Source organism: Xylophilus ampelinus, assembly GCF_003217575.1.
Lineage (GTDB): Bacteria > Pseudomonadota > Gammaproteobacteria > Burkholderiales > Burkholderiaceae_C > Xylophilus > Xylophilus ampelinus.
In genome coordinates, this window is record NZ_QJTC01000012.1 from 56,240 (window position 1) to 111,838 (window position 55,599).

The 55,599-nt window shown below is 67.6% G+C and carries 53 protein-coding genes, 1 tRNA gene, 1 other RNA gene and 1 pseudogene; 34 read left to right on the top strand and 22 right to left on the bottom strand.

Going from position 1 to position 55,599, the window contains the following annotated elements:
• Window positions 1-80: 80 nt before the first annotated feature.
• The gene (gene mfd / locus DFQ15_RS09460; RefSeq protein ID WP_110465747.1) at window positions 81-3,572 is read left to right on the top strand and encodes a transcription-repair coupling factor; all 3,492 of its coding nucleotides are present in this window, start codon (window positions 81-83) and stop codon (window positions 3,570-3,572) included.
• Window positions 3,569-4,279 (top strand): phosphoserine phosphatase SerB, encoded by a 711-nt coding sequence (gene serB, locus DFQ15_RS09465; RefSeq protein ID WP_110465748.1) that lies wholly within the window; start codon window positions 3,569-3,571, stop codon window positions 4,277-4,279. Before mfd ends, serB begins: the two co-directional genes overlap by 4 nt.
• A gap of 40 nt (window positions 4,280-4,319) precedes the next feature.
• Here the strand turns inward: serB and DFQ15_RS09470 are convergent, their stop codons facing one another.
• The 5 genes from DFQ15_RS09470 to ompA all read right to left on the bottom strand — a co-directional run bounded on the left by DFQ15_RS09470 (window position 4,320) and on the right by ompA (window position 7,243).
• The gene (locus tag DFQ15_RS09470; RefSeq protein WP_110465749.1) at window positions 4,320-4,595 is read right to left on the bottom strand and encodes a hypothetical protein; all 276 of its coding nucleotides are present in this window, start codon (window positions 4,593-4,595) and stop codon (window positions 4,320-4,322) included.
• Between the two features lie 144 nt (window positions 4,596-4,739).
• Window positions 4,740-5,126: a transfer-messenger RNA gene (gene ssrA / locus DFQ15_RS09475) on the bottom strand.
• 12 nt (window positions 5,127-5,138) lie between these two features.
• Entirely contained in the window at window positions 5,139-5,822 is a 684-nt protein-coding gene (locus DFQ15_RS09480; RefSeq protein ID WP_110465750.1) for an HAD family hydrolase, read from the bottom strand.
• On the bottom strand, window positions 5,819-6,535 hold the full coding sequence (gene ubiG, locus DFQ15_RS09485) for a bifunctional 2-polyprenyl-6-hydroxyphenol methylase/3-demethylubiquinol 3-O-methyltransferase UbiG (RefSeq protein WP_110465751.1): 717 nt from the start codon (window positions 6,533-6,535) through the stop codon (window positions 5,819-5,821). Before ubiG ends, DFQ15_RS09480 begins: the two co-directional genes overlap by 4 nt.
• Window positions 6,536-6,613: 78 nt before the next feature.
• Window positions 6,614-7,243, bottom strand: coding sequence for an outer membrane protein OmpA (ompA, locus tag DFQ15_RS09490; RefSeq protein ID WP_110465752.1), 630 nt, complete (start codon window positions 7,241-7,243; stop codon window positions 6,614-6,616).
• A 226-nt stretch (window positions 7,244-7,469) separates the two neighbouring features.
• Between ompA and gyrA the strand changes: the two genes are divergently transcribed.
• The 22 genes from gyrA to crcB all read left to right on the top strand — a co-directional run bounded on the left by gyrA (window position 7,470) and on the right by crcB (window position 31,004).
• Window positions 7,470-10,157 (top strand): DNA gyrase subunit A, encoded by a 2,688-nt coding sequence (gene gyrA / locus DFQ15_RS09495; RefSeq protein ID WP_110465753.1) that lies wholly within the window; start codon window positions 7,470-7,472, stop codon window positions 10,155-10,157.
• A gap of 123 nt (window positions 10,158-10,280) precedes the next feature.
• Window positions 10,281-11,390 carry a 3-phosphoserine/phosphohydroxythreonine transaminase gene (serC, locus tag DFQ15_RS09500; RefSeq protein WP_110465754.1) on the top strand — a complete coding sequence of 370 codons (1,110 nt, stop codon included), beginning with the start codon at window positions 10,281-10,283 and terminating at the stop codon, window positions 11,388-11,390.
• Window positions 11,391-11,402: 12 nt separating this feature from the next.
• Window positions 11,403-12,500: a prephenate dehydratase gene (gene pheA / locus DFQ15_RS09505; RefSeq protein WP_110465755.1), complete on the top strand. Its 1,098-nt coding sequence runs from the start codon at window positions 11,403-11,405 to the stop codon at window positions 12,498-12,500.
• Complete coding sequence (locus tag DFQ15_RS09510; protein ID WP_110465756.1) at window positions 12,500-13,384, top strand: prephenate dehydrogenase; 885 nt, start codon at window positions 12,500-12,502, stop codon at window positions 13,382-13,384. The genes pheA and DFQ15_RS09510 overlap by 1 nt, the downstream gene beginning before the upstream one ends.
• Window positions 13,385-13,412: 28 nt before the next feature.
• Entirely contained in the window at window positions 13,413-15,428 is a 2,016-nt protein-coding gene (locus DFQ15_RS09515; protein ID WP_110465757.1) for a bifunctional 3-phosphoshikimate 1-carboxyvinyltransferase/cytidylate kinase, read from the top strand.
• 161 nt (window positions 15,429-15,589) lie between these two features.
• Complete coding sequence (gene rpsA / locus DFQ15_RS09520; RefSeq protein ID WP_110465758.1) at window positions 15,590-17,275, top strand: 30S ribosomal protein S1; 1,686 nt, start codon at window positions 15,590-15,592, stop codon at window positions 17,273-17,275.
• A 132-nt stretch (window positions 17,276-17,407) separates the two neighbouring features.
• Window positions 17,408-17,743, top strand: coding sequence for an integration host factor subunit beta (locus DFQ15_RS09525; RefSeq protein WP_110465759.1), 336 nt, complete (start codon window positions 17,408-17,410; stop codon window positions 17,741-17,743).
• A gap of 49 nt (window positions 17,744-17,792) precedes the next feature.
• Window positions 17,793-18,101, top strand: a complete 309-nt coding sequence (locus DFQ15_RS09530) for a LapA family protein (RefSeq protein WP_110465760.1) — start codon at window positions 17,793-17,795, stop codon at window positions 18,099-18,101.
• Entirely contained in the window at window positions 18,091-19,257 is a 1,167-nt protein-coding gene (lapB, locus tag DFQ15_RS09535) for a lipopolysaccharide assembly protein LapB (RefSeq protein WP_110465761.1), read from the top strand. Before DFQ15_RS09530 ends, lapB begins: the two co-directional genes overlap by 11 nt.
• Window positions 19,258-19,363: 106 nt before the next feature.
• Window positions 19,364-19,744 (top strand): ComEA family DNA-binding protein, encoded by a 381-nt coding sequence (locus DFQ15_RS09540; protein ID WP_110465762.1) that lies wholly within the window; start codon window positions 19,364-19,366, stop codon window positions 19,742-19,744.
• A gap of 88 nt (window positions 19,745-19,832) precedes the next feature.
• Window positions 19,833-20,693, top strand: coding sequence for a hypothetical protein (locus tag DFQ15_RS17110; RefSeq protein ID WP_146228711.1), 861 nt, complete (start codon window positions 19,833-19,835; stop codon window positions 20,691-20,693).
• A gap of 18 nt (window positions 20,694-20,711) precedes the next feature.
• Window positions 20,712-21,062 (top strand): hypothetical protein, encoded by a 351-nt coding sequence (locus DFQ15_RS09550; protein ID WP_110465764.1) that lies wholly within the window; start codon window positions 20,712-20,714, stop codon window positions 21,060-21,062.
• 103 nt (window positions 21,063-21,165) lie between these two features.
• Window positions 21,166-24,141: a monovalent cation/H+ antiporter subunit A gene (locus tag DFQ15_RS09555; protein WP_110465765.1), complete on the top strand. Its 2,976-nt coding sequence runs from the start codon at window positions 21,166-21,168 to the stop codon at window positions 24,139-24,141.
• On the top strand, window positions 24,142-24,489 hold the full coding sequence (locus DFQ15_RS09560; protein ID WP_110465766.1) for a Na+/H+ antiporter subunit C: 348 nt from the start codon (window positions 24,142-24,144) through the stop codon (window positions 24,487-24,489).
• Window positions 24,486-26,252: a monovalent cation/H+ antiporter subunit D gene (locus DFQ15_RS09565; protein ID WP_110465767.1), complete on the top strand. Its 1,767-nt coding sequence runs from the start codon at window positions 24,486-24,488 to the stop codon at window positions 26,250-26,252. The genes DFQ15_RS09560 and DFQ15_RS09565 overlap by 4 nt, the downstream gene beginning before the upstream one ends.
• Entirely contained in the window at window positions 26,249-26,746 is a 498-nt protein-coding gene (locus DFQ15_RS09570) for a Na+/H+ antiporter subunit E (RefSeq protein ID WP_110465768.1), read from the top strand. The genes DFQ15_RS09565 and DFQ15_RS09570 overlap by 4 nt, the downstream gene beginning before the upstream one ends.
• A complete protein-coding gene (locus DFQ15_RS09575; RefSeq protein ID WP_110465769.1) occupies window positions 26,743-27,021 on the top strand; it encodes a K+/H+ antiporter subunit F in 279 nt (92 codons plus the stop codon). The genes DFQ15_RS09570 and DFQ15_RS09575 overlap by 4 nt, the downstream gene beginning before the upstream one ends.
• Window positions 27,018-27,386 (top strand): cation:proton antiporter, encoded by a 369-nt coding sequence (locus tag DFQ15_RS09580; protein ID WP_110465770.1) that lies wholly within the window; start codon window positions 27,018-27,020, stop codon window positions 27,384-27,386. Before DFQ15_RS09575 ends, DFQ15_RS09580 begins: the two co-directional genes overlap by 4 nt.
• A 170-nt stretch (window positions 27,387-27,556) precedes the next feature.
• Entirely contained in the window at window positions 27,557-28,528 is a 972-nt protein-coding gene (locus DFQ15_RS09585) for a TRAP transporter substrate-binding protein (protein ID WP_110465771.1), read from the top strand.
• Between the two features lie 74 nt (window positions 28,529-28,602).
• Window positions 28,603-29,136, top strand: a complete 534-nt coding sequence (locus DFQ15_RS09590; RefSeq protein ID WP_110465795.1) for a TRAP transporter small permease — start codon at window positions 28,603-28,605, stop codon at window positions 29,134-29,136.
• Between the two features lie 114 nt (window positions 29,137-29,250).
• Window positions 29,251-30,582: a TRAP transporter large permease gene (locus DFQ15_RS09595; protein ID WP_110465772.1), complete on the top strand. Its 1,332-nt coding sequence runs from the start codon at window positions 29,251-29,253 to the stop codon at window positions 30,580-30,582.
• A gap of 35 nt (window positions 30,583-30,617) precedes the next feature.
• On the top strand, window positions 30,618-31,004 hold the full coding sequence (gene crcB / locus DFQ15_RS09600; RefSeq protein WP_110465773.1) for a fluoride efflux transporter CrcB: 387 nt from the start codon (window positions 30,618-30,620) through the stop codon (window positions 31,002-31,004).
• A 48-nt stretch (window positions 31,005-31,052) separates the two neighbouring features.
• On the opposite strand, the gene DFQ15_RS09605 is transcribed toward crcB, so the two are convergent.
• Entirely contained in the window at window positions 31,053-32,282 is a 1,230-nt protein-coding gene (locus DFQ15_RS09605) for an MFS transporter (protein WP_110465774.1), read from the bottom strand.
• 161 nt (window positions 32,283-32,443) lie between these two features.
• On the opposite strand from DFQ15_RS09605, the gene DFQ15_RS09610 reads away from it, so the two are divergent.
• The 5 genes from DFQ15_RS09610 to DFQ15_RS09630 all read left to right on the top strand — a co-directional run bounded on the left by DFQ15_RS09610 (window position 32,444) and on the right by DFQ15_RS09630 (window position 35,806).
• Window positions 32,444-33,313 carry an LOG family protein gene (locus tag DFQ15_RS09610; protein WP_110465775.1) on the top strand — a complete coding sequence of 290 codons (870 nt, stop codon included), beginning with the start codon at window positions 32,444-32,446 and terminating at the stop codon, window positions 33,311-33,313.
• A gap of 206 nt (window positions 33,314-33,519) precedes the next feature.
• Window positions 33,520-33,744, top strand: a complete 225-nt coding sequence (locus DFQ15_RS09615; protein WP_110465776.1) for a hypothetical protein — start codon at window positions 33,520-33,522, stop codon at window positions 33,742-33,744.
• Window positions 33,745-34,159: 415 nt separating this feature from the next.
• A complete protein-coding gene (locus tag DFQ15_RS09620; RefSeq protein ID WP_146228712.1) occupies window positions 34,160-35,131 on the top strand; it encodes a hypothetical protein in 972 nt (323 codons plus the stop codon).
• Between the two features lie 16 nt (window positions 35,132-35,147).
• A tRNA-Ser gene (locus DFQ15_RS09625) sits at window positions 35,148-35,234 on the top strand.
• A gap of 158 nt (window positions 35,235-35,392) precedes the next feature.
• A complete protein-coding gene (locus DFQ15_RS09630) occupies window positions 35,393-35,806 on the top strand; it encodes a response regulator (protein ID WP_110465778.1) in 414 nt (137 codons plus the stop codon).
• A gap of 174 nt (window positions 35,807-35,980) precedes the next feature.
• On the opposite strand, the gene hemW is transcribed toward DFQ15_RS09630, so the two are convergent.
• From hemW to DFQ15_RS09655, 5 genes are all read right to left on the bottom strand, one after another.
• On the bottom strand, window positions 35,981-37,258 hold the full coding sequence (gene hemW / locus DFQ15_RS09635; protein ID WP_110465779.1) for a radical SAM family heme chaperone HemW: 1,278 nt from the start codon (window positions 37,256-37,258) through the stop codon (window positions 35,981-35,983).
• Complete coding sequence (locus tag DFQ15_RS09640) at window positions 37,258-37,854, bottom strand: non-canonical purine NTP pyrophosphatase (RefSeq protein ID WP_110465780.1); 597 nt, start codon at window positions 37,852-37,854, stop codon at window positions 37,258-37,260. The genes hemW and DFQ15_RS09640 overlap by 1 nt, the downstream gene beginning before the upstream one ends.
• A 45-nt stretch (window positions 37,855-37,899) precedes the next feature.
• On the bottom strand, window positions 37,900-38,655 hold the full coding sequence (gene rph, locus DFQ15_RS09645) for a ribonuclease PH (RefSeq protein ID WP_110465781.1): 756 nt from the start codon (window positions 38,653-38,655) through the stop codon (window positions 37,900-37,902).
• Window positions 38,656-38,761: 106 nt separating this feature from the next.
• Window positions 38,762-39,664 carry a PP2C family protein-serine/threonine phosphatase gene (locus DFQ15_RS09650; protein ID WP_110465782.1) on the bottom strand — a complete coding sequence of 301 codons (903 nt, stop codon included), beginning with the start codon at window positions 39,662-39,664 and terminating at the stop codon, window positions 38,762-38,764.
• Window positions 39,661-40,704, bottom strand: a complete 1,044-nt coding sequence (locus tag DFQ15_RS09655) for a serine/threonine protein kinase (RefSeq protein ID WP_110465783.1) — start codon at window positions 40,702-40,704, stop codon at window positions 39,661-39,663. The genes DFQ15_RS09650 and DFQ15_RS09655 overlap by 4 nt, the downstream gene beginning before the upstream one ends.
• A 157-nt stretch (window positions 40,705-40,861) precedes the next feature.
• Between DFQ15_RS09655 and DFQ15_RS09660 the strand changes: the two genes are divergently transcribed.
• The 4 genes from DFQ15_RS09660 to DFQ15_RS17815 all read left to right on the top strand — a co-directional run bounded on the left by DFQ15_RS09660 (window position 40,862) and on the right by DFQ15_RS17815 (window position 43,770).
• Window positions 40,862-41,767, top strand: a complete 906-nt coding sequence (locus tag DFQ15_RS09660) for a YicC/YloC family endoribonuclease (RefSeq protein ID WP_110465784.1) — start codon at window positions 40,862-40,864, stop codon at window positions 41,765-41,767.
• Window positions 41,768-41,863: 96 nt separating this feature from the next.
• Window positions 41,864-42,166: a helix-turn-helix domain-containing protein gene (locus DFQ15_RS09665; protein WP_233504387.1), complete on the top strand. Its 303-nt coding sequence runs from the start codon at window positions 41,864-41,866 to the stop codon at window positions 42,164-42,166.
• Window positions 42,163-43,389, top strand: a complete 1,227-nt coding sequence (locus tag DFQ15_RS09670; protein ID WP_110465786.1) for a type II toxin-antitoxin system HipA family toxin — start codon at window positions 42,163-42,165, stop codon at window positions 43,387-43,389. The genes DFQ15_RS09665 and DFQ15_RS09670 overlap by 4 nt, the downstream gene beginning before the upstream one ends.
• Before the next feature lie 51 nt (window positions 43,390-43,440).
• Entirely contained in the window at window positions 43,441-43,770 is a 330-nt protein-coding gene (locus DFQ15_RS17815; protein ID WP_233504389.1) for a MetQ/NlpA family ABC transporter substrate-binding protein, read from the top strand.
• Window positions 43,771-44,147: 377 nt separating this feature from the next.
• Here DFQ15_RS17815 and DFQ15_RS18130 read toward each other — a convergent pair whose 3' ends face one another.
• The 10 genes from DFQ15_RS18130 to DFQ15_RS09725 all read right to left on the bottom strand — a co-directional run bounded on the left by DFQ15_RS18130 (window position 44,148) and on the right by DFQ15_RS09725 (window position 53,631).
• Window positions 44,148-44,690: a hypothetical protein gene (locus DFQ15_RS18130; RefSeq protein ID WP_310593124.1), complete on the bottom strand. Its 543-nt coding sequence runs from the start codon at window positions 44,688-44,690 to the stop codon at window positions 44,148-44,150.
• An 11-nt stretch (window positions 44,691-44,701) separates the two neighbouring features.
• Complete coding sequence (locus DFQ15_RS09685) at window positions 44,702-45,094, bottom strand: RidA family protein (protein WP_110465787.1); 393 nt, start codon at window positions 45,092-45,094, stop codon at window positions 44,702-44,704.
• A gap of 125 nt (window positions 45,095-45,219) precedes the next feature.
• Window positions 45,220-45,660 (bottom strand): acyl-CoA thioesterase, encoded by a 441-nt coding sequence (locus DFQ15_RS09690; RefSeq protein WP_110465788.1) that lies wholly within the window; start codon window positions 45,658-45,660, stop codon window positions 45,220-45,222.
• Window positions 45,657-46,412: an ABC transporter ATP-binding protein gene (locus tag DFQ15_RS09695; RefSeq protein WP_110465789.1), complete on the bottom strand. Its 756-nt coding sequence runs from the start codon at window positions 46,410-46,412 to the stop codon at window positions 45,657-45,659. The genes DFQ15_RS09690 and DFQ15_RS09695 overlap by 4 nt, the downstream gene beginning before the upstream one ends.
• A 14-nt stretch (window positions 46,413-46,426) precedes the next feature.
• Window positions 46,427-47,239, bottom strand: a complete 813-nt coding sequence (locus tag DFQ15_RS09700; RefSeq protein ID WP_374941019.1) for an ABC transporter ATP-binding protein — start codon at window positions 47,237-47,239, stop codon at window positions 46,427-46,429.
• Window positions 47,239-48,267, bottom strand: a complete 1,029-nt coding sequence (locus DFQ15_RS09705; RefSeq protein WP_110465790.1) for a branched-chain amino acid ABC transporter permease — start codon at window positions 48,265-48,267, stop codon at window positions 47,239-47,241. The genes DFQ15_RS09700 and DFQ15_RS09705 overlap by 1 nt, the downstream gene beginning before the upstream one ends.
• Window positions 48,268-48,279: 12 nt before the next feature.
• Window positions 48,280-49,200, bottom strand: a complete 921-nt coding sequence (locus DFQ15_RS09710; protein ID WP_110465791.1) for a branched-chain amino acid ABC transporter permease — start codon at window positions 49,198-49,200, stop codon at window positions 48,280-48,282.
• Between the two features lie 43 nt (window positions 49,201-49,243).
• Window positions 49,244-50,434, bottom strand: a complete 1,191-nt coding sequence (locus tag DFQ15_RS09715) for an ABC transporter substrate-binding protein (protein ID WP_110465792.1) — start codon at window positions 50,432-50,434, stop codon at window positions 49,244-49,246.
• A gap of 54 nt (window positions 50,435-50,488) precedes the next feature.
• Window positions 50,489-52,114 carry an AMP-binding protein gene (locus DFQ15_RS09720; protein WP_110465793.1) on the bottom strand — a complete coding sequence of 542 codons (1,626 nt, stop codon included), beginning with the start codon at window positions 52,112-52,114 and terminating at the stop codon, window positions 50,489-50,491.
• Window positions 52,115-52,428: 314 nt separating this feature from the next.
• Window positions 52,429-53,631 carry an acyl-CoA dehydrogenase family protein gene (locus DFQ15_RS09725; RefSeq protein WP_110465797.1) on the bottom strand — a complete coding sequence of 401 codons (1,203 nt, stop codon included), beginning with the start codon at window positions 53,629-53,631 and terminating at the stop codon, window positions 52,429-52,431.
• 172 nt (window positions 53,632-53,803) lie between these two features.
• Here DFQ15_RS09725 and DFQ15_RS09730 point away from each other — a divergent pair, with 172 nt between their 5' ends.
• On the top strand, window positions 53,804-55,393 hold the full coding sequence (locus DFQ15_RS09730; RefSeq protein ID WP_158529044.1) for an NEL-type E3 ubiquitin ligase domain-containing protein: 1,590 nt from the start codon (window positions 53,804-53,806) through the stop codon (window positions 55,391-55,393).
• Window positions 55,394-55,453: 60 nt separating this feature from the next.
• Here DFQ15_RS09730 and DFQ15_RS17825 read toward each other — a convergent pair.
• A pseudogene (locus DFQ15_RS17825) lies at window positions 55,454-55,599 on the bottom strand (IS630 family transposase); the annotation flags it as partial.

Here is a 55,599-nt window from a genome sequence, read left to right on the forward strand (position 1 = left end):
AATCGACCGCATTGCACGCACCCCCCACCACCCGGTCGGGGGTGCTTCCTATTTGCCTAAAACGATAGTCTGCTTCCCGTATGGATCTGCCGCGTCTGGTACCCGGAAAACGTTTCACCCTGCGCCGCCCGCCGGGCTCGGCCGACGCGCTGCTGCTGGCACAAATGGGGATGCAGGAAAAGGCCGCGGGCAAGCGCATGCTGATCGTGACATCGGATGCGAACGATGCCCAGCGGCTGATCGACGAGTTGGGCTTTTTCGCGCCGACCCTGCGGTGCGCCTTGTTTCCCGATTGGGAGACCCTGCCCTACGACACCTTCTCGCCGCACCAGGACCTGATCAGCGAGCGGCTGGCCACTCTGTGGCGCATCAGCCAGCGCGATGCGGAAGGCGGTGCCGACGTGGTGGTGGTACCCGCCACCACGGCGCTGTACCGTGTGGCGCCACCCGCCTTCCTGGCGGGCTACACCTTCCACTTCAAGACCCAGCAGCAACTCGACGAGAACCGGCTGCGCGCCCAGCTCACGCTGGCCGGCTACAGCCATGTGACCCAGGTGGTGAGTCCGGGCGAATACGCGGTGCGTGGCGGCCTGATCGACCTGTTCCCGATGGGATCGCTGGTGCCCTTGCGCGTCGACCTGTTCGACGACGAGATCGACTCGATCCGCACCTTCGATCCCGACACACAGCGCAGCCTCTACCCGGTGCCCGAAGTGCGGCTGCTGCCGGGCCGCGAGTTCCCGATGGACGACGAGGCGCGGGCCAAATTCCGCAACCGGTGGCGCCAGTTGCTGGAAGGTGACCCGACCAAGAGCCGCATCTACAAGGACATGGGCGCCGGCGTGGCGACGGCCGGCATCGAGTATTACCTGCCGCTTTTCTTCGACGACACCGCGACGGTCTTCGATTACCTGGGCGACGACGCCACGGTCGTGCTGCACGGCGATCTGGAGCCGGCGTTCCAGCGCTTCTGGACCGACACGCGGGAGCGCTACCGCCTGGTGCGCGGCGATCCCGAGCGCCCGGTGCTGCCGCCCGAGGCGCTGTTTCTGGCGGTCGAGCAGTTCTATACCCGTGCCAACGCGCATGCGCAGCTGGTGCTGCGCTCCGGCATCGACGACGTCGCCGACAACGCGCGTTTCCAGAAGCTGGGCGAACTCTCGGTCGTGCGCGGCGCGGACGATCCGCTGGCCCGGCTTAAAGCGCACATCCGCGACACGCAGCACCGGGTACTTTTGCTGGCCGAATCGGACGGTCGCCGCGAGAGCCTGCTCGACTTCCTACGGGCGAGCGACGTCAACCCGTCGGCGTTCGATTCGCTGGCCGAGTTCGAGTCGCACGGCGACGAGAAACTCGGCATCGCCACCGCGGCGCTGGTGACGGGCTTCGCCTGGATCGAAGCGGGCATCGACTTCGTCACCGAGACCGAGCTTTTCGCCGCGGGCCCGACGACGCGCCGGCGCCGGCGACAGGAACAGGTCAGCGATGTCGAGGCGCTGATCAAGGACCTGTCGGAACTGAACGTGGGCGATCCGGTGGTGCACACCGCGCACGGCATCGGCCGGTACCGCGGCCTGGTCAACATGGACCTGGGCCAGGGCACCCATGTCGACGGCTCGCCGATGCTGCAGGAGTTCCTGCACCTCGAGTACGCGGACAAGGCCACGCTCTACGTGCCCGTGAGCCAGCTGCACCAAATCGGCCGCTACACCGGCGTCAGTGCCGACGAAGCACCCCTGCACAAGCTGGGCAGTGTGCAGTGGGACAAGGCCAAGCGCAAGGCGGCCGAGCAGGTGCGCGATTCCGCAGCCGAGTTGCTCAACATCTATGCCCGCCGGGCGGCACGCGAAGGCCACGCCTTCCGCTACGCGGCGGCCGACTACGAAATCTTCGCCAACGATTTCGGCTTCGACGAAACCGCCGACCAGCGGGCCGCGATCCATGCGGTGATCCAGGACATGATCAGCCCTCAGCCGATGGACCGGCTGGTCTGCGGCGACGTCGGCTTCGGCAAGACCGAAGTGGCGTTGCGTGCGGCCTTCATCGCCGTCACCGGGGGCAAGCAAGTCGCGTTCCTGGCCCCGACCACGCTGTTGGCCGAGCAGCATTTCCAGACGCTGGTCGATCGTTTCTCGAAGTGGCCGGTGAAAGTGGCAGAGATGAGCCGCTTCCGCTCTGCCAAGGAAATCACCGCGGCCGCCAAGGGCCTTGCGGACGGCAGTGTGGACATCGTCGTGGGCACGCACAAGCTGCTCAGCGAATCGGTCAAGTTCCAGAACCTGGGGCTGCTCATCATCGACGAGGAGCACCGCTTCGGCGTGCGCCACAAGGAGCAGATGAAGACGCTGCGGGCCGAGGTGGATGTCCTCACCCTCACCGCCACGCCGATACCGCGCACACTCGGCATGGCGCTAGAAGGTCTCCGCGATCTGTCGGTGATCGCCACCGCTCCGCAGCGCCGGCTGGCGATAAAGACCTTCGTCCGCAACGAAGGCACCGGTGTGATCCGCGAGGCCGTGCTGCGGGAGCTCAAGCGCGGCGGGCAGGTCTACTTCCTGCACAACGAGGTCGAGACGATAGAGAACCGGCGTCGAAAGCTCGAGGAGATCGTTCCAGAGGCACGCATTGCCGTGGCGCACGGTCAGATGCCGGAGCGCGAGCTTGAAAAGGTGATGCGCGACTTCGTCGCACAGCGTTTCAACCTGCTTCTGTGCTCGACCATCATCGAGACCGGCATCGACGTGCCGAGTGCCAACACCATCGTGATCAGCCGGGCCGACAAGTTCGGGCTGGCACAGCTGCACCAGCTGCGGGGGCGGGTCGGCCGCAGCCACCACCAGGCCTACGCCTACCTGATGGTGCCCGACACCGAGGGCCTGACGAAGCATGCGAGCCAGCGGCTCGATGCCATCCAGCAGATGGAAGAGCTGGGCTCGGGCTTCTACCTGGCGATGCACGACCTGGAGATCCGGGGCACCGGAGAGGTGCTGGGCGAGAACCAGTCCGGCAACATGATGGAAATCGGGTTCCAGCTCTACAACGAGATGCTCAACGAAGCCGTCTCGTCTCTCAAGGCGGGTCGCGAACCGGACCTGTTGGCGCCGCTTTCGGTCACGACCGAGATCAACCTGCATGCACCCGCGCTGCTGCCGGACGACTACTGCGGCGACGTTCATCTGCGGCTCTCGTTCTACAAGAAGCTGGCGACGGCCAAGACACCCGACCAGATCGACAACCTGCTCGAAGAGATCGTCGACCGTTTCGGCAAGCTGCCACCGCAGGCACAGACCCTGATCGACGTGCACCGCCTGCGGGTGCTCGCCAAGCCCTACGGCGTCGTCAAGGTCGATGCCGCGCCCGGCGTCACCAGCATCACTTTCCGCGCCAATCCGCCGGTGGAGTCGATGCGCATCATCGAACTGATCCAGAAGAACAAGCACATCAAGCTGGCTGGCAACGAGAAGCTGCGCATCGAGCGCGCGCTGCCCGAAGCGAAAGATCGGGCGCAGATGGTGCGCGATATTCTCCGCAGTCTCGGGCAACCCACCACCCCCACGACAGCCACCGTATGACGCTCACGCCCGCTTCACCAGGACTCGTCGTTCGCGACCTGCCCGAGCGCATAACGCTGTCGGACTTCAGGCTCATCGCGTTCGACATGGATTCGACGCTGATCGACATCGAGTGCATCGACGAGATCGCCGATGTCGCCGGTAGGAAAGCGGAAGTCGCGGCGATCACGGAAGCCGCCATGCGGGGCGAGATCACCGACTTCCGCGAGAGCCTGGAACGGCGACTGCGTCTGCTGGAGGGCGTGCCGGTCGGCGCGCTGCAACAGGTCTACGACGATCGACTGAAGTTGAATCCCGGCGCCGAAACATTGGTCGCGGCGTGCCGGCAGGCGGGCCTGAAAATGCTGCTGGTGTCCGGCGGCTTCACCTACTTCGCCGAGCGGGTCAGGCAACGGTTGGGCCTGGATTTCGCGCGCTCGAATCGATTGGAAATAGCGAATGGCGCGCTGACGGGACGCGTCGAGCCGCAAAGCTGGGGCGACATCTGCGACGGGGCAGAGAAGCGCCGAACGGTCCTCGAACTGGCATCGCTGATGGGCATCGGTATGGAGCACGTCATTGCCGTCGGAGACGGTGCCAACGATCTGCCGATGATGGAAGCATCAGGCCTGTCTGTCGCCTACCACGCCAAGCCCAAGGTCAGAGACCGTGCGATAGTGGCGATCAACGAAGGGGGCCTAGACCGGCTGCTCGACGTTGTGCGCTGACCTGCACGCACAGCAAGCCGCGCACTGGCGACGGTATCGATCAGTCGAGTCCGAAATCGATGGCATCCCGGCGCATCGCCACCTCGGGCCGATGGTCACGGAACAGCCTGGAAATACCGTCCCGGCCGCTAGCCGCGCGGAAAAGCAAAGCACCTCCCGCCATGGCCTGCAATACCGAGGTCATCCTGCAATCAGTGCGAAGCGCCGCTGCGACCAGTGCGGTGCCGATGCCGGCCACGGCAAGATGCTCGCCAGGCAACCCCGGACGCACGCGGTCGAATTGTTGCCAATCTTCGATTGCTTCTCTGATACCCATTGATCAAGACTCCTTTGGACAAGGAAGATGATAGCCACGACTTCATCCCGGCAAGAAGGTGAAGCATCTTTGGACATAAAGAAAAGGTCCGCTCCCACGCGACGGGAACGGACCTTTGATGCCGACGGTCATCGGCGGTAAGTATGGTGGAGCTGGGGGGATTTGAACCCCCGTCCGCAAGCCTTCTTCGTACAGATCTACATGTTTAGCGGTCTGATTTGGATCTCGCTACCGTCACCGCGCAGTCGCACGCTGAGACGGTCGCCAGTACCCTATTTTCTCGTTCCATGCCAAGGTACCCGACCTGGAACCAGCCGATGTAGATTACCTTGCAGCCTGGAAGCAGTGGATTGCTCCATTACCCCATTGCCCAGCCCATCGGCCTGCTGTTGCAAGGCTCACCGGTGTTTAAGCGGCGAGTGCGAAACGTTCGTCGTTTGCAGTTAGTTTGTTTGAATCTGTTTTACGAGCGCATTCAGCTCGACATGCACCGCTACGATTCCGAACCCACGTCGAAACCAGTGCAGCCCCAGGACTCCTATCTTAGCCGTTCCTGGCGGATTTCAAGAGCGTCAGCAGATCGAAAGGCGATCGGATCACCGCATCCGCCCCCCAATCGTCGACCGATGCGTTGCGGCCGAGGTAACCCCAGGCCGCGGCGACCGTCACCATGCCGGCGGCCCGGCCGGCCTGGATGTCGCGCTCGTCGTCTCCGACATATACGCACCGCGTAGCATCGAGCCCCATCAGCCTGGAGGCCTCCAGCAATGGTGCGGGATGCGGCTTGGAATGGGGCGTCGTGTCTCCGCACACGACGGCGCCCGCAGTCTGCAGCAGCGGCATCGACTTGACCAATGGTGCGGTGAAGCGCGTCGCCTTGTTGGTGACGATGCCCCAGGGCAGCCTCCGCTCCCGGATGCCCGACAACATCGCCTCGATGTCCGAAAAGGCGGCGGTCGACCGGTTGGCGCGGCTTTCGAACAGGTCGAAGAACTGCTCCCGCATCGCCGGAAACGCCGCATCGTCCGGCGTCATGTCGAACGCGATTCCCAGCATGCCGCGCGCGCCGGCGCCGGCCATCGGCCGGTACTGTTCCAGAGGTAACGGCACCAGACCTTTTGCCTCTCGCAGCGCGTTGGCCGCAGCACCCAGGTCGGGTGCGCTGTCGACCAGCGTGCCATCGAGGTCGAACAGAACGGCCGCAAGGTTCGCGAAACGCGCGGTCATGCGGTACCGGCCTTCTGCGTCGCCAGCAGGTAGTTCACACCGACATCGTCGTTCAGCCAGTAGCGCCCGCTGACCGGGTTGTGGTGCAGACCGCGGCTGTACCGGATGTCCAGCCCGGAGGCACGGCAGTAGGCCGACAATTCGCTCGGCTTGATCAGCCGGCCGTATTCGTGCGTGCCTCGCGGCAGCAGGTTGAGGACGTACTCGGCGCTCAGGATCGCCAGAAGGAACGATCGCGCGTTGCGGTTGATGGTCGAGAAAAAGACCCAGCCGCCAGGCTTCACCATCGTTGCACATGCCTTCACGACCGCCGCCGGATCGGGCACATGCTCGAGCATTTCCATGCAGGTGACGATATCGAACGCTGCGGGCTGCTCCACGGCGAGGGCCTCGGCACTGATCTCGCGGTATTCGACGTTCGGCGTGCCCGCTTCCAGCGCGTGCAGCTGGGCGACGCGCAGAGACTTCCTGGCCAGGTCGATCCCCAGCACATGCCCCCCCTTGCGCGCCATGGCGTCGGCCAGGATGCCGCCGCCGCAGCCCACGTCGACGACCTTGAGCCCGGACAGTGGGACGATGCTTTCGATCCACCCCAGCCGCAGTGGATTGATCTGGTGCAGGGGACGGAATTCGCTTTCCATATCCCACCAGCGGTGTGCCAACTCGGAGAACTTGGCCAGTTCGGCCGGATCGACGTTCGGGTTTTCTGTCATCGGTAGATTTTCTGCGACGCACAATGAAAAAAGCCCACAGGCCAGGGCCTGTGGGCTTTTTGCCAGGATCCCGAAGAATTAGTTGGCGCGGGTGCCAACCACTTCGATTTCCACGCGACGGTTCTTCGCGCGGCCTTCGGCGGTCTTGTTGTCGGCGACCGGCTGCTTCTCGCCCTTGCCTTCGGTGTAGACGCGATTGCTTTCGATGCCCTTGGAAACCAAGTACGCCTTGACGGCTTCCGCACGACGCACCGACAGCTTCTGGTTGTAGGCATCGGTGCCGACGGAGTCGGTATGACCCACGGCGATGATGACTTCCAGGTTCACGCCCTTGACCTTGCTCACCAGATCGTCCAGTTTTGCACGGCCGGCCGGCTTCAGGACGGACTTGTCGAAGTCGAAGAAAGCATCCGCTGCGTACGTCACCTTGTTGGCGACCGGAACCTGGGCTGCTGGAGGAGCAGGTGGGGCTACGGATGCCGGAGGCACGACGGCTGCAGGAGCGGCGACCGGAACCAGAGCACCATCGCAACCAGGAGCTGCGGTGGCCGGCGTCCAGTTGGCATCGCGCCAGCAATACTCGTTGGTACCGTTTTTCCACACCAGTTCGCCGGTGCCGTTCTTCCAGTTGTCGATCGTTTGCGCGCCAGCGGCGGAAGCGAGTGCTGCAGAGGCAAACAACATCGCCACTTTGTTCAGTTTCTTCATGGTTCTCCTCTTGGGGAAAAAGCCGCAGCCGCGCTGCGAATCAAGACGTCGTCAGTGACCATCACCAAAAACGTTGAATTCATTGTGCCATAGGGTCCCAGGGAATCGTTGCCAAAACGTCACGCATGCCGTAGGACAGCGACGCATCACCCTTTTATGTTGCAGAGGCACTACAGCGGCTTGCCCGTAAAATCCTCCTTCCTTCCGCCGTCAAAGCCCATTCTTCATGACCCAGTTCGCCAAAGAAACGCTGCCCATCAGTCTTGAAGAAGAAATGAGGCGCAGCTATTTGGATTACGCGATGAGCGTGATCGTGGGCCGGGCCCTTCCCGATGCGCGGGACGGCCTGAAGCCGGTCCACCGCCGCGTGCTGTACGCGATGCACGAACTCAACAACGATTGGAACCGCCCTTACAAGAAGTCCGCCCGTATCGTCGGCGACGTGATCGGCAAGTACCACCCGCACGGCGACAGCGCGGTGTACGACACGATCGTGCGGATGGCGCAGGACTTCTCGCTGCGCCACATGCTGGTCGACGGCCAGGGCAATTTCGGATCGGTGGACGGTGACAACGCCGCCGCGATGCGGTATACGGAAATTCGCCTCGCCAAGATCGCCCACGAGATGCTGGGCGACATCGACAAGGAAACGGTCGATTTCCAGCCCAACTACGACGGCAGCGAGCAGGAGCCTGCGGTGTTGCCGAGCAAGCTGCCCAACCTGCTGGTCAACGGATCGGCCGGCATCGCGGTGGGCATGGCGACCAACATTCCGCCGCACAACCTCAACGAGGTGGTGGATGCGTGCCTGCACCTGCTGCGCAACCCCGAGGCCTCCATCGACGACCTGATGGAGATCATTCCGGCACCCGACTTCCCCACCGCCGGCATCATCTACGGCATCAACGGGGTGAAGGACGGCTACCGCACCGGTCGGGGCAAGGTGGTGATGCGCGCCAAATGCCACTTCGAGGACATCGACCGCGGCCAGCGCCAGGCGATCATCGTCGACGAGCTGCCCTACCAGGTCAATAAGAAGACGCTCCAGGAGCGGATGGCCGAGCTGGTGCACGAGAAGAAGATCGACGGCATCAGCCACATCCAGGACGAGTCCGACAAGTCGGGCATGCGCCTGGTGATCGAACTCAAGCGCGGCGAAGTGCCCGAGGTGGTGCTCAACAACCTCTACAAGCAGACCCAGCTGCAGGACACTTTCGGCATCAACATGGTGGCGCTGGTCGACGGCCAGCCGCGCCTGTGCAACCTGAGGGACCTGATCTCGGTCTTCCTGCAGCACCGCCGCGAAGTGGTGACGCGCCGCACCGTGTTCGAACTGCGCAAGGCGCGCGACCGCGGTCACGTGCTCGAAGGCTTGGCGGTGGCGCTTGCCAACATCGACGATTTCATCCGCATCATCCGCGAGTCGCCCACGCCGCCGGTCGCCAAGGCCGAGCTGATGGCCCGCCCGTGGGACAGCAAGCTGGTGCGCGAGATGCTGACCCGCACCCGTGCCGACGGCGGGGTGGTCAACGCCGACGACTACCGCCCCGAAGGCCTGGAAGCCGACTACGGCATGGGAGACGACGGCCTCTACCGCCTCTCCGATACCCAGGCGCAGGAAATTCTGCAGATGCGACTGCAGCGCCTGACAGGCCTGGAGCAGGACAAGATCGTCACCGAATACAAGGAGGTGATGTCGGTGATCGAGGACCTGCTCGACATCCTGGCCAAGCCCGAGCGCGTCTCGACGATCATCGGCGAGGAGCTGACCGCGATTCGCACCGAGTTCGGCCAGAGCAAGCTGGGCGCGCGCCGCAGCCTGGTCGAGCACAGCTCCTTCGACCTCTCCACCGAGGACCTGATCACCCCGACCGACATGGTCGTGACGCTCTCGCACACCGGCTACATCAAGAGCCAGCCGCTTTCCGAATACCGCGCCCAGAAGCGCGGCGGCCGCGGCAAGCAGGCTACGGCGACGAAGGAAGACGACTGGATCGACCAGCTCTTCATCGCCAACACGCACGACTACATCCTCTGCTTCTCCAACCGCGGCCGGCTCTACTGGCTCAAGGTGTGGGAGGTGCCGGCGGGCTCGCGCGGATCGCGCGGCCGGCCGATCGTCAACATGTTCCCGCTGCAGGAAGGCGAAAAAATCAACGTCGTGCTGCCCCTGACCGGCGAGAAGCGCACCTTCCCGGCCGACCAATACGTGTTCATGGGCACCCGCATGGGCACGGTCAAGAAGACCGCGCTGGACGAATTCAGCAACCCGCGCAAGGCCGGCATCATCGCGATCAACCTCGACGAAGGCGACTACCTGGTGGGTGCCGCATTGACCGACGGCGCCCACGACGTGATGCTGTTCTCGGACGGCGGCAAGGCGGTGCGCTTCGACGAGAACGACGTCCGCGCCCTGGGCCGCAACACCCGTGGCGTGCGCGGCATGGACCTGCCCGAAGGCCAGGCGGTGATCGCGATGCTGGTGGCCGAGGACGAGCAGCAGAGTGTCCTGACCGCCACCGAGAACGGCTACGGCAAGCGCACCTCGATCACCGAATACACCCGGCACGGCCGCGGCACCAAGGGGATGATCGCGATCCAGCAGAGCGAGCGCAACGGCAAGGTCGTAGCCGCCACCCTGGTCCATGCCGACGACGAGATCATGCTGATCACCGACCGCGGCGTGCTGGTGCGCACCCGGGTGGCCGAGATCCGCGCACTGGGGCGCGCCACGCAGGGCGTGACGCTGATCGGCCTGGACGAAGGCTCACGCCTGTCGGGCCTGCAGCGCATCGTAGAGAACGATGCCAACGTCGCCGCCGCGCTTGGAGACGAAGACGCCGAGCCGGATACCGGCGCGGCCGACGACGCTGCCGGCGATCCCAGCGACGCCCCGGCGCCCGATGCCGAGTGAGCCGGGCGGCCAGCGCCGCTCCGGATGCATTCGAGCCGAAATTGCTATTATTTCCATAGCTGCAAGCCGGCGTGCTGCGCCGGCTACAGCCACTTTTCTTTCAGAACCATCCGTTCCGATCCGATGACCCGCCCCTACAACTTCTCCGCCGGCCCCGCCGCCATTCCCGAAGAGGTGCTGCGCCAGGCCGCCGACGAAATGCTCGACTGGCACGGCAGCGGCATGAGCGTGATGGAGATGAGCCACCGTGGCAAGGAATTCATCTCGGTCTACGAGCAGGCCGAGGCCGACCTGCGCGAACTGCTGTCCGTGCCCGCCCATTTCAAGATCCTGTTCATGCAGGGCGGCGGACTGGGCGAGAACGCGATCGTGCCGCTGAACCTGTCGCGGGCCGGCACCACCGATTTCGTGGTGACCGGCAGCTGGAGCCAGAAGTCGGTCAAGGAAGCGCGCAAGTACTGCAGTACGGTCAACGTCGTCGCCAGCAACGAGGCCGACGGCCACCACAGCATTCCGGCCCCGGCGACCTGGAAGCTCAGCCGCGGCGCCAGTTACCTGCACATCTGCAGTAACGAGACGATCCACGGCGTCGAGTTCCAGGAGCTGCCCGACCTGAAGGCGCTCGGCAGCGACGCGCCGCTGGTGGTCGATTTCTCCTCCCACGTGGCGTCGCGGCCGGTCGATTGGTCGCGCGTGGGCCTGGCCTTCGGCGGCGCACAGAAGAATCTCGGCCCGGCCGGCCTAACGCTGGTCGTGGTGCGCGAAGACCTGATCGGCCATGCGCTGCCGGCCTGCCCGAGCGCCTTCGATTACCGACTGGTGGCCGACAACGGCTCGATGTACAACACGCCGCCCACCTGGGGCATCTACGTCGCGGGCCTCACCTTCCAGTGGCTCAAGCGCCAGACCGAAGGCGGCCGCACCGGCATCGCCGCGCTGGAAGCGCGCAACATCGCCAAGGCCAAGCTGCTGTACGACGCGATCGACGCGTCGCAGCTCTACCTGAACCCGATCGACCCGTCCTGCCGCTCGCGGATGAACGTGCCCTTCCTGCTGCGCGACGAGAGCCGCAACGAGGCCTTCCTGTCAGGCGCCAAGGCGCGCGGCCTGCTGCAGCTCAAGGGCCACAAGTCGGTCGGCGGCATGCGGGCCAGCATCTACAACGCGATGCCGCTCGCGGGTGTCGAGGCGCTGGTCGACTACCTCCACGATTTCGAGAAAACGCAGGCTTGAGGCGCAGCACGCATGAACCCACCGTCGACCCCCGTCACCCTGTCCGATCTGCGGGTGCAGATCGATTCTCTCGACCAGCAACTGCTGCAGTTGCTCAACCAGCGTGCCCGCGTGGCAGAGCAGGTGGGCGAACTGAAGAAGCGCGAGGGCACCCCGTTCTTTCGGCCCGACCGCGTGGCCCAGGTGATCGAGAAGATCCAGACCGCCAACCCGGGCCCGCTCAAGAGCCAGCATGTGGCCGCGGTGTGGCGCGAGATCATGTCGGCCTGTTTGGCACTGGAATCGCCCCAGCGCGTCGCGGTGCTCGGCCCCGCCGGCACCTTCTGCGAGCAGGCGGCGGTGGAATTCTTCGGCGGCGCCGCCGACCTGGTCTACTGCGCCAACTTCGACGAGGTGTTCCACGCCACCGCGGCGGGCAGCGCGCAGTTCGGCGTGGTGGGCGTCGAGAATTCGGTCGAGGGCGTCGTCACCCGCTCGCTGGATCTGTTCCTGCACACCCCCACCCATGTGATCGGCGAGGTGAGCCTGCTGGTGCGCCACAACCTGCTGCGGCAGCACAACTCGGTCGAGAACATCGAGGCGGTGCTGGCCCATCCGCAGGCGCTGGCCCAATGCCAGGCCTGGCTTTCCAAGCACCTGCCGCACGCCGAGCGCCGGCCGGTGTCGAGCAATGCCGAAGGCGCCCGCCTGGCCGCCACCAACCCGGCCTGGGCGGGCCTGGCCAGCGAGCGCGCCGCCAGCCAGTTCGGCCTGCACGTCGTGGCGCACGCGATCCAGGACGATGCCTACAACCGGACCCGTTTCGCGGTGATCTGCCTGCCGCAGACGCTCGGCACGCCGCCGGTGTCGGGCAAGGACTGCACCAGCCTGATCGTGTCGGTGCCCAACGAGCCCGGCGCGGTACACGACCTGCTGGTGCCGCTGAAGGCGCACGGCGTCTCGATGACGCGCTTGGAATCCCGCCCGGCCCGCACCGGTCAGTGGGACTACTACTTCTACATCGACATCGACGGCCACCCCGTCCAGCCGCACGTGGCCCGGGCGCTCGAAGAGCTGCGCGGCCTGTGCGCCTTCTACAAGGTGCTGGGTACCTACCCGGTCGCAGCCTGATGTTCGAACAACTGGGCCTGATCGGCTGCGGCCTCATGGGCGGCTCTTTCGCGCTGGCGCTCAAACGCGCGGGCCTGGTCAAGCGCGTCGTCGGCTACAGCAAATCGCCCTCCACCACCGACCGGGCGCGCCAACTGGGCGTGATCGACGTCGAGGCGCCGTCGGCCTTGTTCGCCGTCGCCGGCGCCGACATCGTGCTGCTGGCTGTGCCGGTGGCCGCCACCGAGCCTACGCTGAAGGCCATCCGGCACCTGGTCACGCCGCAGATGCTGGTGATGGACGTCGGGTCCACCAAGGCCGATGTGGTCGAGGCCGCCCGCCATGCGTTACGCGACCGGGTCGGCTCCTTCGTGCCGGCACATCCGATCGCGGGCGCCGAGAGCGCCGGCGTCGGCCAGGCGAGCGCCGACCTGTACCGCGACCGCCAGGTCATCCTGACCCCGATCGAGCGCACCCTGACCGCCCAGCTGCAGCGCGCCGAGACCGTCTGGAAGGCGATCGGCTGCCGGGTGCGCAAGATGGCGCCGCAGGACCACGACGCCGCCTTCGCCGCCGTCAGCCACCTGCCCCACCTGCTGGCCTTCGCAGCGATGAACGCGGTGACCGGCCAGGCGCAGGGCGAGACCTTCCTCGGCCTGGGCGGGCCGGGCTTTCGCGATTTCACCCGCATCGCCGGCGCCGATCCGGTGATGTGGCGCGACATCCTGCTGGCCAACCGCGAAGAGATGATGCGGCAGTCGCAGGCATTCCAGGCCGCCCTGGCCGAGCTCGAAGCCGCGATGCAGCGCGGCGACGCCGCGGCACTCGAAGCCCTGATCGCCCGTGCCAGCCAGGCCCGCGGCGGCTGGCATATGCCGACCGCCTCCTCGTCCGACGCGCCCTGATCGTTCTCCTGTCGCCTCTCCCGCTCGCATGTACGCCACCGAATTCCTGGACCTTCCCGCCCTGGCCCATGCCGGCGGCACCGTGGCGCTGCCCGGCTCCAAGAGCATCTCCAACCGCATCCTGCTGCTGGCCGCGCTGAGCGAGGGCACGACTACCGTCTTCGACCTGCTCGACTCCGACGACACCCGCGTAATGCTGGCCGCGCTGGTCCAGCTGGGCTGCGGCGTGGCGGAGGCGGCAGGCACCGTCGCCGTCACCGGGCTGGGCGGCAGGCCGCCGGCCGCCGCTGCACGGCTTTTCCTGGGCAACGCCGGGACCGCGATGCGGCCGCTGACGGCGGCGCTGGCGATCCTCGGCGGCGATTTCACCCTCGAAGGCGTGCCGCGCATGCACGAGCGGCCGATCGGCGATCTGGTCGTGGCGCTGCGCGCGCTCGGCTGCCGGATCGACTACCTGGGCAAAGACGGCTTCCCGCCCTTGGCCATCGGCCGGCCCGCGCTGGTACTGGACGCGCCGATCCCGGTGCGTGGCGACGTGTCGAGTCAGTTCCTGACCGCCCTGCTGCTGGCGCTGCCGCTGGTGGCGGCCGAGCGCGACGTGGTGGTCGAGGTGCGGGGCGAGCTGATCTCGCGGCCTTATGTCGACATCACCCTCAACCTGCTGGCCCGTTTCGGCATCGCGGTGCAGCGCGACGGCTGGCAGCGGTTCACCATCCCGGGCGGCAGCCGCTACCGGTCGCCGGGCAGCATCCATGTCGAGGCCGATGCGTCGTCCGCTAGCTATTTCATAGCACTTGGCGCGCTCGCGGCGTCGGCTGCAGGCACGAAAGGCATCAAAATCCAGGGCCTGGGCGCCGCATCGATCCAGGGCGATGTCCGCTTCGTCGAGGCCGCCCGCCAGATGGGCGCACAGGTCGAGAGCGGGCCGAACCACCTCGACATCGCCCGCGGCGCCTGGCCGCTGCGCGCGATCGACCTGGACTGCAACCACATCCCCGATGCGGCGATGACCCTGGCGGTAATGGCGCTCTATGCCGACGGCCCCAGCACCCTGCGCAACATCGGCAGCTGGCGCGTCAAGGAAACCGACCGCATCGCCGCGATGGCCGTTGAGGCGCGCAAGCTGGGCGCCACGGTGGAGGAAGGCGCCGACTGGCTGCGCATCCATCCGCTGCCGCAGGGACAGTGGTTGCCGGCCAGCATCCACACCTACGACGACCACCGGATCGCCATGTGCTTCTCGCTGGCGGCCTTCAATCCGGATGGGCTGCCGGTGCGCATCCTCGATCCGAAGTGCGTCGCCAAGACCTTTCCCGACTATTTCGAGTCGCTGTTCTCGGTCGCCTCCACGCCGACCGAGCGGATTCCGGTGCTGTGCGTCGACGGTCCGACCGCGTCGGGCAAGGGCACGGTCGCCGCGGCGGTCGCGGCCCGGCTGGGCTACCACTTCCTCGATTCCGGCGCGATGTACCGCATCGCCGCCCTGGCCGCCCTGCGCGCCGGCCTGGCGATCGACACGGCCCACGAATCCGCTATCGCCTCCCTCGCCCGCGGCCTGCCGGTACGCTTCCATGCCAGCCGGGTCTGGCTGGGCGAGGACGACGTGACCGACGCGATCCGCACCGAAGAGACCGGCATGAACGCCTCGCGCGTCTCGGCCCTTCCGACGGTACGCGAGGCCCTGGTGGCCCTGCAGCACGGCTTTCGGCGGCTTCCGGGGCTGGTCGCCGACGGCCGCGACATGGGCACCGTGATCTTCCCGCAGGCCACCTTGAAGGTCTATTTGACGGCCAGCGCCGCACACCGGGCGGAAAGGCGCCATAAGCAGTTGATTTCTAAGGGAATTCCAGCTAATATCGACAGTCTTCGCGCAGACTTGGAAGCACGCGACCTGCGGGACTCGTCCCGCGCGGTCGCACCGCTCAAGCCCGCAAGCGACGCCCTGGTACTCGACAACTCTGGTTCGACCGTCGAATCGTCGGTCGAACAGGTGGTTGCCTGGTGGCAGGCACGCATGCCGTTCGGCCCTGTGCCGCACACCTGACGCTCGAAGAAACCGGTCCCTGGCGTTCCGCCGCGCTCTCTGCGCACCGACGTCCGGGTTCATGCAACCTCCGCGGAACCTTCCGCACAACCACTGCCGCACCAGTCTTAGAAACGCCCGCACTTCCGTGGGCGTAAACCTGCGTACGGAACAGGAAAATTATGTCCGAATCTTTTGCCGCCCTTTTTGAAGAATCGATCCAGCGCTCGGAAATGCGCCCGGGCGAGGTCATCACCGCCGAAGTCGTGCGTATCGAGCACAGCTTCGTCGTGGTCAACGCCGGTCTGAAGTCCGAAGCCTACGTGCCGCTCGACGAGTTCAAGAACGACAAGGGCGAAGTCGAAGTCCAGGTCGGCGACTTCGTGTCGGTGGCCATCGACGCCATCGAAAACGGCTACGGCGATACCATCCTCTCGCGCGACAAGGCCAAGCGCCTCGCCTCGTGGATGAGCCTTGAGAAGGCGCTGGAATCCGGCGAATTCGTCACCGGCACCACCAGCGGCAAGGTCAAGGGCGGCCTGACGGTTTTGGTCAACGGCATCCGGGCGTTCCTGCCGGGCTCGCTGATCGACACCCGTCCGGTCAAGGACCTGACCCCGTACGAGAACAAGACCCTGGAATTCAAGGTCATCAAGCTCGACCGCAAGCGCAACAACGTGGTGCTGTCGCGCCGCGCCGTCGTGGAAGCGTCGATGGGCGAAGAGCGCGCCAAGCTGATGGAAACCCTGAAGGAAGGCGCCATCGTCAACGGCGTGGTCAAGAACATCACCGAATACGGTGCGTTCGTGGACCTCGGCGGCATCGACGGCCTGCTGCACATCACCGACATGGCATGGCGCCGCGTCCGCCACCCGTCGGAAGTGGTCACCGCCGGCCAGGAAATCACCGCCAAGATCCTGAAGTTCGACACCGAAAAGAACCGTGTCTCGCTGGGCCTCAAGCAGATGGGCGACGACCCGTGGATGGGCGTTTCGCGCCGCTACCCGCAGTCGACCCGCCTATTCGGCAAGGTCACCAACATCGCCGACTACGGCGCGTTCGTAGAACTCGAGCCGGGCATCGAAGGCCTGGTACACGTGTCCGAAATGGACTGGACCAACAAGAACGTCGCGCCTTCCAAGCTCGTGTCGCTGGGTGACGAAGTCGAAGTCATGGTCCTCGAGATCGACGAAGACAAGCGCCGCATCAGCCTGGGCATGAAGCAGTGCAAGGCCAACCCTTGGCAGGAATTCGCCCAGGACACCAAGCGCGGCGACCGCGTCAAAGGTCCCATCAAGTCGATCACCGACTTCGGTGTGTTCGTGGGCCTGGCTGCCGGCATCGACGGTTTGGTGCACCTGTCCGACCTGTCCTGGAACGAGCCGGGCGAAGCTGCCGTGCGCAACTACAAGAAGGGCCAGGAAGTCGAAGCGATCGTGCTGGCCGTCGACGTGGACCGCGAACGTATTTCGCTGGGCATCAAGCAGCTCGACTCCGACGAGTTCACCACCTTCACCACGGTCAACGACAAGGGTCAGATCGTGACCGGCAAGGTCAAGACCGTGGACGCCCGTGGCGCCGAGATCGAGCTGGCCGACGGCATCCTGGGCTACCTGCGCGCTTCGGAAATCTCCCGCGACCGCGTGGAAGATGCCCGCAATGTGCTGAAGGAAGGCGACGAAGTCACCGCCGTGGTCGTCAACGTGGATCGCAAGACCCGCAACATCCAGCTCTCGATCAAGGCCAAGGACATGGCCGACGAACAAGGCGCGATGGCCAACCTGAGCCAGCAGTCGTCGCGTGAAAGCGCCGGCACCACCAGCTTGGGCGCCCTGCTGCGCGCCAAGCTCGACAACAGCGAAAAGTAAACTCTCCCCCCGGCTGCGCGAACTTCGTGTCGCTACGCCAACCCCCTGCCGGAGAAATACCTGCGGACTGGCATCGCCAGATCCGGGTATTCCTGGCGAGGATCGTCCTGCGTATCGACTTACTTTTCGCACATGACCCGATCCGATCTCGTCGAGGAACTGGCCGCCCGCTTCGGCCAACTGGCACACCGCGATGCCGAGACCGCCGTCAAGGCGATCCTGGACGCGGTGAGCGAGGCGCTGGTGCGCGGCCACCGCATCGAGATCCGGGGCTTCGGAAGCTTTTCGGTGAGCCACCGCTCGCCGCGCATGGGGCGCAATCCCCGCAGCGGCGAAAGCGTGGCGATCCCCGAGAAGCGGGTTCCGCATTTCAAGCCGGGCAAGGCCTTGCGCGAGGCGGTCGATGCCCGTACCGCCGAGATCGAGGCCACGACCACCGGCACGCCGCTCCAGCGGCGGCAGGCCTGAGCGGCGTACCGTGCGCCACTAGAATCGTTCCGTCACGCCGAGGAGACGGATGAAATACCTCACGTGGCTGCTCAAGGCAGCCATCTTTTTTACGCTGTTCGCTTTCGCGCTGAACAACCAGCAGGACGCGACGGTGCACTTCTTCTTCGGTACCCATTGGAGCGCGCCCCTGGTGCTGGTGGTGCTGAGCGCCTTCGCGCTCGGCATCGTGGTCGGCGTGCTCGGCATGGTGCCGCGCTGGTGGATGCACCGCAGCGCCGCCCGCCGGGTGCACCGCCCCGCCGCCGATGCCGTACCCCCCGCGGCCGCTGCCGAGCAGCCGCTGCCCGCCATCACACAGATACCGCATGGACTTTGATATCGGGCTGGGATGGATCCTCCTGGGCCTGCCGGTGGCGTTCGTCCTCGGCTGGCTGGCGTCGCGTTTCGATCTGCGCCAATTGCGCGTGGAGAACCGGCAGGCGCCCAAAGCGTATTTCAAGGGCCTGAATTACCTGCTCAACGAGCAGCAGGACCAGGCGATCGACGCCTTCATCGAGGCGGTGCAGAACGATCCCGACACGTCGGAACTGCACTTCGCGCTCGGCAACCTGTTCCGGCGCCGCGGCGAGTACGAGCGCGCGGTGCGGGTGCACCAGCACCTGCTCTCCCGTGGCGACCTGGGCCGCGTCGACCGCGAGCGTGCCCAGCACGCCCTGGCGCTCGATTTCCTGAAGGCCGGCCTGCTCGACCGGGCAGAGGAAGCCCTGCGGCGGCTGGAAGGTACGCCCTTCGAGGAGCAGGCTCGGCTGGCGCTGCTGGCGATTTACGAGCGCTCGCGCGACTGGGAGCAGGCCGCCGCCATCACAGTGCGCCTCACCACATCCGGCCAGGGCAACTTCACCACGCGGCGGGCGCACTACCTGTGCGAGCAGGCCGCCACCCAGGTGATCGCCGGCCAGCTCGACGCCGCCCGCACCTTGCTGGAGCAGGCACTGGACACCGCCCCCGACGCCCCCCGCCCCCGTATAGAGCTGGCACAGCTGCAGCGGCACGCCGGTCAGGCATCGGAGTCGTTCGATACCCTGCGCACCCTGCTCGACGTGGCACCGACCGCGTTGCCGCTGGTGGCGGCGCAGTTCTCCGAGACCGCCCAGGCCAGCGGCCGCGCGGACGAGGCGTTGGCACTGCTCACCGCCTACTACGAACAGAGCCCGTCGCTCGACTTGCTGGACGCGGTGGTCCGCCTGCAACAGACCGCGCATGGCAGGACCGAGCGCGACGGCCGCGACTGGTACGTTCGCCATCTGGAACGGGAGCCGTCGCTGGTCGCCGCCGCCAAATGGCTGGCCGGCGAGGAGTTGCAGGAGGAGCAGTTCCACCCGATCGTGCAGCGTGCGCTCGACCATGCCACCAAGCCGCTGATGCGCTTCCGTTGCGCGGCCTGCGGCTTCGAGGCTCAGCAGCATTTCTGGCAGTGCCCGGGTTGCCAGACCTGGGACAGCTATCCTCCGCGCCGGGTCGAGGAGCTGTGAGGTTTAGCATGCTCCGTCAACGCCCGTTGCGCGGCGGACGTTGATCGCAGGCAGCGGCGGCACGGGGCCGCCTCTGCCGTGTTCCCCAGCTACTCAGGAGCGCTCCATGCTGAAAAAAATGTTGGCGATCGCCGCGATGCTCTGCACCACCGCATCGTTCGGCGCGGTCGATGTGAACCAGGCCAGTGCCGCCGATCTCGACGGGATCAAGGGCATCGGGCCGGCCAAGTCGACCCGCATCCTGGACGAGCGCAAGAAATCGCCGTACAAGGACTGGCCCGACTTCATCGCACGGGTGCGGGGCGTGGGCACCACCACCGCCAGCAAGTATTCGGCCGAGGGCCTTACAGTGAACGGTGTAGCCTATCCGGTGGCCAAACCCGTCGCGGCGGCGCCGTTGCCTGAAAAGCCCGCCAAGCCGGTCAGGCCGCAAAAATCCGAGGCCAAAACCGCAGCGGGCAACACCACCATGCCGGCAAAGCCCTGACCCGGCGCGCGGATGCGGGCGGTGCCGCGCGGCTGGGGGACGCAACAGTGGCGATTCGATCATCGGCTACATTTCTCCATACACCACCATGCGCATCACATCTCATGCGACGGGTCTGCAAGACGTACTGACCCCTGGCGATCCGCAGGCCCTCACGCGCCATGCACTGGGTCCGGTGGTGGCCGATCTGGCCGAACGCAGACCTCCACATCCACTGCGAGAGGCACCGACGGACGTTCCTTCGCGGCCTCGCTCGATAGATTGCGAAGCGCTAAAAAGATTCGCAGAGCGACGCATCGCGGAGCGAAAGCAAGAGCAGGAGCGCCTCTGGAACAAGGCCTTGTCTCTGCCGGGCGTGCCGGTCGAAAAAAGACCGTTGGCGGGCTACTTGTTGTTACGCCATGTGGATGGACGTCCAGTCGAAGGCGAGGATCTGGCCAGGCTCGACCTCGCGAACGAAACGCTCCTCGAAACGCGGCGTGGCCTGCGTCTCGGACGAGGTAACGTCGACATGGACATCCGGAGGACGGAGCACGAAAGTACACGGCGGGTCCACATCGCACGCAGCTTGTCCGGGGTTTGGTCTTCGGGCCCCGAAAGGCATCCACGTATCGCGTTGGCAGCCACCGCGCTGTTCGTGCAGGCAGGCAATTGCGGAGATCACGCATCGGTCGCACTGTCCCTGCATGCAGGCAAGCTTCGCCCAGGCGAGACGGCGAATCTTGTGAAACCGGTGGGAGTCGATCACGAATTTGTCGAAATCCGCACTGCGGAAGGCCGTGATCACGATGTCGTCCTCGATGCCTGGGACGATGGTCCGGCGATCATGGCAAGCGATGGCCGGTTCAGCAGCGGACCGCCCGAACCCGTTTTGTTCAGGCACGGGAGCGACGCGGGAGCAGCGGTCGCCACAGACCTCTACCAGCGACTCGACGACTTGATCGAGTAACGGCAAATCGAACTCCAGATGCATCTGGAGATCTTGGACTACACCGGTTTTCAGCATCCTGCCGAAGAGGTTTTCGCGCTGACGCCGGTCGAAAGCCGTGCGTTCGCGCAACGGGTTGCCGCGAAGATGAACACGATGGTGAGGCCGGGCCATGCGCGCGCGATCCACTGGACGGACGTGGTATCCGACCTGTTGCAGCGTTCACTCGGAAGACATCCGAAGCACGATCGCATGGCGGAGGTTCGGCACGAGATCATCGCCGTGGGTATCGCGCGATCTTTAGGGGACGAGGTGCGCAACGCTGTCGAAGACGCTCCGGCCGTGGTACACGAGGCTCGCAGCCGGCTCAAATCACACGGCGACGACTGAGCGGTGCGCATCCGAGCGCGTAGCCGGGATACGTTCAAGGCACAGCGCCAGCGTCGGCGCCTATCAGGCCCGCTGCCGGGTCACGCCCTAGAATGGCCGGCGAATGTCCCAACTCCTCGCGCTTGTCCTCCTCCCCTTCGCCGGCAGCCTGCTTGCCGGCATGCTCCCGGCCAATGCGCGCAACCGTGAATCCACCCTCGCCGGACTGATCGGCCTGTACTGCACGGTCCGGACCGCGCTGTACTTTCCCCGCATCGCCGACGGCGGCGTGATCCGGCAGAACTTCTCGTGGATCCCTTCGATCGGGCTCGAGTTCTCGCTTCGGATGGACGGCTTCGCCTGGATGTTCTGCATGCTGGTGCTGGGCATCGGGACGCTGGTGGTGCTGTACGCCCGCTACTACATGTCGCCGGCCGATCCGGTGCCGCGCTTCTTCGCCTTCTTTCTCGCGTTCATGGGGGCGATGGTCGGCGTGGTGCTCTCGGGCAACCTGCTGCAGTTGGCCTTCTTCTGGGAGCTGACCAGCCTTTTCTCGTTCCTGCTGATCGGCTACTGGCACCACCGCAAGGATGCCCGCCGCGGCGCGCGCATGGCGCTCACCGTCACCGGCAGCGGTGGGCTGTGCCTGATGGCGGGCCTGCTGCTGCTCGGGCACATCGTGGGCAGCTACGACCTAGACGTGGTGCTGGCCGAAGGCGATCTGGTGCGCGCCCATCCGCTCTACCTGCCGACGCTGCTGCTGATCCTGCTGGGCGCGCTCACCAAGAGCGCGCAGTTCCCCTTCCAGTTCTGGTTGCCGCATGCGATGGCGGCGCCGACGCCGGTCTCCGCCTATTTGCACTCGGCCACGATGGTGAAGGCCGGCGTGTTCCTGATGGCACGGCTCTGGCCGGTGCTGGCCGGAACCGACGAATGGTTCTGGCTGGTCGGAGGCGCGGGCCTCTGCACCCTGCTGCTGGGCGCCTACGCGGCGATGTTCCAGAACGATCTGAAGGGCCTGCTGGCCTACTCGACCATCTCGCACCTGGGCCTGATCACGCTGCTGCTGGGCCTCAACAGTCCGATGGCGGCGGTCGCCGCGGTCTTCCACATCATGAACCACGCGACCTTCAAGGCATCGCTGTTCATGGCCGCCGGCATCATCGACCACGAGAGCGGCACGCGGGACATCCGGCGGCTGTCGGGACTGTTCCGGCCGATGCCGATCACCGGCACGCTGGCGATGGTCGCCAGCGCGGCCATGGCCGGCGTGCCATTGCTCAACGGTTTCCTGTCGAAGGAGATGTTCTTCGCCGAGACCACCTTCCTCAGTGCCTCGCGCTGGATCGAGATCGGCCTGCCGGTGGCCGCCACCGTCGCCGGCATCTTCAGCGTCGCCTACTCCCTGCGCTTCACCGTAGACGTGTTCTTCGGCCCCCGCGCCAGCGACCTGCCGCACACGCCGCACGAGCCGCCGCACTGGATGCGGGTGCCGGTCGAGCTGCTGGTGCTGGCCTGCCTGGTGGTGGGCGTGGTGCCCGAATTTTCGATCGGCCGGGTGCTCGGCACCAGCGCGCTGCCGGTGGTGGGCGAGACCCTGCCCGCGTACAGCCTGGCCGTCTGGCACGGCTTCAACCTGCCTTTCGCGATGAGCCTGGTGGCGCTCGGTGGCGGCATCGTCGTGTATCTGGCGGTGCGTGCCCAGTTGCGCAGCGGCCGGATCGTGCGCGCTCCGCTGGTGGGCCTGCTGGACGGCCAGCGCATCTTCCACCGGGTGCTGACCACGCTGGCCGTGCTGGCCCGCACCGGGCGCCGGCTGCTCGGCACGCGCCGGCTGCAGGCGCAGCTGCTGTGGCTGGTGGGCATGACCGTGGCGGCGAGCACCGCCGGGTTGTGGAATCGGGGTGCTGCACCGGGCGACCGCGCGTTGCTGCCGGCCTCGCCCGCTTTCGTGCTGCTGTGGCTGCTGGGCGTCGCCTGCGCCGTCGGTGCCGCCTGGCAGGCCAAGTACCACCGATTGGCCGCCCTGACGCTGCTCGGCGGTGCGGGGCTGGTCTGCTGCATCACTTTCGTCTGGTTCTCCGCGCCCGATCTGGCCTTGACCCAGCTTTCGGTCGAGGTGGTCACCACGGTGCTGATCCTGCTCGGCCTGCGCTGGCTGCCACGGCGCATCGAGAAGCGCTTCGACGACGGGCGCTGGTCGCCATCCAAGAGAATGCGGCGGCTGCGCGATCTGCTCGTCGCCCTGGCGGCCGGCGGCGGCATGGCCACGATCGCCTACGCGATGATGACCCGCGACTTCCCGCAGAGCATCTCCGAATTTTTTCTGGAGCGCTCCCTGTCCGAAGGCGGCGGCACCAACGTGGTCAACGTGATGCTGGTCGACTTCCGCGGCTTCGACACTTTCGGAGAAATCGTGGTGCTGGGCGTGGTGGGGCTCACCATCTACGCCTTGCTGCGCCGCTTCCGGCCGGCGGGCGAGACGATGCAGCTACCGCCGCAGCAGCGCGCCCAGTCGGAGAACGCCAACACCGACCTGATCAACCCGCGCAACGTGGCCGACTCCGCCGTCGGCTACCTGATGGTGCCGGCTGTGCTGGTCCGGCTGCTGTTCCCGCTGGCGGGCGTCGCCTCGGTCTACCTGTTCCTGCGCGGCCACAACGAGCCGGGCGGCGGCTTCGTCGCGGGGCTGGTGATGTCGGTGGCGCTGCTGTTGCAGTACATCGTCTCGGGCACCCAGTGGGTCGAGGCGCACCTGCGGCTGCGCCCGCGGCAATGGATCGCCTTCGGCCTGCTGACCGCGATCGCCACCGGTGTCGGCCCCTGGTTCCTGGGCTACCCGTTCATGACGACCCACACCGCGCACCTCGATCTGCCGATCCTGGGCGAGATGCACATTGCCAGCGCCCTCTTCTTCGACATCGGCGTATTCACGCTGGTGGTCGGCGCCACCATCCTGATCCTCACCTCGCTGGCCCACCAGTCGGTACGCGCCCACCGCTACCAGGCACGGGAAGACGGCGACGAGGAAGCCCAGGTCGGCGTGCCGGTGGCCGCGCTGCGTGCCGCCGCGGCAGCGACGGTGAAGGCAGACGCCTGAATGGAGATCGTCCTGGCGGCCGCCATCGGCATCTTCACCGCATCGGGCGTCTGGCTGGTGCTGCGGCCCCGGACCTTCCAGGTGATCATCGGCCTGTCGCTGATCTCGTACGCGGTCAACCTGTTCATCTTCGCGATGGGCCGGCTCTCGGTCGACCGTGAGCCGGTGCTTCTGCCGCACCTGCCGGCGACCCTGCAGTACTACGACGATCCGTTGCCGCAGGCCCTGGTGCTGACTGCGATCGTCATCGGCTTCGCCATGACCGCGCTGTTCCTGGTGGTGATGATGGCCCTGCGCGGCCTCACCGGCTCCGACCATGTCGACGGCGGCGAGGAGCCGAAGCCATGAGCCGCTGGATCGAGACCTCAATGCCCCATGTCCTGTTGGCACCGATCCTGCTGCCGATGCTCACCGGCGCGCTGATGCTGCTGGCGGGCGAGGAGCGCCGGCGCCTGAAGCTCGGCGTCAACCTGATGTCCACCGGCCTGTGGCTGGTGGTGGCCGTCGGGCTGCTGCGCTGGGTCGACCACCACGGCTCGGTCGGCACGGTGGGCGTCTACCTGCCCGGCAACTGGCCCGCGCCCTTCGGCATCGTGCTGGCGATCGACCGGCTCTCCGCACTGATGCTGGTGCTGGCCGGCATGGTGGCGCTGGCCTCGATCCTGTTCGCGTCCTCTCGCTGGCACCGCGCCGGCGTGCACTTCCATCCGCTGTTCCAGTTCCAGCTGATGGGCCTGGCCGGCGCGTTCCTGACGGCCGACCTGTTCAACCTGTTCGTGTTCTTCGAGATCATGCTGGCCGCCTCCTACGGCCTGCTGCTGCACGGTTCGGGCCGCAGCCGGGTGCAGGCCAGCCTGCACTACATCGCGATCAATCTGGCAGCGTCGTCGCTGTTCCTGATCGGCACCGCGATGCTCTACGGCGTGACCGGCACGCTGAACATGGCCGACCTGGCGCAGCGCATTCCACAAGTGGCCACCGCCGACTGGGGCCTGCTGCACGCGGCCGCGGCGGTCCTGTCGGTGGCCTTTCTCACCAAGGCCGCAGTCTGGCCGCTCAACTTCTGGCTGGTGCCGGCCTACAGCGCCGCCACCGCTCCGGTCGCGGGCATCTTCGCCATCATGAGCAAGGTGGGCATCTACACGCTGCTGCGGCTGTGGTCGCTGCTGTTCTCCGCCGACGCGGGCGAGTCGGCCTTCTTCGGCGGCAACTGGCTGATCGCGGCCGGCATGCTCACCCTGGCCTTCGGCGCGATCGGCATGCTGGCCTCGCAGAGGCTTGGCGTTCTGGCGGGCTACGGCGTGCTGGTGTCGTCGGGCACCCTGCTGGCGGCGATGGGTTTCGGCCAAAGCGCTTTGACCGCCGGTGCGCTGTACTACATGGTCTCCTCGACGCTCGCGCTCAGCGCGCTCTTCCTGCTGGTCGATCTGATGGAGCGCTGGCGCAACGACGGCGCCACCTACGCCCCGCACGAACGGGCCGACAACGCGCCCTTCCTCACGCCCGATTTGAAGCCACTGATCGGCATCAACCTCGACGAGGAGCAGGCCGAGCTGATCGGCCGCGCGATCCCGGCGGCCATCGCCTTCCTGGGCCTGTCGTTCATGGCCTGCACGCTGCTGCTGGCCGGTTTGCCGCCCTTGTCGGGTTTCCTCGGCAAGGTGGCGATGCTGTCGGCATTGCTCAACCCGCTCGGGCTGGACCAGGGCATCACCGATGCGGCGGGCGTCCCCGGCATCGCCAACCGGCCCGGCACCACCCAGTGGATGCTGCTGGCGCTGGTGGTGGCATCGGGACTGCTGACGCTGATCGCGATGAGCCGCACCGGCATCCGCCATTTCTGGGCCGCCCACGGACGCGGCATCCCGCACCTGCGGATCGCCGAAGGATTTCCGGTCGCGGCGCTGCTGGGCGCCTGCATCCTGCTGAGCGTCTTCGGCGAACGGGCGATGCGCTACACCGCCGACACCGCCGCCGGGCTGAAGGCGCCTGGCAGCTACATCTCGGCCGTGATGCAGGCCAAGACGGTGCCCAACCCGAAGAAGTACGACTCCGAGCCCGCCGCCGGCACCGCGCCCGGCTCGGGCACCAGCCCCGGAGCCACGCCATGAAACTGCTGCGCCGGATCTTCCCGCATCCGCTGCTGGCCGCGGCGCTGTTCGTGCTGTGGTTGCTGCTGACCCAGTCGGTCGGGCCCGCCACGCTGCTGATGGCCGCGCTGGTGGCCGTCGTCGGCCCGTTGCTCACCGCCAGCCTGCGCCCGGCGCCGGTGCGCATCCGGCGGCCGGGGGTGGTGCTGAAGCTGCTCGGCACCGTGTTCGTCGATGCGATGCAGTCCAACCTGCACACCGCGCGCCTGCTGCTCACCCGCCGGGCCCGGGACATCCCGTCGGACTTCGTGCACATACCGCTCGACCTGCGCGACCCCAACGCGCTGGCCGTGCTGGCCATGATCACCTGCGTGACGCCGGGCACCGCCTGGGCCGAGCTGGCGCTGGACCGCAGCATGCTGCTGCTTCACGTCTTCGATGCACGCGATCCGGAAGCGCTGATCGCCGACATCAAGCAGCGCTACGAGCGCCCCCTGATGGAGATCTTCGAATGAGCCCCTTCCTGCACTGGACGCTGTGGGTGGCCCTGGACTGCCTGGTGCTGGCGATGGCCTGCTGCCTGCTGCGGATGCTCAAGGGCCCGAGCGCGCAGGACCGGGTGCTGGCGCTCGACTGCTTCTACATCAACGGCATGCTGGTGATGCTGGTGATGGGCCTGCAGTACGGCAGCAGCATGTACTTCGAGGCGACGATGCTGATCGCCCTGTTCGGCTTCGTCGGCTCGACCGCCATGGCCAAGTTCCTGCTCCGCGGCGAGGTGATCGAATGACGCCGGCGCACCTGCCGCTCTGGGCCGAGATCGTCGTCGGTGTGCTGGCGCTGGTCGGCAGCACGATGGCGCTGATCGGCTCGGTCGGCGTGCTGCGGCTGTCGACCTTCTTCCAGCGCATCCACGCCACCACGCTCGGCTCGACGATGGGTGGCTGGACGCTGGCCTGCGCCACCATCGTGTACTTCTCGGCCCGCGACGGCACGCTGGCGGTGCATGCGCTGCTGATCTCGGTGTTCGTGGCACTGACGATTCCGGTGACGACCATCTTCCTGATGCGGGCCGTCCTGTTCCGACATCGGCAGGCCCGGCTGGGCGGCGTGCCGCCGGCGTTGGGAGCGTATGGGGAAGCGGACCGCAACTGACGGGTCGGCCTTCCCCTGCCGCCGGACAGTGGCACCTTTTTTGCTTTACCCCATTACCGGACACGCCGGCCGGCGCAAGGGAATCTACCGTTCTCGCCCGAAGCGCGAACGGTCACAGTGCCCGATGTCCTTTCCCGCAACCCATCGGCCTTCACCGAGGAATCGCTCCCATGAACCGTAGAACCCTGGCCGCCTGTGCGGTCGCGCTGCTGGCCCAGGTCTGTGCCTTCGCACAGGCCAGGTGGGACCTGCCCAGCGCCTACCCGGCCACCAACTACCACACCGAGAACATCGCCCAGTTCGCCAAGGACGTGGAAGCGGCAACCGGCGGAAAGCTCAAAGTCACGGTGCACGCCAACGCCTCGCTGTTCAAGGCGCCCGAGATCAAGCGCGCGGTGCAGAGCGGCCAGGCGCAGGCCGGCGAGATCCTGCTGGCCAACTTCTCCAACGAGAACCCGATCTACGCGCTCGACGGCGTGCCCTTCCTGGCCACCACCTATGCCGAATCGCGCAAGCTCTACGACGTGTCCAAACCCGCCACCGACAAGCTGCTGGCCGCCCAGGGCATGAAGATCCTGTTCTCGGTGCCGTGGGCGCCGCAGGGCATCTACAGCAAACGCGAAGTGGTCTCCGTCGCAGATCTGCGCGGCATCAAATGGCGCGCCTACAGTCCGGCCACCGCCAAGATCGCCGAGCTGATCGGCGCGCAGCCGGTGCAGATCCAGCAGGCCGAACTCAGCGCCGCGATGGCCACCGGCGTGATCGAGGCCTTCATGACCTCTAGCTCCACCGGCTACGACACCAAGACCTACGAGAGCATCAAGAACTTCTACGACACCCAGGCGTGGATTCCGAAAAACGCGGTGCTGGTCAACATGAAGAGCTTCAACGCGCTCGACGCCGCCACCCAGGCCGCGGTGACCAAGGCCGCTGCCGATGCCGAAGCCCGTGGCTGGAAGGTGGCCGAAGCCAAGAACGAGGAGTACAAGCGGCTCCTGACCGAGCGTGGCATGAAGATCATGAAGCCCTCGCCCAAGCTCGACGCCGACATGCGCCAGGTCGGCAGCATCATGCAGGCCGACTGGCTGAAGGCCGCCGGTGCCGACGGTGCCGCGATCCTCGACGCCTACCGCAAACCATGAGCGCCGTTCGGCCCCCGGCTGCCGCCGTGCCGGCGGCCGGCGCGGTGAATGCCGCGGCCTATGCGCCCGGCCCGCTGCGTCGGGTGCTGGCGCGTCTGTTCGATGCTGCCGGCGCCCTGGGCGCGGCCTGCGTGGTCGCCATCTTCCTTCTGATGATCGTGGCGGGCGTGGGCCGGCAGGTCAACCTGCGGGTCAGCGGCATCAACGACGTGGTGGCCTGGCTCTGCGCGGCCGCCGCCTTCCTGGCGATGGCGCATGCGTTTCGCCACGGCGACTTCGTGCGGGTGACGCTGGTGCTGGAATGGGTGCCGCCGCGGGTGCGCCGCTGGATGGACGCGGTGTGCCTGGCCATCGCGACCGCCGCCGTCGGCTATCTCACCTGGTGGGCCACCGCCTTTACCTGGGAGAGCTACGAATTCGCCGAGGTGGCGACCGGCCTGGTCGCGATCCCGATCTGGATTCCGCAATCGACCTTCGTGGTCGGCTGCTGGCTGCTGATGCTGGCGGTGCTCGACGAACTGGTCACAGTGCTGCAGGGCGGCAAGCCGGGCTACCAGCGCGCGGTGGAAGAGCGCCACGCCGCGGGCGATTTCTCGTCCGAAGTCTGATGCCCCGCCCGCTCGCCTGCCACGCGCCTCCCGGCACACCGCCGGCGCGCCGCCCTTCGTCCTTCTCCCGTCCTTCCTTCGGTTTCCGAGGCCACTCCCTCCAGGATTTTCCTCATGTCTGACACCCTGCTCATGGGCGGCATGCTGCTCGGCATCATGCTGGTGCTGCTGGCCGGCGGCGTCTGGATCGCGATGACGCTGGCGATCGTCGGCTGGATCGGCCAGGCGTTCTTCACCAACACCCTGCCCGGCAAGAACCTGTTCTCGGCGTTCTGGGAAAGCAACGCTTCGTGGGAGCTGGCCGCGCTGCCGCTCTTCATTTGGATGGGCGAGATCCTGTTCCGCACCAAGCTCAGCGAGGAGATGTTCGAGGGCCTGCGCCCCTGGCTCAACCGGGTGCCGGGACGGCTGATGCACACCACCGTGCTCGGCTGCGGCGTGTTCGGATCGGTGTCGGGCTCGTCGGCCGCCACCTGCGCCACCATCGCCAAGGTGGCCCTGCCCGAGCTGAAGAAGCGCGGCTACAACGAGAACCTGGCCATCGGCTCGCTGGCCACCGCCGGCACGCTCGGAATCCTGATCCCGCCTTCGATCACGATGGTGGTCTACGCGGTGGCGGCCGATGCGTCGATCATCCGCATCTTCCTGGCGGGCTTCCTGCCCAGCCTGCTGCTGATGGTGCTGTTCTCCGGCTACATCGGCTGGTGGAGCCATCGCCACCCGGACCAGGTGCCGCCGGCCGATCCGCCCAGCAGCTTCATGCAGAAGTTGAAGGCCTCGGGCAACCTGATCCCGTGCGCGCTGCTGATCGTCTTCATCGTCTGGGTGCTGGTGGCCGGCTGGGCCACGGCCACGGAGTGCGCGGCCTTCGGCGTGCTGGGCTCGCTGGCCATCGCCGCCTACGGCCGCAGCCTGACCTGGCAGAACTTCAAGGACGGCGTGATGGGCGCCACCCGCACCAGCTGCATGATCATGTTCATCCTGGCGGGCGCGGCCTTCCTCACCAAGACGATGGCCTTCACCGGCATCCCGCGCGAGCTGGCCGAATGGGTCGACGGCATGCACCTGTCGCCCTACGCGCTGATCTCGGTGCTGGTGCTGGTGTACCTGGTGCTGGGCACCGCGCTCGACGGCATCAGCATGATCGTGCTGACCAGCGCGGTGGTGCTGCCGATGATCCAGAAGGCGGGCTTCGACCTGGTGTGGTTCGGCATCTTCGTGATCCTGCTGGTCGAAATCGCCGAGGTGACGCCGCCGGTGGGCTTCAACCTCTTCGTGCTGCAGAACATGACCGGCCGGGACAGCAACCTGATCGCCAAGGCGGCGATCCCGTTCTTCGCCTGCCTGGTGGTATGCATCGCGCTGATCACGCTGTTTCCGCAGATCGTGACTTTTCTACCCGACATGGTGATGGGCAAGGACGGCGCGCCGCTGCCGGCGGGCTGAGGGAACCCGCCGCAGCGGCTGCGATACTGCGCGCCATGCTGCTCAACGTCTCCGTCATCTGCATCGCCGCCTGTGTCGGCGCCCTGCTGCGCTGGGGCTTCGCGCTGTGGCTCAACCCGGGCAGCGTGCTGCCCTGGGGCACGCTGGCGGTCAACCTGATCGGCGGCTACCTCATCGGCTTGGCGATCGGCGTGTTCAACGGATTGCCCAACCTGGACCCGGCCTGGCGGCTGATGGTGATCACCGGCTTCCTGGGCACGCTCACCACCTTCTCCAGCTTCTCGGGCGAGGTGGTCGGCATGCTGCTGCAGCAGCGCTACGCCCTGGCGCTGGGCACCGCGGCGATGCACATCGCCGGCTCGCTGCTGCTGACCTTCGCCGGACTGCGCAGCGCGCAGTGGGCGCTGGCGGCTTTTCGCTGAATTTCAAGGGAAAAAGGGCTGCAGCCTGCGCAGTGCGCGGACCACCAGCTATCGTTTCGATAGCATCTCGTCGCGCCGGGCCAGGCTGGGGAACAGGCGGAACCACATCAGCGCCACCAGCATCGTGCCGACGCCGCCGAACACCACCGAGCCCACCGGGCCGAGCAGTGCGGCGGTGGCGCCCGACTCGAACTCTCCCAGCTGGTTGCTGGCGCCGATGAAGACCGAGTTGACCGCGCTCACCCGGCCGCGCATCGCGTCGGGCGTCTCCAGCTGCACCAGCGTCTGGCGCACCACCACGCTCACCATGTCGGCACCGCCGGTGACGGCCAGCGCCACCAGCGACAGCCACAGGTTGTGCGACAGGCCGAAGACCAGCGTGGCCAGCCCGAAGATGCCCACCGCGACCAGCATGCGGGCGCCCACCTTGCGCTCCAGCGGCCAGCGGGTCAGCACCACCGACATCGTCAACGCCCCGACGGCAGGGGCCGCCCGCAGCATGCCCAGGCCCCAGGGGCCGGTGTGCAGGATGTCCTTGGCGTAGATCGGCAGCAGCGCCACCGCGCCGCCCAGCAGCACCGCGAACAGATCGAGCGACACCGCGCCCAGCACCGGCTTGCGGTGCCAGATGAACCGCACGCCGGCCAGCAGCGTCTGCAGCGACACCGGCGCCCGTGGCGCGGCCACGTGGGCGTAGCCGAGCCGCTTCACCAGCAGGCTGCCCATCGCGAACAGCGCCACGCAGGTGCCGTAGACCGCCGTGGCGCCGGCCACGAAGATCACGCCGCCCAGCGCCGGCCCGCCGATGATCGCCGCCTGCGAGCCCGCCGCGCTGAACGCCATCGCCCGCGGCAGCATCAGGGGCGGCACCAGCGCGGGCGTGAGCGCCTGCTGGGCCGGCATCTGGAAGGCCCGCACCATGCCCAGCACCACCGACAAGGCCAGCAGCAGCGACCGGCCGACCCAATGGCCCTCGGTCGCCAGCACCAGGGTCAGCGCCACCGCGCCCTGGGTGAAGAAGCAGGCGGCCACGATGTGCCCGCGGTGCAGCCGGTCGGCCACTTGCCCCGCCACCAGGGTCAGCAGCAGGGCCGGCACGAACTGGTAAAGCCCCACCAGGCCCAGGTCCCAGGCGCTGCCGGTCAGCTCGTACATCTGCCAGCCCACCGCCACCATCAGCATCTGCTGCCCGGCGGTGCCGAACAGGCGCGCAGACCAGAAACGGATGAAGGCGCGTTCCTTCAGGAGGTCGCGGAACTGGTACGTGGGGATTGTCATGGGGGCAGGCGGCGTGGCCGGCACTGCCGCGGGGCCTGGTGCGTGGCAGGGTCGTGGGGAAAGAGGCGGATGTCGGCGTGGCGAAGCGACATTCTGCCTCGCCTGTTCCAGGCCTGCCCGCACCGCGGCGGACCATCACGGCAATCCCCCACAATGGCGGGATGGATTCCACCCACAACCTCAACGACAACCGCATCGCCGATGCCTGGGCCACGCTCCATGCGCATTCCGACAGCGGCAACGCCCTGCAATCCCAGGCCTACCGCCTTGCCTTCGCCGACCCCGAGTTCCTGACCCGCCGCGAGACCCGCGGCGTGCGGATGCAGCTGGAGATGCTCAAGCCCGACCTCGACCAGCAGGCCCAGGGCATCGAGAATACCGTGGTCGTCTACGGCAGCGCCCGCTTCCTGCCGCCCGACGAAGCCGCCGCGCTGCTGCAGGCGGCCGAGACGGTGGGCGAGCCCGCCGCCATCGCCGCCGCGCGGCTGAAGGTCAAGAACGCCCACTATTACGAGCAGGCCCGCCTGTTCGCGCGGCTCGTCGCCACCGACAGCGAAGCCCGGTCCAAGGAAGAACGACTCTACATCTGCACCGGCGGCGGCCCCGGCATCATGGAGGCGGCCAACCGCGGGGCGCACGAAGTCGGCGCGCTGAACGTCGGCCTCAATATCGCCCTGCCGCACGAGCAGAGCGGCAACCGCTTCATCACACCCAGCCTGTCGTTCAAGTTCCATTACTTCGCGCTGCGCAAGATGCACTTCATGATGCGGGCCAAGGCGCTGGTGGCGTTCCCCGGCGGCTTCGGCACGCTGGACGAACTGTTCGAACTGCTCACCCTGGTGCAGACCGGCAAGAGCAAGCGGGTACCGATCGTGCTGTTCGGCAAGAGTTTCTGGACCCGTGTCGTCAACTTCGACGTGCTCGTCGAGGAAGGCACCATCTCGGCCGCCGACCTCAAGCTGTTCCACCTGACCGACGATCCGCAGGACGCCTGGGACACGATCCAGGACTTCTACCGGCTAACGGAATGAGCGTGGTCGCAGCGGTTTGCCGAGCCGGCGCCCGCGGGCCGGTGGCCGCACCGGCACCACGGCCTGCGGGTTCCGCACATCGGCCATGGTGCCCGGATTTCCATGGGCATACGCCTACAGGCGCCTAGCACCGGCGCTGGCACGCAGCGCACCCCGGGTGCCTAGCATGGAGTGGCCCAACCCCCTAACGCACTGCGAGGAGCTTCATGACGTCTACCCATCCACGCGACTCCGACGCCCCCGAATCGCCCGACCAGCTGGACCACCAGGCCTTCGAAGGCGGCGACCGGGGTGGCAAATCCGGATCCAACGCCGCCCAGAACCGCGCCGTCGGCATCGACGATTCGATCGTCGAAGGCAGCCGACAGGGCCGCGAACGCTACAAGACCGAAATCGACCACGGCGAAGCGGAGCCCCGAAACTCCGTGTAGCCGACGGTGGAAAAGGCATCAGCTTGCCGAAAATCACAAAGATGCGCCGTCGTTTCAATGGCGCCGTCGTTCCGACAAAAGCTGGTGGCTCCTCCCATACCTGTTTCATGGTGCCCCTCTTGCCCGCGCTCGGCGCGGGCTTTTTTGCGTCCGGCTATTGGCCCGGACGGGGATCTTGCACCGGCGGCTGCTGCGTCGGACGGGGTGGCGGGTCGCCGATCGGGGTTTCGGGCGGCGGGCCGGAAGGTGGAGGCACCTGCAGCGGCGGGGTCGGGATCGGGGATTCGGTAGGCATGGGCATTTCTCCTGAGTCAAAACATCATGGCTGCGGACCACGGTCAAGAGGTTTCCGCGTGCTACTGGGGCGCGGCGCAGGGCGTGGGAACCTATCGCGCGGCCGTCCTCTCCGACCGTCATGACGGCACACACGTTCCTCCCCCGGCCCGACATGCAAGCCAAGAAGCACCCCGGTGTCGACCGCCATGCCTACCGCGGCCTGAACAACCCCCAGGCCGAGCGTGCGGGCGCGGCGCTCGCGGCGCACCTGGAGCGGCTGGGCACGGCCCGCTGCGTTGCGACCCTGCGGGACGCGCACCGCCAGACGCCGGCCGGCACGCCGCGGAGCCATGCGCTGCGGGTCCTGATCGGCGTGCTGCAGGAGCTGGGCGTCGACACCCTGCAGGTGCAGATGGAGCAGTGGCGTGCCGCCCGGCACGCGATGGAATCCGCGCGCGCCGAGTTGCAGGTGCTGCAGCACTCGTTCGATGCGGATTTCGCCCGCTGGAGCGCCACGGCCGCCCATATCCGACATACGCGGGAGCAGGCGCTCGCCCTGCTCGATTCCCTGCTGCCCACGGCGCAGCGCAAGGAGAATCCGTCGGCCCGCCCTCTGTCGAAGGCACTTGCGCGTCTGCCTGGCAGCGAGCTGCAGGCCGCCCTGGCCTCGGCCGACGAAGCATTCCTCCAGCCCGCCCAGGACGCCCTGTTGGCCGACCTGGTGGATGTCGGCCTGGCGCTGGAGGTGCGCGAGCATGCCTGCGCCGCCGAAGGCCTGGGCATCGAGACCGAGCTGGCTCTGGGCGCCGCAGGCTACGACATCCAGGATGCGATCCACCAGTTCAAGCCCCTGGCCGAAGCCGCAGCGGCGCTGATGGAGCGCCGCAAGCAGTTGACGGCGGCCATCGCCCACACGGAGCGGCTTCAGACGGTATGCCGGCAGGCATCGGTTCCGGCGTTGCTGATGCGGCTGCCCTACCTGTGGTTTCCGGCGTACGAGTTCAGCCAGGCCGACCAAATGCTGACGGCTCAGACCCCGGCGGCGTACGGCGCAGCGACCGGCGGTCCGAAAGACGGTCGAACGGGCGGGCCGACGACTTCCGCGGGCTAGAATCGAGAGCTATCCAGGAAGCGTGGCAGAGCGGTTGAATGCACCGGTCTTGAAAACCGGCGATGTCGAAAGATATCCGTGAGTTCGAATCTCACCGCTTCCGCCGGAGCACCCATTGCACCTGTGTTGGGAGCACTCCGGGCATTCCGGTGCGGTCCGTCTGTCCCTCCGAGGCAGCGGGGGCATGCCGCAGGAGACGGCTCGCAATGCACTCGGCACAGGCCACCGGGAGCCAGCGCACCCCTTTGTTCGAATGGGACCATGAAACCTCGCTGCCGCGCCTTCCTCGTCGAAGACAACCCACGAAGTCTGGAAAGCCTGATCCCGGCGCTGGCGGAACTGGCCTGCGCCGAAGTCGTCGGCTTCGTCCAGCGCGAGGACGATGCGCTCGAATGGCTCGGGCAGCATGCGGCCGAGGTCGACGTGGTGGTGCTCGACATGTTCCTGCTGCAGGGCACCGGCCTGGGCGTGCTCAACGCAATGCGCGAGCGCGGCATCGACTGCACCGTGGTAGGGCTGACCAACCATGCGACCGACGACACGCGCGCCCGGTTCTCCGCCGCCGGGGCCGACGCCGTCTTCGACAAGATGGAACAGACCGAGGACTTCTTCGCGTTTCTCGACACGGTGGTCCGCCGGACCCGGACGAACGAGGCGGCGGTCGACGGACATTGAGCCCCGTAGCCGGCCCCTGCTCGGCCCGGCCGCCGCGGCGCACAGCGCCCCGCTGCGCCAACACTTCGCGGCCATCAGGGCATCCTCGGCGTCGAGCGACGGCAACGGCAGAAGCGGCGTCCCGGCGCGGGCCGCGCAGCTCCGCCGTGCCGTCGCGCCAGGATGCAACACGCTTTAGCCCGCAAGAAAGAGCGCCTGCAGGTCGCTCAGGAAATCGAAGCCCCGCTCGGTCGGCTGCACCCGCTTCAGGTCGCGGGTGATCAATCCCTTGGCTTGCGCCTCCGCCAGGGCCGGCGCGATCGCCGCGACCGACAGCCCGGTGCGGTCGGCGAAGTCCTGCAGCAGGAAGCCCTCGCGCAGCCTCAGCGCATTGAGCATGTACTCGAACGGCAGATCGCCGCGCTTCAGCTCTTCCTGCTGCGTGACCGCATTGCCGGCCGGTGCACGCTCCATATAGAGCTGCGGATCGCGCACCCGCACCTGCCGCACGATGCGGTGGGCGAAGCTCAGCTTGCCGTGCGCACCCGCGCCGATGCCCAGGTAGTCGCCGAACTGCCAGTAGTTGAGGTTGTGGAAGCAGCCGTGGCCGGGCTTGGCATAGGCCGAGATCTCGTAGCGGGCCATGCCGGCGGCGCCGGTCCGCTCGGTGATGCGGTCGAGCATCTCGTAGGCGGTATCGTCCTCGGGCACGACCGGCGGATGCTTGGCGAAATAGGTGTTGGGCTCGATCGTCAGGTGGTAGATCGAGATGTGCGGCGGCGCCAGGGCCAGCGCGGTGGCGACGTCGGCCTCCAGCTGCGCCATGGTCTGGCCGGGCAAGGCGTACATCAGGTCGAGGTTGAAGGTCTCGAACGCCGAGGCCGCCTCTTCCACCGCGGCCAGCGCCTGGGCACGGTCGTGCACCCGGCCCAGGGCCCGCAGGTGGGCATCGTCGAAACTCTGCACCCCCACCGACAGCCGCGTCACGCCGGCGGCGCGGAAGGCGCGGAACCGGTCGCGCTCGAAGGTGCCGGGATTGGCCTCCAGCGTGATCTCGGCATCGGCCGCCAGCCGCACCCGGGCCCGGATGCCGCCGATCAGCCGCTCGATCGCCTCGGGCGAGAACAGGCTGGGCGTGCCGCCGCCGAAGAACACGCTGTGCACCGTACGGCCCCAGACCAGCGGCAGCGCGGCCTCCAGGTCGGCCATCAGCGCATCGACGTACCGCTGCTCGGGGATCGGGGGGCGCGCCCCCTGCCCCGCTGCGCCGGCATCGACCTGCGTGCCTGCTCGCCACTCGTGCGAGTTGAAATCGCAGTACGGGCACTTCTTCAGGCACCAGGGCAGGTGCACGTAGAGCGACAGCGGCGGCAGCGCGCCCAGCTGCAGCGTGCCGGGCCGCATGTAGTGCAGCAGGTCGGGCTGCGGTGCGACCGCCGGGCCGGCCGGGACAAGCGGAATGCTGCCGGCCATCACCAGCGCTCGCGGACGAGTTCGAGCATCCGGCGTGCGGCCTGGCCCCGATGGCTGTGCGCGTTCTTCACCTCGGGCGGCAGTTGGGCACAGGTTTGGCCGAAGGCCGGCAGGAACATCACCGGATCGAAGCCGAAGCCGTGCCCGCCGACCGGCACCCGGGCGATCTCGCCGGCCAGCCGGCCCGAGGCGATCAGCGGCTCGGGATCTTCCGCGCTGCGCACGCCCACCAGGGTGCTGACCAACGCGGCGCGGCGGTCGTCGACCGTCGCCATCTGCTCCAGCAGCGCCCGCACGTTGTGGTCGTCGCCCTTCGGGTAGCCGAACTGCGTCGCGTAGTAGGCGGTATCGACGCCCGGCAGGCCGCCGAAGGCCTGCACGCACAGGCCCGCGTCGTCGGCGATGGCGGGCAGGCCGCTGGCGCGTGCGGCGTGGCGGGCCTTGGCCAGCGCGTTCTCGACGAAGGTGCGGAAGGGCTCCTCGGCCTCCGGGATGCCCAGGTCGCCCTGACGCAGCAGCTCGACGCCCAAGGGCGCGAACATCGCCCGCAGCTCGGCCAGCTTGCCGCGGTTGTTGGAGGCCAGGACGATTTTCATGGTCAAAAGTGCTTGGAGCCTTTATGGTTCATCGACATCATGCTATTATTTTTGTAGCGATTGCTTCTGCAGCAAGACCAGTTCGGCGATGCCTTTCTCGGCCAGGGCCAGCAGCCGGTCCATCTCGGCGCGGGTGAACGCGGCGCCTTCGGCCGTGCCCTGCACCTCGACATAGTGGCCGGCACCGGTCATCACGACGTTCATGTCGGTGTCGCAGTCGACGTCCTCGACGTACTCCAGGTCGAGCAGCGGCACGCCGGCGACGATGCCGACCGAGATCGCCGCCACATGGCCGCGGATCGGCGAGGCGGCCAGCTTGCTCTGGGCCATCAGTGTGTCGACCGCGTCCTGCGCCGCGACGAAGGCGCCGGTGATCGCCGCGGTACGGGTACCGCCGTCGGCCTGCAGCACGTCGCAGTCGAGGTGGATGGTGCGCTCGCCCAAAGCCTTCAGGTCGAACACCGCGCGCAGCGAGCGGCCGATCAGGCGCTGGATCTCCTGCGTGCGGCCGGTCTGCTTGCCCTTGGCCGCCTCGCGGCTGCTGCGGGTGTGGGTGGCGCGCGGCAGCATGCCGTATTCGGCGGTCACCCAGCCCTCGCCGCTGCCCTTCTTGTGCGGCGGCACCTTTTCTTCGACCGACGCGGTGCAGAGCACCTTGGTGTCGCCGAACTCGATCAGCACCGAGCCTTCGGCGTGGATCGTGTAGCCGCGGGTGATGCGCACGGTGCGCAGTGCATCGGCGGCGCGGCCGGTGCGGGTGTAGGGCGTGGGGGCGGCGGTGCCACGGGTGGTGTCGCTCATGGGGGGTCCGGGAAAAGTCGGGATGGAAAGGATGGGCGGCGATCGGGGGACGGCCCGGAAAGGCAGGCATTCCGGCGGCCCCCGCGCGGCGCGAACGGCGCGCCGGTCACACCCGGCGTGCGGCGGACCGGCGGATCGCCTCGTTGATCTCGGCGATCGAGCGTTCGATCGCCTCGTCGTCCAGGTCGTCGGCCGACGCGTCGGGCACGCCGGCCTGGATGGTCGAGGCGAACACCTCCTCGCCGATGGTGTCGGTGGAGATGCCGCGCGTCGGCTCGAAATCGGCGGCTTCCCATTCGAAGCCGATGGCGGTGACATTGTCGCTGGCGGGGCCGGCGTTGCGCAGTGCACGCTCGACCAGCTCGGGCACCGCGGCCGACACCGGATGCGCACCGGCGACGGCCACGATCTCGTCGTCGCTCAGCATGTCCCACAGGCCGTCGGAGCAGAGCAGCACCCGGTCACCGCCCTGCAGCGGAAACGGCCCCGCCACGTCGAACAGCGGCCGGGTCGGCGAGCCGAGGCAGGTGAACAGCACGTTGCGGTTGGCCGCCTGGTTCGGACGGGCCAGCTGCATGTCGCGGCGCTCGGTGTAGGAGTGGTCGCGGGTCCGGGTGACCAGGGCGCCGTTGCGGATCAGGTAGAGGCGCGAGTCGCCGCAGTGCGCCCAGCTGACCTGCCCGTTCTGCACCACCGCCATCACCAGCGTGGTCCGGGGCGAATCGAGCATCGCCTTGAAGGTGGCGTAGCGCAGCAGCTGCTGGTGCGCGGACAGCACCGCCTCCGACAGGAAGGCGGTCATGTCGGGCAGGGCCGGCTTGGCATAGCGCTGGAACAAGGCCGAGGCGGTCTGCAGCGCGAGCTGCGCCGCCACCTCGCCCTCGGGATGGCCGCCCATGCCGTCGGCCAGCGCGAACAGGCCCGCTTGCCGCGTGTAGCAGTAGCCCATGCGGTCCTCGTTGATCTCGCGGCCGCCGAGGCGGCTCACCTGGAACACCGAGAACTTCATGGCAGCGCGGCCCCCGCGCCGCTGTCGTTGCGGCCGGCGTCGCGCGCCGCGGCGGCTGCCGGCGCAGGGGCGGATCGCTTGCCGTCGGAGACGAGCGAATCGATCTGCATGCGCATCCGCTCGCCCACCGTCAACCGGGTGTGGCGGCGCTCGTTGGGCATGCCCAGCTCCTTCTGCAGCGAGAAGACCGATTGCGGCCGCTGCAGCGGATCGAGCGACATGCACCATTGCACGATCTCGATCAGGTGGTCGGAGTAGACGCCCCGCAGTCGCGACAGCGCGACCGAGAGCCGGTCCTTGTCCTGGCGCTGCGGCACGTCGTTGGGCGGATAGCCCTGCATGCAGGCGTACATGCAGGCGCCGACGGCGTAGATGTCGGTCCAGGGGCCCATCATCGCGTCGCGCTTGTACATCTCGGGCGCGGCGAAGCCGGGGGTGTACATCGGCCGCACGAAATGGCTTTCCTTGCTGAGCACCTCGCGCGCGGCGCCGAAGTCGATCAGCACCGCCTTGTTGTCGTCGGTGATGAAGACGTTGGCCGGCTTGATGTCCAGGTGCAGCATCTTGTGCTGGTGCACGATGCGCAGGCCGCGCAGCACCTCGTCGAACAGCGAGCGGATGGTGGATTCGCGGAACACCTTCTGCGCCTTCTGCTCCCGCGCGGTGATGATGAAATCCTGCAGGGTGTCGCCCTCCAGGTAGTTCATCACCATGTAGACCGTCTCGTTCTCCCGGAAAAAATTGAGCACGCTCACCACCGACGGGTGGGAGATCTGCGCCAGCGCGCGGCCTTCCTCGAAGAAGCTCTTCAGGCCCAGGCGGTAGAGCGACAGCTTCTCGGGCGCGACCTTGGGCAGAGGGCTGTCGGCGCTGCGGGTGGCGAGCGATGCGGGCAGGTATTCCTTGATCGCCACCGGCTTGCTCTCGCTGTCGTGCGCCAGATAGACGATGCCGAATCCCCCGGCGGAAATACGGCGCACCACACGGTAGCCCCCGATCGCCGTATCGGGCGGCAGCGGCGCCGGCTTGTTCTTGGTCATGCGATGAGGGCGAAAGGATGGGCCGTCTGGCGACCGGTTGCGGCCCTGCGGCGGGGGCTGTCGCATGGAGATCGCGGGGGTTTCACCGGAACGGCGGGCGAACCCCGCTATTCTCCGGTATCTGCAACGACCCGCAAAACAGATGTCAGTTTACAGCATGACCGGCTACGCCAGCGCGCAGGAAAGCGTCCTGGCACACGAGTCCGACAACGCCGCGCGGCCCGCGCCGGAGCGCCGGCTCGGCCTGGAAATCCGCTCGGTCAACAGCCGCTTCCTGGACCTGGCGTTCCGCCTGCCCGACGACCTGCGGCAGTACGAACCGGTGCTACGCGAGAAGCTCACCGCCCGTCTGAAGCGCGGCAAGGTCGAGGTGCGTGCCGCGCTGGAGCACGACAGCGCCGACACGCTGCCCGAGCCTTCGGTGCGATTGCTGCAGCGCCTCAATTCGATCCAGGACACGGTACGGGCCTGGATGCCGTCGGCGGCACCGCTGTCGGTCGCCGACACGATGCGCCTAGGCGCCGCCGAGCAGCACGCCCGCGCCACCGACCGCAACACCAGCATCGTGCCGCTGGTCGAGAAAGCCCTGGCCGAGCTGCTGGCCGCCCGCGAACGCGAAGGCGCTCGGCTCGCCGCCATGCTCACCGACCGCGTCGCCCAGCTGCGCGGGCTGGCCGCCCAAGCCACGCCCCTGGTGCCGCGCCTGGTCGAGCAGCAGCGCCAGCGCTTCCTGGAGCGCTGGTCCGAGGCCATGGCCCTCGGCGAAGGCGCCGCCGTGCCCGAGGCAGCGCAAGACCGCGCCCTGTCGGAGGCGACCGCCTTCGCGATCCGCATCGACGTCGCCGAAGAGATCACCCGCCTCGACAGCCACCTCGACGAGATCGATCGCCTGCTCGCCAAGGGCGGCGAAGTCGGCAAGCGGCTCGATTTCCTGATCCAGGAACTGCAACGCGAGGCCAACACCCTGGGCTCGAAGTCCGCCACGATCGAACTCACCCGCATCTCGGTCGACATGAAGGTGCTGGTCGAGCAGATGCGGGAGCAGGTGCAGAACATCGAGTGAAGCAGCGTGCACCGAGGCTGGCGCATCCTTATTAATGTGCATTAAAATGGTGTTTAGGGCCTGAATCAAGGGCTAAACACCATAAATATGACATTTATGCTGAACACTACCGACGAGGTCTTGCAAACCGTCGGCGAGCGCCTGCGCGCCCAGCGGCTGGCCCAGGCCCTGTCCCAGCAGGAGCTGGCGGCTGCGGCCGGCCTGTCGCAGGGTGCGGTGCGCCAACTGGAGCGCAACGGACAGTCCTCGCTGGACACGCTGGTCCGGGTGGTGCAGGCGCTCGGACTGGTAGGCGAGCTGGACGATCTGTTCGTGCCCCGGCGGCAGTCCATCGCGCAGATGGTCCAGGCCGAAGCGGCCGGCCTGCGGCAGCGCGCGCCGCGTCAAAAGAAGCCGTGAAGCGGCTCGGCGTCCACTACCAAGGCTGGGGCGACGACTTTGCGCTCGGCCAGCTGGCGGACGATGGATCCACCCTGCTGTTCGAATACGCGCCGGAGGCATTGGCATCGACGCTGGAGCTGTCGCCGCTGCATCTGAAACTGCGGGCCCCGGCCTACGGCGGCTTTCCCGCCCACCTGCACCGCCTTCCGGGCCTGATCGCCGACAGCCTGCCCGATGGCTGGGGGCTGCTGCTGATGGACCGGCTGTTGCGCCGGCAGGGGCTTCGCCATCCCGGGCCGCTGGACCGCCTCGCCTTCATCGGCGACCGTGCCATGGGCGCGCTGCGCTTCGTACCGGCCGCCGGCCCCGATGCTGAAGCGCCCGATTGGAACCTGCTGGCACTTGCCCGCGAAAGCGAACGCGCCCTGGCCGGCGATACCGGTGCCGCCCTGCGGGAACTGGCACTGACCGGCGGCTCGCCCCAGGGTGCGCGCCCGAAGGCCCTGGTGCAGTACGACGCCGCGACCGCGCAGGTCAGCACCCGCCAAGATGCACCCGGCGCTCCCTGGCTGGTCAAGTTCCCTGCGCAGGACGAGCACAAGGAGGTCTGCGCGATCGAGCAGATGTATGCGGAACTGGCCCGGAGCTGCGGCCTCGAAGTGCCGGCCAGTGCATCGTTCGACCTGTCTCGCACGCTCGCGGCCTTCGGCGTCGCGCGCTTCGACCGGGAAGACGGCATGCGCGTGCCGGTGCACAGCCTGGCGGGCCTGCTGCAGGTGGACTTCCGGCTGCCGGGCAGCACCGACTACACCACCTTTCTGCGGGCCACGCGGATGCTGACCCGCGACGAGCGCGAGGTCGACAAGGCCTATGCGCGGGCCGTCTTCAACGTGCTGTTCCACAACCGCGACGACCATCCCAAGAACTTCGCCTGGCGCATGGGCCGCGACCGTCGCTGGCGGCTGGCGCCGGCCTTCGACCTCACTTTCAGCGACGGCCCGAGGGGCCAGCACCACATGGACGTATGCGGCGAAGGCAGCGCGATCGGCCGGGCCCACCTGCTCGCGCTGGCCGCCCAAGGCGGCGTGGCGCCGAAGCAGGCGATCGCCACCATCGACCGGATGCTGGACCACGCCGGAGGCTTCGACCGGCGCGCCGCAGCGTTTGCGATCCGGCGCACGACGGTGCGGCAGATGGTCGCTGCGGTGGACGCTTGCAGCGTGAGGCTGAGGCAGGGCTGACACGCGGTCCGCTACCTGCAGGCCACCAACCAGCGCCAGGGCTTCGACCTGGTGCCGGTGGTCCAGGTGCCGCCGCCGCCGATGGGCCTGTACTCGAAGCGGCACAAGACCCTGGCCGCGGTGCCCGACGGCGCCACCGTCACCCTGCCCTCCGATCCCGTCAATGCGGCGCGGGCGCTCAACATCCTGGCGCAGGTCGGCTGGGTGCAGGTCAAGCCCGGCACCGATCCGCTGGTCGTGTCGGAGCGCGACGTGGTGTCCAACCCCAAGCGGCTGAAGCTGGTGCCGCTGGAGGCCGCGCAGGCGCCCCGCTCGCTCGACGATGCCGACGTGGCCGCGATCCCCAGGGCAACTTCGCCGTCGCCTACGGGCTGCGCCTGACCGAATCGCTGCGGCTGGAGGACATGACGGCGCCCTAGGTCGACGTGGTCGCCGTCGAGCGCGGCCAGCAGGAGTAGCCGTTCGCCCGCGACATCGCGGCGGCCTACCGGTCGGCCGGCTTCCAGCAGTTCTTCAAGGCCCAGTCGGTCTGGGCCGGCTACCGGCTGCCCGACTACTTCGACAAGCCGTGATCCGTCGGCCGGTGTGGTTCGCCGGTGTGGTTCCGCTTCTGGGGCGGCGGGGCATCTTCCGCAGCGCGTAAGAAGGGCGGACCTTGCGGGAACATCCGGGGTTGGCGGTGCCGGGCAGTCGGCGGGGCTCGGGCTGCGGCTTGATTTTGTTTGAAAGTGGCTGTAGCCGGCTTTTGGCGCCGGCTACTAGCTATAAAAAATATAGCAATAACGGGCTGACCGGGCGGCTTTGGCAGAGCGGGTCGGGCCAGGCGCCGTGGGTGATCGCGCCGACGGCGTACTATGCTCCGCGAATGTCCCCCGCGACGGGCTGCGCCCGCCGCTCCTCCTAATACGATCCCCCTCGCTCCTGCCGCGCTGAAGGGAGCCCGTCCGGCTGACCCCGTGCTCCTCCTGGGACTCAGAGCCCGCAATTAAGACTGGGACACTGGACGGTTTCGACGCTGTAGCGCGAACGGTGAAATCGTTCGCCGACAGCGCCCGCCAATAACCGCCGTGGATGAAGACGAAGACCGGCGCGCCGGGCGCGTCGGCCGGGAAGATATCGAGCGTTTCGGCGCGCGTCGGGCCGTAGGGCACGCGCAGTTCGCAGCGCAGCGTGGCGCGGGCATGGGCGCTGCGCTCGGCGTAGTGGCGCATCTCGGCGGCGCGGTCGGCCGCCGGGATGGCGGTGTCGTACTGCGCGTCGATCTGCTCCTGCGTCTCGAAATCGCGGTAGAGCCGGGGCATGGCGGCGCCGCTCAGTCGGGGACGACGGCGGTCACTTCGATCTCGACCTTGGCGCGGTCCTCGATCAGGCCCGACACCTCGACCGCCGTCATCGCCGCGTTGAAGCTGCCGATGATCTCGCGAAACGCCTTGCCGATCTCGGGGTACGCGGCCACGTAGGCCTTGCGGTCGGTCACGTACCAGGTCATGCGCACGATGTGTTCGGTCTTGGCGCCGCCCTCGGCCAGCACCGCCGCCACGTTCTCCAGCGCCTGGCGGGCCTGGCCGGCCAGGTCGTCGGTGTGGAACACGCCCTCGGCGTCCCAGCCGATCATGCCGGCGACGAACACCATGCGGCCGCGGGCGGTCACGCCGTTGGCGTAGCCGCGGGGGCGGGGCCAGCCGGAGGGAAGAAGGGTCTGCATAAGGATCTCCAAGGGAAGTCTGTGAATCGCACTGCGGTACGTCGGTCACCGCCGAACCGGGCCTGGCCGGTTTCCGGCATCGCCCTCGCCCGCCGAGGGGCTCCGTGCGCGGCGGGAACGGACATTCAAGTCGGCAGCCTGCCGAGCGCTTCGCGCACGTCGTCGGGCAAGGCCCGCGCCTGGTGGGTCTTGAGGTCGGTCGCGACCAGCACCTGGCGCGAACGCATCCGCTCCTGCTCGCCGGCGCGGCAGTGCAGCGCCAGGGTGAGCGAGCTGTTGCCGACGCGCTCGACCGCCAGGCCCAGCGTCACGTCGTCGCCCATGCGGCTCACCGCGCGGAACTCGCATTCCAGCCGCACGATCGGCATGCCGATGCGCCGCGGACCCAGCAGGCCGGCATAGGACACGCCCAGGCAGTCGTTGAACCAGTCCTCGACCAGGCCGTTGAGCATCACCAGGTACTGGGGGAAAAAGACGATGCCGGCCGGATCGCAGTGGGCGAAGCGGATGCGCAGCGGCCGCTCGAACACGACCGGATGGGTGGAAGGGGAAAAGGGTGCGGTCATACGCCGATGTACTTTTGCCAGAGGCCCGGATCGGCCGCCAGCGCGGGGGAATCGCCCTGCCAGACCACCTGGCCGCGCTGCACGATGGTGTGGCGGTCGGCCAGCGTGACCAGCCGCTGCACGTACTTGTCGATCACCAGGATGCTCTGGCCCTGCGCGCGCAGTTGCGCCAGGCAGCGCCAGATCTCCTCGCGGATCAGCGGGGCCAGGCCCTCGGTGGCTTCGTCCAGCACTAGCAAATAAGGATTGGTCATCAGCGCGCGGCCGATGGCCAGCATCTGCTGCTCGCCGCCCGAGAGCTGGTTGCCCATGTTGCGGGAGCGCTCGGCCAGCCGCGGGAACAGGTCGTAGACCCGCTCCAGCGTCCACGAGTCGGGCGACCGATTGCGGTTGGCGCCGAAGGCGCGCAGGTTCTCGGACACCGACAGGTTGGGGAAGATCTGCCGGCCTTCGGGCACCACCGCCAGGCCCATGCGGGCGATGCGGTCGGGCTCCATGCGCTCGATGCGTTCGCCGCGGAAGCGCACCGTGCCGCTCCTGGCGCGCACCAGGCCGAGCAGCGAGCGCACCGTGGTGGTCTTGCCCATGCCGTTGCGGCCCAGCAGCGTCGCCACGTCGCCCGCGTCGATGCGCAGGCCCACGCCGAAGAGCACCTGGCTGCTGCCGTAGGTGGCCTGCAGGTCGTCGATCTCCAGCAGCACCGGGCGGTCGGGCCGCGGCGCGGGTGCTGGTACGGCAGCGGCACCGGCCATCGTCGCTTGCGTATTCATGCGGCCACCTCCTCGTTCGCCTCGTCGCCCAAGTAGGCGCGCCGCACATCGGGGTTGCCGCGGATCTCGGCCGGCGTGCCGCAGGCGATCACCTTGCCGAAGACCAGCACCGAGATGCGGTCGGCCAGGCGGAACACCGCGTCCATGTCGTGCTCGACCAGCAGCACCGTGGTCTGGCCGCGCAGCGACAGCAGCAGCGCGACCATGCGCTCGGATTCGTCCGGACCCATGCCGGCCATCGGCTCGTCGAGCAGCAGCAGCGTCGGCGCGGTGGCCAGGGCCAGGCCCACCTCCAGCTGCCGCTGCTCGCCGTGCGCCAGCGCACCGGCCAGCGCATGCATCTGCGGACCCAGGCCGACCCGCTCGACCACCTGCTCGGCCGCGGCATAGCGGGCACGCTCGCTGCGCGCCGCTTGCCAGAAGCGCAGGCTGCTGCCCTGCCGGGCCTGCACCGCCAGCGCCACGTTGTCGCGCACCGACAGGCGCTTGAAGATGCTGGTGATCTGGTAGGACCGGGCCAGGCCGCGCAGCACCCGCTGCGGCATCGGCAGCCGGGTGACGTCGTCGCCGTGAAAGACGATGCGGCCCGCGTCGGGCGCCAGCGCGCCCGAGATCTGGTGGATCAGCGTGGTCTTGCCGGCGCCGTTGGGGCCGATCAGCGCGTGCAGCTCGCCGGGCTGCACACGGATGTCGGCATGGTCGGTGGCGGTGAGGCCGCCGAAGCGCTTGACCAGGCCGTCGATGTGCAGCAGCGGCGTGCCGGACAAGGCGGACGTGGGTGCCGATGCGCCCGTGTGGATCGGTCCCATCATGCCGGCTTCCTCCTGCGCAGGAAGCCCGCCAGGCCCTGCGGCGCGACCAGCACCACCAGCAGCAGCACCGCCCCCAGGCCGAACTGCCAGTGGATCGTGTAGGCCGCCAAAATCTCTTCGAGCAGCAGGAACACCACCGCCCCGATGAAGCCGCCCCACAGGTGGCCCACGCCGCCCAGGATCACCATCACCAGCAGCAGGCCCGACTGGTTCCACTGCAGCAGCGACGGGCTCACGAAGCTCGACTGGTTGGCCAGCAGCGCCCCGGCCAGGCCCGCCAGCGCACCGGCCAGGGTGAAGGCGACGAGCTGGTAGCGGTACACCGGGAAGCCGATCGCGCCCATGCGGGTCTCGTTCTCGCGGATCGCCTGCAGCACGTGGCCGAAACGGGCGTTGAGCAGCCGCTGGATGCCCAGGAAGGCCAGAACGAACAGCGCCAGCACCACGTAGTAGAAGCGGGTGTCATTTGCCAGGTCGAAGCCGCCGCCGACGGTGGAGCGGCCGGGCAGCGTCAGCCCGTCCTCGCCGCCCCAGGCCTTCACCGACACCATCAGGTAGTACAGCATCTGCGCGAAGGCCAACGTGATCATGATGAAGTAGACGCCCCGGGTGCGCAGGCTGATCGCGCCGACCATCAGCGCGAACAGCGCGCTGACCAGCAACGCGGCCGGCCAGGCGATCCAGGCCGACATGACGCCCTGCTGCATCAGGATGCCCACCGTGTACGCACCGGTGCCGATGAAGGCCGCGTGGCCGAAGCTCACCATGCCGCCGAAGCCCAGGATCAGGTTGAGGCTGGTCGCGGCCAGCGCGAAGACGAGGATGCGGGTGGCGAGTCCCACGTAGAAATCCTCGCCCAGCGCGGCGGCCGCCCACGGCAGCGCGGCCAGTACCAGCAGTACCGGCACCGTCCAGCGCAGGTGCAGCGCATGGTCGAGCAGGCCGTGCGGCGCATCCGCCGAATCGGTGGCCGGCGGCACGGCGCAAACGCGGCCTACAAGCGACGAAGAAGATGCGGTCGTCATGGGGTCGGGTCCTCAGCCGTGCGCCGGGAAAAGCCCTCGGGGCTTCCAGAACAGCACGGCAGCCATCAGCAGGTAGATCAGGATGGACGCGACGGCCGGCCCTGCGCTGCCCGCCGCCTCGGCACCCAGCCAGTGGCCGAAGGCCATCGGGATCAGCGCGCGGCCGGCGGTATCCACCACTCCCACCAAGAGCGCGCCGAACAGCGCGCCGCGGATCGAGCCGATGCCGCCGATCACGATCACAACGAAAGCGAGGATCAGGATGCTCTCGCCCATGCCCACCTGCACCGCCAGCAGCGGGCCCAGCATGCCGCCGGCCACCGCGCAGAGCGCCGCGCCCAGGCCGAACACCGCGGTGAACAGCCACCGCACGTTGGTGCCCATGGCCAGCGCCATCTCGCGGTTCGACGCGCCCGCGCGCACCTGCATGCCGAGCCGGGTGCGGGTGACCAGCACATAGAGCAGTGCCGCCACGCCCAGGCCCACGCCGATGATCAGCAGCCGGTAGGCCGGGTAGAAGAAGCCGGTCAGCAGCTCGACCGGGCCCGACAGGCTGTCGGGCGGGTTGAGCGCGATCGGCTGCGAGCCCCACAGCATGCGCACGCCCTCGTTGGCCATCAGCAGGATCGCGAAGGTGCCCAGCACCTGCGACAGGTGGTCGCGCTTGTAGAGGCGGCGCAGCACCGTCACCTCCAGCAGCATGCCGACCAGCGCGGTGCCGACGATGCCGCCGCCCAGTCCGATCCAGAACGAGCCCGAGGCCGCCGCCGCGGTGGCGATCAGGTAGGCGCCCACCATGTAGAGCGAGCCGTGCGCCAGGTTGATCATGTCCATGATGCCGAACACCAGCGTGAGGCCGGCGGCCAGCAGGAACAGCATCAGCCCGAACTGCAGCCCGTTGAGCGACTGCTCCAGCACCAGCACGCCGGTCATGGCAAGGCCTCTGTCATGGCATCGAAACGGATCGGGCGCCCGGTCATGCCGCCGGCATCTTGCAGCTGCCGACATACGCGTCGGCGTGGTTCTTGAACACGGTGCCCAGCGTACGGTTGGTCACCCGGCCCTGGGTGTCCTTGGTGATCACGCGCAGGTAGTAGTCCTGGATCGGGAAGTGGTTGGTGTTGAACTTGAACGCGCCGCGCACCGATTCGAAACGTGCGGCTTCGAGCGCCTTGCGCACCGCGGCCTTGTCGTCGAGCTTGCCCTTCACGTCGCGCACCGCGCCGTCGATCAGGCGGGCCGCGTCGTAGCCCTGCGCCGCGTACAGCGTGGGCAGGCGGCCGAACTCCTTCTGGAAATCGGCGACGAACTTCTTGTTGGCCGCGTTGTCCAGGTCGTGCCCCCAGAGCGAGCTGTTGAACATGCCGAGCATCGGCTCGCCCACCGCCTTGATCACGTCCTCGTCGGCCGAGAAGCCGGGGCCGAAGAGGGTCATGTCCTTCGACAGACCCGAGCCCACGAACTGCTTGATGAAGTTGATGCCCAGGCCGCCCGGCAAAAAGATGTAGACCGCATCGGGTTTGGCCGCGCGCATCTTGGCGATCTCGGCACCGTAGTCGAGCTGGTTGAGCGGTGTGTAGCTTTCCAACGCCACCTCGCCCTTGTAGAAGCGTTTGAAGCCGGCCAGCGCGTCCTTGCCGGCCGGATAGTTGGGGGCGAGCAGCGCGACGCGCTTGAAGCCCTTGTCCTGCACCGTCTTGCCGACCGCTTCGTGCAGGTTGTCGTTCTGGTAGCTGGCGCTGAAGAAGTACGGGTTGCACTGGTCGCCGGCGTATTGCGACGGGCCGGCGTTGGCGCTGATGTAGAAGGTCTTGGCGGCGAAGGTGGGTGCGCCCACCGCCAGCATCACGTTGGAGAACACCACGCCGGTCATGAAGTCGACCTTGTCGCGCTTGATCAGCCGGTCGGCCGTCTGGCGGGCCACGTCGGGGCTCTGCTGGTCGTCGGCCACCACCACCTCGGCGGGCAGGCCGCCGAGCTCGCCGCCGCCGTGCTTGACCGCCAGCTGGAAGCCGTCGCGGATGTCGATGCCCAGGCCCGCACCGGGACCCGACAGCGTGCTGAGCAAACCGATCTTGACCGCGTCGGCGGCCTGGGCGGACATGGCGACCGCGGCGAGCGCGGCCAGGACCAGGGGCTTGAGCGAAGAAGCGGAAAGAGTCTTCATGGGGCAGGCTTTCTATCGGTGGAGACGGAGGGAGGGTTTGCGGGGCGAAGAGATTCAGGGAACCGCGGGCGCATCGCTGCGTCCCAGCCGGAAGCGCTGGAGTTTGCCCGTTTCGGTGCGCGGCAGGGCCGCCACGAACTCGACGGCACGGGGATATTTGTACGGGGCCACCGTCTGCTTGACGAAGTCCTGCAGCGTGCGCACCGTGGCGGGGTCGGGCTCCTGCCCGGGCCGCAGCACCACGAAGGCCTTGACGATCTGGCCGCGCTCTTCGTCGGGCACGCCGATCACGCCGCATTCGGCGACGGCCGGGTGCTGCAGCAGCGCCTCTTCCACCTCGGGCGAGGCGATGTTGTAGCCGGCCGAGATGATCATGTCGTCGGTGCGCGACTGGTAGTGGAAGTAGCCGTCGTCGTCCACCAGATAGGCGTCGCCGGTCAGGTTCCAGCCGTCCTTCACGTACTGCGACTGGCGCGGGTCGTCGAGGTAGCGGCAGCCGGTCGGGCCTTGCACCGCCAGGCGGCCGACGGTGTTGGGCGGCACCGGACGGCCCTCGGCATCGACCACCCGGGCGCGGTAGCCCGGCACCGGCACGCCGGTGGCGCCGGGCCGCGCATGCGCCTCGTCGGCCGAGATGAAGATGTGCAGCATCTCGGTGGCGCCGATGCCGTCGATCAGCTCGATGCCGGTGGCCTGCTTCCACAGCGCGCGGGTGGCCGCCGGCAGCGCCTCGCCGGCCGAGACGCAGCGCCGCAGCGTGCCGGCGCGGATCGCGTCGCCGTGTGCGGCCAGCGTGCGGTAGGAGGTGGGCGCGGTGAACAGCACCGTGGCGCCGAAGTCGCGGATTCCGCCCTCCAGCTGCGCGGGCGATGCCTTCTCCAGCAGCACGGTCGATGCCCCGACCGCCATCGGAAACAGCAGCAGGCCGCCGAGCCCGAAGGTGAAGGCCATCGGCGGGCTGCCGATGAACACGTCGTCGGCCGCCGGCTTGAGCACATGGCCCGGCCAGCAGGCGCAGATCGCCATCACGTCGCGGTGGAAATGCATCGTCGCCTTCGGCACGCCGGTGGTGCCCGAGGTGAAGGCCAGGATGCAGGTGTCGTCGGCGGTGGTATCGACGTTGTCGAAGGTGGCCGGCTGCGCGGCCATCGCGGCCTCCAGCCCGTCGGCCGACGGATCATTGAAGCAGCACACCTGCCGCAGCACCGGGCATTCCAGCGCCGCGGCGCGCAGTTCGTCGGCCAGCCGCAGGTCGCACAGCGCGTGGCTGACCTGGCCCTTGTCGATGATCGCCTGCAGTTCCTTGGCGCGCAGCAGCGGCATGGTCGCCACAGCGATCGCGCCGGCGTTGACGACGGCGAACCAGCAGGCCGCCAGCATCGGCGTGTTGGGCGCCCGCAGCAGCACCCGGTTGCCGGGCACCAGGCCCATGCGGTGCACCAGCACGTTGGCGATGCGGTTGGACTGGGCCAGCAGGTCGGCATAGGTCCAGCGCAGGCCCGCGCCCTGCACGCAGAGCCGGTCGCCCCAGCCCCGGGCGACCGCGTCGTCGAGCAGCGAGGTGGCGCAGTTCAGGCGCTCGGGGAACTGCAGCTCGGGCAGGTCGAAAAGGTACGCGGGCTGCGCCTCGGCCGGCGGCAACCGGTCGCGGGCGAAAGTGTCTGTGTGTGCGCTGGCCATGCGAGAAACCCCTTTTGGTGCGATGCGTCCAAAACGATGAATTACTTTAGGGCTAAAGCAATTGGCGGGCCAGCGGGATCACCCTAACTTGAAGCACACCCCAGGCTTGCCCACTGCGTGTGGCCGCCAACCCCCTTACAGGGGCACCACCAGCGGCCCGGCGAAGCCGGTTCCGCGGTGAGCACTCGTACAACCCCCAGGCTTGCCCACTGCGTGTGGCCGCCAACCCCCTTACAGGGGCACCACCAGCGGCCCGGCGAAGCCGGTTCCGCGGTGGTCCTGAAGTGAAATGCACCCGCTGCAATGCTGGTTGCCTATGCGGAGGTCGGCGCGGCACCCTTCCATTCCTTGAGCAGGTCGCGCGCGATGATGAGTTGCTGCACCTCGGTGGCGCCCTCGTAGATACGCAGCGAGCGGATCTCGCGGTAGAGGCGCTCGACCGGCTGGTCGCTCACCACGCCCAGGCCGCCCCACATCTGCACCGCCATGTCGATCACCTGCTGCGCGTTCTCGGTGGCGGTGAGCTTGGCCATGGCGGCCTCGCGGGTCACGCTGTGGCCCTGGTCGCGCATCCATGCCGCCCGGTAGGTCAGCAGCGCGGCGCTGTCGATCATGGTGGCCATCTGGGCGAGCTTGGACTGCGTCAGCTGGAAGTCGGCCAGCACGCCGCCGAACATGCGGCGCCCGGTGGCGCGGGCCATCGCCTCGTCGAGCGCGCGGCGGGCGAAGCCCAGTGCCGCGGCCGCCACCGAGGTGCGGAACACGTCTAGCGTGCGCATCGCGATCTTGAATCCCTCGCCGGCGGCACCGATGCGCTGCGATGCGGGAATGCGGCAGCCGGTGAAGCGCAGCCGGGCCAGCGGATGCGGCGCGATCACCTCGATGCGCTCGGCGATCTCGAAGCCGGGCGTGTCGGCATCGACGATGAAGGCGCCGATGCCGCGCGTGTCCCTGAAAGGCACGCCCTGGCCGGTCGTGCCCGGCGCCTCGCCGGTGCGGGCGAAGACGACGTAGAAATCGGCGATGCCGCCGTTGGAGATCCAGGTCTTCTCGCCGTCGAGGACGTAGTCGCCGCCCTCCTCCCGCGCGGCGCAGGCCATCGCCGCCACGTCGGAGCCGGCTTCGGGCTCAGACAGCGCGAAGGCCGCGATCGCCTCGCCACGCGACACGCGGTTCAGGTAGCGGGCGCGCTGGTCGTCGTTGCCGGCCAGCGAGACGGCGCCGGAGCCCAGGCCCTGCATCGCGAACGCGAAATCGGCCAGGCCCGTGTGGCGTGCCAGTGTTTCGCGGATCAGGCAGACCGCGCGGGTATCGATCGCATCGCCGGCCTTCGCCGCGACCGCGTGCTGCAACCACCCTGCACGCCCCAGGTTGCGCACCAGAACGCGGCAGGCGTCGTCTACATCGCGGCCATGGGCCTCGGCGATGTGCGCGCATGCCCAGACTTCGAGGCGGCGCACCAGGTCGCGGTGGTGCTCGTCGAAGAAGGGCCAGTCGAGGTAGCGGATGTCGCTCATGGAGGTCTCCTGCGCCGGCCCGTCGCACGGCGTGGGCGGCAATTTTGACGAGAAAGTAGCCGCGTGGGTCGAATCGCAAAAAATACGGCCCCCGGGGCCGTGCATTTCGCGTAAGCAGCCATGGCTTCGCTGCGAGCGATGCAGTATCTGCGGCTGTCACGAGTATCCGGCAATGGACGCACTACGCAACCCCGGCACGCCGAGTTCGCGCGAAACCAGCCCGGAGCCTCGTCTCCAGGAGCCGGATGCTGCCCCGGCGCGGCGTGAACGCTCCCCCACGCCCGGGGCGCTCGAAGAGAGTCCGCTGCCGCGGCGCGCGCGGCGCGAGCAGCCCGGCGACCCTTCGTGGTCTTCTCGACGGGCTTTCATGTATGCGCTCACGCGGGAGCAGCCTCCCGGGCCGCCGTACATGCGTACCCACCGGCCCGGGTCGCTGCCGCAGGAAGCGGGGACCTCGTCGCCGGCGGCCCGTCTGCACCCTGGCGCTTCTGTTGCGACGGCCACCCCGCTGCAGAGAAGGGATGCGGCTAACGAGGCCGTGCACGCACTTTTGGTAGAACTCAACGTGCCGAACGATCCCGGGCCGACGGACTTCCCCGAGCTATGGAATCAGTTGAGGCGGCAGCCGGAACTGGCATCTCGCTTCCAAAGCGTCTTTCGCGAGATGCTGCGCCATGCCAACCTGGCTGCGCCGGAAAGGGTTTTCGACCTTCCCCTCACGGGCAACCAGCTCGTACTGCTGCGGACCATGTTCAATGGATTGGAAGAGTTACGGCAACTGACGAACCAGGCGGCCGCCCAGTTGGAGGCCGACATCAACCAGCAGCAGATGCCTCTGGGCCACGAGATCTATAGCTGGTCCAAGCTCACCGGCATGCCGATCGAATTCCCCCATGCCTTCGACCACGACGACAACGCAGTGCCATTCGCCCGTGTGCTGGGGCGCTTGCGCACCGAATACCTGCTGATAGAACCGGAGATTTCCGCGCAGACCAAAGCGCAGGTGTCGTCGATGCTGCACGCCGTCGCGAACGATGCGGCGTTGCGACGCGAGGTCTTTTCGCTGGCGCAGGATGCGCTGGGCACCTGCAACGACAACCTGGCCGAAGGCTTCTCCAAGATGGCCCTGGCCGTGGACAACCACCGGATGGCACGGGCGGTAGAGCGTGGCGACGTCGACGTGAAGTGGCTCGACGACTGGGCAGGCTCGTTGTTCCGCTTGTCGCTGCTCGAAACCGCCGTGCATCGCTACATCGCGTCCCGGCTTAGCGACGCTCCCAACCTGTTCAAGGAGGATCGAAACAGGCTGATCGAGGAACCCATGGAAACCATGTTGCACGCCAAGGTCGAGTTGCGCCGAACGCTCGGTCTTCCCAGCAGCACGGCCTCCACGATCGAGTTCCACCACTCCAGTATTTTGAATCCGGCGGATCTGCGAACGCTGGCGCACACGGTGCGGACCGAGGCGGAGAATCCTGCGGCGTACAGCAGCTTCCTGCTGGACAACCCGACATGGCGTGCCGGCATGAAAGCGCTGCACCCGCAAGAGTTCCAGGACTTGAAGACCCGGCAGGACGAGGATCCCTTCTACGACCTGGATCTGCCCCCGGACACCGACGTGGTGGCACAGGCGGCCTATGCCGAAAAGGCGCAGCAGGTGGCCGAGCAGCATGCCGAGCAAGAGCAGGCACTGCTGCTGCGCCTCGCAGTCCCAACGGCCTGGCCGCCAAAAACCGAGGCCGGCAGCGGCGACAACCATTGATACGGGACGGTCGTGAGCTATTTTTTCGATAGCACATGAAGGGCCGGCTAGTTTGGTGTCTCAAAAATAAGCCGAACTAAGTTTATGGGCAGCCCGAGCGACCTTTGCGAGGATCGTATCGGCGCTCTTGTGCCAGATGAAAGGTTTCGGGTCGGCGTTATGTCGGTCGATGTATTGCCGGATGGAGCGCTCCAGATCGGCCACGC

What these genes read in the sequence shown, in the direction of transcription:
- mfd (WP_110465747.1), top strand. Translation starts at nt 81, where the DNA reads ATGGATCTGCCGCGTCTGGTACCCGGAAAACGTTTCACCCTGCGCCGC.
- serB (WP_110465748.1), top strand. Translation starts at nt 3,569, where the DNA reads ATGACGCTCACGCCCGCTTCACCAGGACTCGTCGTTCGCGACCTGCCC.
- DFQ15_RS09470 (WP_110465749.1), bottom strand. Translation starts at nt 4,595, where the DNA reads ATGGGTATCAGAGAAGCAATCGAAGATTGGCAACAATTCGACCGCGTG.
- DFQ15_RS09480 (WP_110465750.1), bottom strand. Translation starts at nt 5,822, where the DNA reads ATGACCGCGCGTTTCGCGAACCTTGCGGCCGTTCTGTTCGACCTCGAT.
- ubiG (WP_110465751.1), bottom strand. Translation starts at nt 6,535, where the DNA reads ATGACAGAAAACCCGAACGTCGATCCGGCCGAACTGGCCAAGTTCTCC.
- ompA (WP_110465752.1), bottom strand. Translation starts at nt 7,243, where the DNA reads ATGAAGAAACTGAACAAAGTGGCGATGTTGTTTGCCTCTGCAGCACTC.
- gyrA (WP_110465753.1), top strand. Translation starts at nt 7,470, where the DNA reads ATGACCCAGTTCGCCAAAGAAACGCTGCCCATCAGTCTTGAAGAAGAA.
- serC (WP_110465754.1), top strand. Translation starts at nt 10,281, where the DNA reads ATGACCCGCCCCTACAACTTCTCCGCCGGCCCCGCCGCCATTCCCGAA.
- pheA (WP_110465755.1), top strand. Translation starts at nt 11,403, where the DNA reads ATGAACCCACCGTCGACCCCCGTCACCCTGTCCGATCTGCGGGTGCAG.
- DFQ15_RS09510 (WP_110465756.1), top strand. Translation starts at nt 12,500, where the DNA reads ATGTTCGAACAACTGGGCCTGATCGGCTGCGGCCTCATGGGCGGCTCT.
- DFQ15_RS09515 (WP_110465757.1), top strand. Translation starts at nt 13,413, where the DNA reads ATGTACGCCACCGAATTCCTGGACCTTCCCGCCCTGGCCCATGCCGGC.
- rpsA (WP_110465758.1), top strand. Translation starts at nt 15,590, where the DNA reads ATGTCCGAATCTTTTGCCGCCCTTTTTGAAGAATCGATCCAGCGCTCG.
- DFQ15_RS09525 (WP_110465759.1), top strand. Translation starts at nt 17,408, where the DNA reads ATGACCCGATCCGATCTCGTCGAGGAACTGGCCGCCCGCTTCGGCCAA.
- DFQ15_RS09530 (WP_110465760.1), top strand. Translation starts at nt 17,793, where the DNA reads ATGAAATACCTCACGTGGCTGCTCAAGGCAGCCATCTTTTTTACGCTG.
- lapB (WP_110465761.1), top strand. Translation starts at nt 18,091, where the DNA reads ATGGACTTTGATATCGGGCTGGGATGGATCCTCCTGGGCCTGCCGGTG.
- DFQ15_RS09540 (WP_110465762.1), top strand. Translation starts at nt 19,364, where the DNA reads ATGCTGAAAAAAATGTTGGCGATCGCCGCGATGCTCTGCACCACCGCA.
- DFQ15_RS17110 (WP_146228711.1), top strand. Translation starts at nt 19,833, where the DNA reads ATGCGCATCACATCTCATGCGACGGGTCTGCAAGACGTACTGACCCCT.
- DFQ15_RS09550 (WP_110465764.1), top strand. Translation starts at nt 20,712, where the DNA reads ATGCATCTGGAGATCTTGGACTACACCGGTTTTCAGCATCCTGCCGAA.
- DFQ15_RS09555 (WP_110465765.1), top strand. Translation starts at nt 21,166, where the DNA reads ATGTCCCAACTCCTCGCGCTTGTCCTCCTCCCCTTCGCCGGCAGCCTG.
- DFQ15_RS09560 (WP_110465766.1), top strand. Translation starts at nt 24,142, where the DNA reads ATGGAGATCGTCCTGGCGGCCGCCATCGGCATCTTCACCGCATCGGGC.
- DFQ15_RS09565 (WP_110465767.1), top strand. Translation starts at nt 24,486, where the DNA reads ATGAGCCGCTGGATCGAGACCTCAATGCCCCATGTCCTGTTGGCACCG.
- DFQ15_RS09570 (WP_110465768.1), top strand. Translation starts at nt 26,249, where the DNA reads ATGAAACTGCTGCGCCGGATCTTCCCGCATCCGCTGCTGGCCGCGGCG.
- DFQ15_RS09575 (WP_110465769.1), top strand. Translation starts at nt 26,743, where the DNA reads ATGAGCCCCTTCCTGCACTGGACGCTGTGGGTGGCCCTGGACTGCCTG.
- DFQ15_RS09580 (WP_110465770.1), top strand. Translation starts at nt 27,018, where the DNA reads ATGACGCCGGCGCACCTGCCGCTCTGGGCCGAGATCGTCGTCGGTGTG.
- DFQ15_RS09585 (WP_110465771.1), top strand. Translation starts at nt 27,557, where the DNA reads ATGAACCGTAGAACCCTGGCCGCCTGTGCGGTCGCGCTGCTGGCCCAG.
- DFQ15_RS09595 (WP_110465772.1), top strand. Translation starts at nt 29,251, where the DNA reads ATGTCTGACACCCTGCTCATGGGCGGCATGCTGCTCGGCATCATGCTG.
- crcB (WP_110465773.1), top strand. Translation starts at nt 30,618, where the DNA reads ATGCTGCTCAACGTCTCCGTCATCTGCATCGCCGCCTGTGTCGGCGCC.
- DFQ15_RS09605 (WP_110465774.1), bottom strand. Translation starts at nt 32,282, where the DNA reads ATGACAATCCCCACGTACCAGTTCCGCGACCTCCTGAAGGAACGCGCC.
- DFQ15_RS09610 (WP_110465775.1), top strand. Translation starts at nt 32,444, where the DNA reads ATGGATTCCACCCACAACCTCAACGACAACCGCATCGCCGATGCCTGG.
- DFQ15_RS09615 (WP_110465776.1), top strand. Translation starts at nt 33,520, where the DNA reads ATGACGTCTACCCATCCACGCGACTCCGACGCCCCCGAATCGCCCGAC.
- DFQ15_RS09620 (WP_146228712.1), top strand. Translation starts at nt 34,160, where the DNA reads ATGACGGCACACACGTTCCTCCCCCGGCCCGACATGCAAGCCAAGAAG.
- DFQ15_RS09630 (WP_110465778.1), top strand. Translation starts at nt 35,393, where the DNA reads ATGAAACCTCGCTGCCGCGCCTTCCTCGTCGAAGACAACCCACGAAGT.
- hemW (WP_110465779.1), bottom strand. Translation starts at nt 37,258, where the DNA reads ATGGCCGGCAGCATTCCGCTTGTCCCGGCCGGCCCGGCGGTCGCACCG.
- DFQ15_RS09640 (WP_110465780.1), bottom strand. Translation starts at nt 37,854, where the DNA reads ATGAAAATCGTCCTGGCCTCCAACAACCGCGGCAAGCTGGCCGAGCTG.
- rph (WP_110465781.1), bottom strand. Translation starts at nt 38,655, where the DNA reads ATGAGCGACACCACCCGTGGCACCGCCGCCCCCACGCCCTACACCCGC.
- DFQ15_RS09650 (WP_110465782.1), bottom strand. Translation starts at nt 39,664, where the DNA reads ATGAAGTTCTCGGTGTTCCAGGTGAGCCGCCTCGGCGGCCGCGAGATC.
- DFQ15_RS09655 (WP_110465783.1), bottom strand. Translation starts at nt 40,704, where the DNA reads ATGACCAAGAACAAGCCGGCGCCGCTGCCGCCCGATACGGCGATCGGG.
- DFQ15_RS09660 (WP_110465784.1), top strand. Translation starts at nt 40,862, where the DNA reads ATGACCGGCTACGCCAGCGCGCAGGAAAGCGTCCTGGCACACGAGTCC.
- DFQ15_RS09665 (WP_233504387.1), top strand. Translation starts at nt 41,864, where the DNA reads ATGCTGAACACTACCGACGAGGTCTTGCAAACCGTCGGCGAGCGCCTG.
- DFQ15_RS18130 (WP_310593124.1), bottom strand. Translation starts at nt 44,690, where the DNA reads ATGCCCCGGCTCTACCGCGATTTCGAGACGCAGGAGCAGATCGACGCG.
- DFQ15_RS09685 (WP_110465787.1), bottom strand. Translation starts at nt 45,094, where the DNA reads ATGCAGACCCTTCTTCCCTCCGGCTGGCCCCGCCCCCGCGGCTACGCC.
- DFQ15_RS09690 (WP_110465788.1), bottom strand. Translation starts at nt 45,660, where the DNA reads ATGACCGCACCCTTTTCCCCTTCCACCCATCCGGTCGTGTTCGAGCGG.
- DFQ15_RS09695 (WP_110465789.1), bottom strand. Translation starts at nt 46,412, where the DNA reads ATGGCCGGTGCCGCTGCCGTACCAGCACCCGCGCCGCGGCCCGACCGC.
- DFQ15_RS09700 (WP_374941019.1), bottom strand. Translation starts at nt 47,239, where the DNA reads ATGGGACCGATCCACACGGGCGCATCGGCACCCACGTCCGCCTTGTCC.
- DFQ15_RS09705 (WP_110465790.1), bottom strand. Translation starts at nt 48,267, where the DNA reads ATGACGACCGCATCTTCTTCGTCGCTTGTAGGCCGCGTTTGCGCCGTG.
- DFQ15_RS09710 (WP_110465791.1), bottom strand. Translation starts at nt 49,200, where the DNA reads ATGACCGGCGTGCTGGTGCTGGAGCAGTCGCTCAACGGGCTGCAGTTC.
- DFQ15_RS09715 (WP_110465792.1), bottom strand. Translation starts at nt 50,434, where the DNA reads ATGAAGACTCTTTCCGCTTCTTCGCTCAAGCCCCTGGTCCTGGCCGCG.
- DFQ15_RS09720 (WP_110465793.1), bottom strand. Translation starts at nt 52,114, where the DNA reads ATGGCCAGCGCACACACAGACACTTTCGCCCGCGACCGGTTGCCGCCG.
- DFQ15_RS09725 (WP_110465797.1), bottom strand. Translation starts at nt 53,631, where the DNA reads ATGAGCGACATCCGCTACCTCGACTGGCCCTTCTTCGACGAGCACCAC.
- DFQ15_RS09730 (WP_158529044.1), top strand. Translation starts at nt 53,804, where the DNA reads ATGGACGCACTACGCAACCCCGGCACGCCGAGTTCGCGCGAAACCAGC.